The organism is Microbacterium yannicii PS01 (assembly GCF_000304335.1).
GTDB classification, from domain to species: Bacteria; Actinomycetota; Actinomycetes; order Actinomycetales; family Microbacteriaceae; genus Microbacterium; species Microbacterium yannicii_A.
In genome coordinates this window covers 1-56,407 of the sequence record NZ_CAJF01000002.1, presented here as the reverse complement: position 1 = coordinate 56,407, position 56,407 = coordinate 1, and the positions used below count along the sequence as shown (strand labels likewise).

At 69.7% G+C, this 56,407-nt stretch carries 56 protein-coding genes, 1 tRNA gene and 2 pseudogenes (1 of these 59 cut by a window edge); 46 read left to right on the top strand and 13 right to left on the bottom strand.

The window, feature by feature from the left end; translation table 11 throughout:
- The 4 genes in view from ileS to ndk are tightly spaced (at most 35 nt apart) and all read left to right on the top strand, a layout consistent with a single transcriptional unit that may run on beyond the window.
- On the top strand, positions 1–51 hold the final stretch of the coding sequence (gene ileS / locus WYM_RS01545; protein WP_019179063.1) for an isoleucine--tRNA ligase. 3,354 nt of this gene lie to the left of the window's left edge; 51 of the gene's 3,405 nt are visible here — the last part of the coding sequence; its start codon lies beyond the left edge, outside the window; the stop codon is at positions 49–51.
- A complete protein-coding gene (locus tag WYM_RS01540; protein WP_019179062.1) occupies positions 48–1,406 on the top strand; it encodes a bifunctional folylpolyglutamate synthase/dihydrofolate synthase in 1,359 nt (452 codons plus the stop codon). Before ileS ends, WYM_RS01540 begins: the two co-directional genes overlap by 4 nt.
- Entirely contained in the window at positions 1,394–1,807 is a 414-nt protein-coding gene (locus WYM_RS01535; RefSeq protein WP_019179061.1) for a DUF4233 domain-containing protein, read from the top strand. The genes WYM_RS01540 and WYM_RS01535 overlap by 13 nt, the downstream gene beginning before the upstream one ends.
- 35 nt (positions 1,808–1,842) lie before the next feature.
- Positions 1,843–2,259 carry a nucleoside-diphosphate kinase gene (gene ndk / locus WYM_RS01530; protein WP_019179060.1) on the top strand — a complete coding sequence of 139 codons (417 nt, stop codon included), beginning with the start codon at positions 1,843–1,845 and terminating at the stop codon, positions 2,257–2,259.
- 10 nt (positions 2,260–2,269) lie between these two features.
- Here ndk and WYM_RS01525 read toward each other — a convergent pair whose 3' ends face one another.
- Together WYM_RS01525 and WYM_RS01520 are read right to left on the bottom strand one after the other, a co-directional pair.
- On the bottom strand, positions 2,270–2,683 hold the full coding sequence (locus WYM_RS01525) for a hypothetical protein (RefSeq protein WP_019179059.1): 414 nt from the start codon (positions 2,681–2,683) through the stop codon (positions 2,270–2,272).
- A gap of 51 nt (positions 2,684–2,734) precedes the next feature.
- Positions 2,735–3,337, bottom strand: a complete 603-nt coding sequence (locus WYM_RS01520; RefSeq protein WP_019179058.1) for a vitamin K epoxide reductase family protein — start codon at positions 3,335–3,337, stop codon at positions 2,735–2,737.
- A 304-nt stretch (positions 3,338–3,641) separates the two neighbouring features.
- Here WYM_RS01520 and WYM_RS01515 point away from each other — a divergent pair, with 304 nt between their 5' ends.
- Positions 3,642–5,987 carry an Rne/Rng family ribonuclease gene (locus WYM_RS01515; RefSeq protein ID WP_019179057.1) on the top strand — a complete coding sequence of 782 codons (2,346 nt, stop codon included), beginning with the start codon at positions 3,642–3,644 and terminating at the stop codon, positions 5,985–5,987.
- Positions 5,988–6,030: 43 nt separating this feature from the next.
- Here WYM_RS01515 and WYM_RS01510 read toward each other — a convergent pair whose 3' ends face one another.
- Complete coding sequence (locus WYM_RS01510) at positions 6,031–6,303, bottom strand: DUF4031 domain-containing protein (RefSeq protein WP_019179056.1); 273 nt, start codon at positions 6,301–6,303, stop codon at positions 6,031–6,033.
- A gap of 141 nt (positions 6,304–6,444) precedes the next feature.
- On the opposite strand from WYM_RS01510, the gene rplU reads away from it, so the two are divergent.
- The 16 genes from rplU (at position 6,445) to WYM_RS01430 (ending at position 19,749) form a co-directional block, all read left to right on the top strand.
- Positions 6,445–6,753, top strand: coding sequence for a 50S ribosomal protein L21 (rplU, locus tag WYM_RS01505; protein ID WP_026059456.1), 309 nt, complete (start codon positions 6,445–6,447; stop codon positions 6,751–6,753).
- 18 nt (positions 6,754–6,771) lie between these two features.
- Positions 6,772–7,029 (top strand): 50S ribosomal protein L27, encoded by a 258-nt coding sequence (rpmA, locus tag WYM_RS01500; RefSeq protein ID WP_026059455.1) that lies wholly within the window; start codon positions 6,772–6,774, stop codon positions 7,027–7,029.
- Between the two features lie 92 nt (positions 7,030–7,121).
- A complete protein-coding gene (obgE, locus tag WYM_RS01495) occupies positions 7,122–8,636 on the top strand; it encodes a GTPase ObgE (RefSeq protein WP_019179053.1) in 1,515 nt (504 codons plus the stop codon).
- Positions 8,633–9,475, top strand: a complete 843-nt coding sequence (gene proB / locus WYM_RS01490; protein ID WP_019179052.1) for a glutamate 5-kinase — start codon at positions 8,633–8,635, stop codon at positions 9,473–9,475. Before obgE ends, proB begins: the two co-directional genes overlap by 4 nt.
- Positions 9,472–10,731 (top strand): glutamate-5-semialdehyde dehydrogenase, encoded by a 1,260-nt coding sequence (locus WYM_RS01485; protein ID WP_019179051.1) that lies wholly within the window; start codon positions 9,472–9,474, stop codon positions 10,729–10,731. Before proB ends, WYM_RS01485 begins: the two co-directional genes overlap by 4 nt.
- Positions 10,732–10,786: 55 nt before the next feature.
- Positions 10,787–11,011 carry a hypothetical protein gene (locus WYM_RS01480; RefSeq protein ID WP_019179050.1) on the top strand — a complete coding sequence of 75 codons (225 nt, stop codon included), beginning with the start codon at positions 10,787–10,789 and terminating at the stop codon, positions 11,009–11,011.
- 9 nt (positions 11,012–11,020) lie between these two features.
- Positions 11,021–11,617: a nicotinate-nucleotide adenylyltransferase gene (gene nadD, locus WYM_RS01475; protein WP_019179049.1), complete on the top strand. Its 597-nt coding sequence runs from the start codon at positions 11,021–11,023 to the stop codon at positions 11,615–11,617.
- The gene (locus WYM_RS01470; RefSeq protein ID WP_019179048.1) at positions 11,614–12,870 is read left to right on the top strand and encodes a hypothetical protein; all 1,257 of its coding nucleotides are present in this window, start codon (positions 11,614–11,616) and stop codon (positions 12,868–12,870) included. Before nadD ends, WYM_RS01470 begins: the two co-directional genes overlap by 4 nt.
- Positions 12,870–13,250 (top strand): ribosome silencing factor, encoded by a 381-nt coding sequence (gene rsfS, locus WYM_RS01465; protein ID WP_019179047.1) that lies wholly within the window; start codon positions 12,870–12,872, stop codon positions 13,248–13,250. Before WYM_RS01470 ends, rsfS begins: the two co-directional genes overlap by 1 nt.
- A gap of 70 nt (positions 13,251–13,320) precedes the next feature.
- Positions 13,321–13,393 (top strand) — tRNA-Ala (locus WYM_RS01460).
- Positions 13,394–13,641: 248 nt separating this feature from the next.
- Positions 13,642–13,914, top strand: coding sequence for a hypothetical protein (locus tag WYM_RS01455; RefSeq protein WP_019179046.1), 273 nt, complete (start codon positions 13,642–13,644; stop codon positions 13,912–13,914).
- A gap of 134 nt (positions 13,915–14,048) precedes the next feature.
- Positions 14,049–14,525, top strand: coding sequence for a VOC family protein (locus WYM_RS01450; RefSeq protein WP_019179045.1), 477 nt, complete (start codon positions 14,049–14,051; stop codon positions 14,523–14,525).
- Positions 14,522–15,667, top strand: coding sequence for a PQQ-dependent sugar dehydrogenase (locus WYM_RS01445; protein ID WP_019179044.1), 1,146 nt, complete (start codon positions 14,522–14,524; stop codon positions 15,665–15,667). Before WYM_RS01450 ends, WYM_RS01445 begins: the two co-directional genes overlap by 4 nt.
- 58 nt (positions 15,668–15,725) lie before the next feature.
- Entirely contained in the window at positions 15,726–16,811 is a 1,086-nt protein-coding gene (locus WYM_RS01440; protein ID WP_083866112.1) for a zinc-binding metallopeptidase family protein, read from the top strand.
- Positions 16,808–18,487 (top strand): acyl-CoA dehydrogenase family protein, encoded by a 1,680-nt coding sequence (locus WYM_RS01435; RefSeq protein WP_019179042.1) that lies wholly within the window; start codon positions 16,808–16,810, stop codon positions 18,485–18,487. Before WYM_RS01440 ends, WYM_RS01435 begins: the two co-directional genes overlap by 4 nt.
- Before the next feature lie 44 nt (positions 18,488–18,531).
- Complete coding sequence (locus tag WYM_RS01430) at positions 18,532–19,749, top strand: glycoside hydrolase family 3 N-terminal domain-containing protein (RefSeq protein WP_019179041.1); 1,218 nt, start codon at positions 18,532–18,534, stop codon at positions 19,747–19,749.
- A gap of 3 nt (positions 19,750–19,752) precedes the next feature.
- On the opposite strand, the gene WYM_RS01425 is transcribed toward WYM_RS01430, so the two are convergent.
- The 4 genes and pseudogenes from WYM_RS01425 to WYM_RS22120 form a co-directional block, all read right to left on the bottom strand.
- Positions 19,753–20,622 carry a hypothetical protein gene (locus WYM_RS01425; RefSeq protein WP_026059453.1) on the bottom strand — a complete coding sequence of 290 codons (870 nt, stop codon included), beginning with the start codon at positions 20,620–20,622 and terminating at the stop codon, positions 19,753–19,755.
- A 33-nt stretch (positions 20,623–20,655) separates the two neighbouring features.
- Positions 20,656–21,369: an SOS response-associated peptidase gene (locus tag WYM_RS01420; protein WP_019179039.1), complete on the bottom strand. Its 714-nt coding sequence runs from the start codon at positions 21,367–21,369 to the stop codon at positions 20,656–20,658.
- A 52-nt stretch (positions 21,370–21,421) separates the two neighbouring features.
- The gene (locus tag WYM_RS01415; RefSeq protein WP_026059452.1) at positions 21,422–22,471 is read right to left on the bottom strand and encodes an App1 family protein; all 1,050 of its coding nucleotides are present in this window, start codon (positions 22,469–22,471) and stop codon (positions 21,422–21,424) included.
- 219 nt (positions 22,472–22,690) lie between these two features.
- Positions 22,691–23,080: pseudogene (locus WYM_RS22120) on the bottom strand (DedA family protein); the annotation flags it as partial.
- 125 nt (positions 23,081–23,205) lie between these two features.
- Between WYM_RS22120 and WYM_RS01410 the strand changes: the two are divergent.
- The 5 genes from WYM_RS01410 (at position 23,206) to holA (ending at position 31,325) form a co-directional block, all read left to right on the top strand.
- Complete coding sequence (locus WYM_RS01410; RefSeq protein WP_019179037.1) at positions 23,206–24,525, top strand: anthranilate synthase component I family protein; 1,320 nt, start codon at positions 23,206–23,208, stop codon at positions 24,523–24,525.
- 52 nt (positions 24,526–24,577) lie between these two features.
- On the top strand, positions 24,578–27,193 hold the full coding sequence (leuS, locus tag WYM_RS01405; protein ID WP_040568962.1) for a leucine--tRNA ligase: 2,616 nt from the start codon (positions 24,578–24,580) through the stop codon (positions 27,191–27,193).
- An 89-nt stretch (positions 27,194–27,282) separates the two neighbouring features.
- Positions 27,283–27,903 (top strand): ComEA family DNA-binding protein, encoded by a 621-nt coding sequence (locus WYM_RS01400; protein ID WP_026059451.1) that lies wholly within the window; start codon positions 27,283–27,285, stop codon positions 27,901–27,903.
- Positions 27,900–30,260, top strand: a complete 2,361-nt coding sequence (locus WYM_RS01395) for a ComEC/Rec2 family competence protein (RefSeq protein ID WP_019179034.1) — start codon at positions 27,900–27,902, stop codon at positions 30,258–30,260. The genes WYM_RS01400 and WYM_RS01395 overlap by 4 nt, the downstream gene beginning before the upstream one ends.
- 27 nt (positions 30,261–30,287) lie before the next feature.
- Entirely contained in the window at positions 30,288–31,325 is a 1,038-nt protein-coding gene (holA, locus tag WYM_RS01390; protein ID WP_019179033.1) for a DNA polymerase III subunit delta, read from the top strand.
- A 103-nt stretch (positions 31,326–31,428) separates the two neighbouring features.
- On the opposite strand, the gene rpsT is transcribed toward holA, so the two are convergent.
- Both rpsT and WYM_RS01380 read right to left on the bottom strand, forming a co-directional pair.
- Positions 31,429–31,689: a 30S ribosomal protein S20 gene (rpsT, locus tag WYM_RS01385; RefSeq protein ID WP_019179032.1), complete on the bottom strand. Its 261-nt coding sequence runs from the start codon at positions 31,687–31,689 to the stop codon at positions 31,429–31,431.
- A 115-nt stretch (positions 31,690–31,804) separates the two neighbouring features.
- Positions 31,805–32,566 (bottom strand): alpha/beta fold hydrolase, encoded by a 762-nt coding sequence (locus WYM_RS01380; RefSeq protein WP_019179031.1) that lies wholly within the window; start codon positions 32,564–32,566, stop codon positions 31,805–31,807.
- A 42-nt stretch (positions 32,567–32,608) separates the two neighbouring features.
- Between WYM_RS01380 and WYM_RS01375 the strand changes: the two genes are divergently transcribed.
- The 13 genes and pseudogenes from WYM_RS01375 (at position 32,609) to leuA (ending at position 46,769) form a co-directional block, all read left to right on the top strand.
- Entirely contained in the window at positions 32,609–33,751 is a 1,143-nt protein-coding gene (locus WYM_RS01375) for a pyridoxal phosphate-dependent aminotransferase (RefSeq protein WP_019179030.1), read from the top strand.
- Between the two features lie 82 nt (positions 33,752–33,833).
- Positions 33,834–35,684, top strand: coding sequence for a translation elongation factor 4 (lepA, locus tag WYM_RS01370; protein WP_019179029.1), 1,851 nt, complete (start codon positions 33,834–33,836; stop codon positions 35,682–35,684).
- Positions 35,685–35,694: 10 nt separating this feature from the next.
- Positions 35,695–36,345, top strand: coding sequence for a DUF1990 family protein (locus WYM_RS01365; RefSeq protein WP_019179028.1), 651 nt, complete (start codon positions 35,695–35,697; stop codon positions 36,343–36,345).
- Positions 36,346–36,352: 7 nt separating this feature from the next.
- A pseudogene (hemW, locus tag WYM_RS18960) lies at positions 36,353–37,571 on the top strand (radical SAM family heme chaperone HemW).
- Between the two features lie 113 nt (positions 37,572–37,684).
- Positions 37,685–38,725: a heat-inducible transcriptional repressor HrcA gene (gene hrcA / locus WYM_RS01355; protein ID WP_019179025.1), complete on the top strand. Its 1,041-nt coding sequence runs from the start codon at positions 37,685–37,687 to the stop codon at positions 38,723–38,725.
- 51 nt (positions 38,726–38,776) lie between these two features.
- Positions 38,777–39,889, top strand: coding sequence for a molecular chaperone DnaJ (gene dnaJ / locus WYM_RS01350; RefSeq protein WP_019179024.1), 1,113 nt, complete (start codon positions 38,777–38,779; stop codon positions 39,887–39,889).
- 3 nt (positions 39,890–39,892) lie between these two features.
- Entirely contained in the window at positions 39,893–40,618 is a 726-nt protein-coding gene (locus WYM_RS01345) for a 16S rRNA (uracil(1498)-N(3))-methyltransferase (protein ID WP_019179023.1), read from the top strand.
- Between the two features lie 67 nt (positions 40,619–40,685).
- Positions 40,686–41,033 carry an HIT domain-containing protein gene (locus tag WYM_RS01340; protein ID WP_019179022.1) on the top strand — a complete coding sequence of 116 codons (348 nt, stop codon included), beginning with the start codon at positions 40,686–40,688 and terminating at the stop codon, positions 41,031–41,033.
- A gap of 58 nt (positions 41,034–41,091) precedes the next feature.
- Entirely contained in the window at positions 41,092–42,120 is a 1,029-nt protein-coding gene (locus WYM_RS01335; protein ID WP_083866117.1) for a PhoH family protein, read from the top strand.
- Positions 42,117–42,587: an rRNA maturation RNase YbeY gene (ybeY, locus tag WYM_RS01330; RefSeq protein WP_019179020.1), complete on the top strand. Its 471-nt coding sequence runs from the start codon at positions 42,117–42,119 to the stop codon at positions 42,585–42,587. Before WYM_RS01335 ends, ybeY begins: the two co-directional genes overlap by 4 nt.
- Complete coding sequence (locus WYM_RS01325) at positions 42,584–43,936, top strand: hemolysin family protein (RefSeq protein ID WP_019179019.1); 1,353 nt, start codon at positions 42,584–42,586, stop codon at positions 43,934–43,936. The genes ybeY and WYM_RS01325 overlap by 4 nt, the downstream gene beginning before the upstream one ends.
- On the top strand, positions 43,933–44,856 hold the full coding sequence (gene era / locus WYM_RS01320) for a GTPase Era (protein WP_019179018.1): 924 nt from the start codon (positions 43,933–43,935) through the stop codon (positions 44,854–44,856). Before WYM_RS01325 ends, era begins: the two co-directional genes overlap by 4 nt.
- A 152-nt stretch (positions 44,857–45,008) precedes the next feature.
- The gene (leuA, locus tag WYM_RS01315) at positions 45,009–46,769 is read left to right on the top strand and encodes a 2-isopropylmalate synthase (RefSeq protein ID WP_019179017.1); all 1,761 of its coding nucleotides are present in this window, start codon (positions 45,009–45,011) and stop codon (positions 46,767–46,769) included.
- Between the two features lie 33 nt (positions 46,770–46,802).
- Here leuA and WYM_RS01310 read toward each other — a convergent pair whose 3' ends face one another.
- From WYM_RS01310 to WYM_RS18955, 3 genes are read right to left on the bottom strand one after another with little or no spacing between them, the layout of a single operon-like run.
- Positions 46,803–47,489, bottom strand: a complete 687-nt coding sequence (locus WYM_RS01310) for a trimeric intracellular cation channel family protein (RefSeq protein ID WP_019179016.1) — start codon at positions 47,487–47,489, stop codon at positions 46,803–46,805.
- Positions 47,490–47,527: 38 nt separating this feature from the next.
- Positions 47,528–48,160 (bottom strand): hypothetical protein, encoded by a 633-nt coding sequence (locus tag WYM_RS01305; RefSeq protein WP_019179015.1) that lies wholly within the window; start codon positions 48,158–48,160, stop codon positions 47,528–47,530.
- The gene (locus WYM_RS18955; RefSeq protein WP_019179014.1) at positions 48,157–48,624 is read right to left on the bottom strand and encodes a MarR family winged helix-turn-helix transcriptional regulator; all 468 of its coding nucleotides are present in this window, start codon (positions 48,622–48,624) and stop codon (positions 48,157–48,159) included. The genes WYM_RS01305 and WYM_RS18955 overlap by 4 nt, the downstream gene beginning before the upstream one ends.
- Before the next feature lie 89 nt (positions 48,625–48,713).
- On the opposite strand from WYM_RS18955, the gene recO reads away from it, so the two are divergent.
- The 5 genes from recO to WYM_RS01275 all read left to right on the top strand — a co-directional run bounded on the left by recO (position 48,714) and on the right by WYM_RS01275 (position 53,184).
- Complete coding sequence (gene recO / locus WYM_RS01295) at positions 48,714–49,454, top strand: DNA repair protein RecO (protein WP_019179013.1); 741 nt, start codon at positions 48,714–48,716, stop codon at positions 49,452–49,454.
- Positions 49,451–50,263, top strand: a complete 813-nt coding sequence (locus tag WYM_RS01290) for an isoprenyl transferase (RefSeq protein ID WP_019179012.1) — start codon at positions 49,451–49,453, stop codon at positions 50,261–50,263. The genes recO and WYM_RS01290 overlap by 4 nt, the downstream gene beginning before the upstream one ends.
- A gap of 140 nt (positions 50,264–50,403) precedes the next feature.
- Positions 50,404–51,798, top strand: a complete 1,395-nt coding sequence (locus WYM_RS01285; RefSeq protein WP_019179011.1) for a glutamate decarboxylase — start codon at positions 50,404–50,406, stop codon at positions 51,796–51,798.
- A gap of 19 nt (positions 51,799–51,817) precedes the next feature.
- Positions 51,818–52,444 (top strand): NADH-ubiquinone oxidoreductase, encoded by a 627-nt coding sequence (locus WYM_RS01280; RefSeq protein ID WP_051008028.1) that lies wholly within the window; start codon positions 51,818–51,820, stop codon positions 52,442–52,444.
- A gap of 59 nt (positions 52,445–52,503) precedes the next feature.
- Positions 52,504–53,184 (top strand): DsbA family oxidoreductase, encoded by a 681-nt coding sequence (locus WYM_RS01275; protein ID WP_019179009.1) that lies wholly within the window; start codon positions 52,504–52,506, stop codon positions 53,182–53,184.
- Positions 53,185–53,200: 16 nt separating this feature from the next.
- Here the strand turns inward: WYM_RS01275 and WYM_RS01270 are convergent, their stop codons facing one another.
- Positions 53,201–53,704: a glutathione peroxidase gene (locus WYM_RS01270; protein ID WP_019179008.1), complete on the bottom strand. Its 504-nt coding sequence runs from the start codon at positions 53,702–53,704 to the stop codon at positions 53,201–53,203.
- 60 nt (positions 53,705–53,764) lie between these two features.
- On the opposite strand from WYM_RS01270, the gene dusB reads away from it, so the two are divergent.
- Both dusB and WYM_RS01260 read left to right on the top strand, forming a co-directional pair.
- Complete coding sequence (gene dusB / locus WYM_RS01265) at positions 53,765–54,931, top strand: tRNA dihydrouridine synthase DusB (protein ID WP_019179007.1); 1,167 nt, start codon at positions 53,765–53,767, stop codon at positions 54,929–54,931.
- Positions 54,903–56,282, top strand: coding sequence for a deoxyguanosinetriphosphate triphosphohydrolase (locus tag WYM_RS01260; protein WP_051008027.1), 1,380 nt, complete (start codon positions 54,903–54,905; stop codon positions 56,280–56,282). The genes dusB and WYM_RS01260 overlap by 29 nt, the downstream gene beginning before the upstream one ends.
- The last annotated feature ends 125 nt before the right edge of the window (positions 56,283–56,407 follow it).

The window sequence follows — 56,407 nt, the reverse complement described above, 5'->3', positions numbered from 1 at the left end:
ACCCGGGTGGATGCGGCCGCGCTCGACGCGAAGGCGCAGGCCCCCGCATGAGCGACCGCGAGCAGGTACGCGCCGACGCCGTCTACGCGGCGCTGCTGCAGCGACAGGGGGAGCGCTGGGTGCAGCCCCGGGTGGAGCGCACCCGGCGCGTCCTCGAGCTCCTCGACGATCCGCAGCGGACGTACCGTGTCGTGCACGTCACCGGCACCAACGGCAAGACCTCCACGAGCCGGATCATCGAGAGCCTGCTGCGTGCGCACGGTCTGCGGACCGGCCTGTTCACCAGCCCTCACCTCGAGCGCTTCACCGAGCGGATCATGGTCGACGGCGAGCCCATCGCCGATGCGGCGATCGCAGACGCGTGGGACGAGATCGCGCCGTTCGTCGACCTCGTCGACGCCGAGCTGACGGCGGCGGATGACGCGCCGCTGACGTTCTTCGAGCTGCTGACGGTGCTCGCATTCGTCGCTTTCGCCGACGCACCCATCGACGTGCTGGTGCTCGAAGTGGGCATGGGCGGGTCGTGGGATTCGACCAACACCGCGGACGGCGACGTGGCGGTGTTCGCGCCGATCGCCCTCGACCACGCCGATCGGCTCGGAGACACGATCGCCGAGATCGCCACCGTGAAGGCCGGCATCATCAAGAACGGGGCCGCGGTCGTCTCCGCTCGCCAGGATGCGTCGGCCGAAGGCGTGCTGCGTCGCGCGGCCGAGTCCCGTGGTGCGACCATCGCCTTCGAGGGCGGCGAGTTCGCGCTCGCCGAGCAGCGCCTCGCGGTGGGGGGTCAGCAGATCACCGTGCGGGGCCTGGCCGGCGTCTACGAGCAGGAGTACCTGCCCCTGTACGGCGCGCACCAGGGCTTCAACGCCGCCCTCGCGATCGCCGCGGTGGAATCGCTCATCGGCGGCGGCACCCAGCCGATCGTCGGCGACGTGCTGGCCGACGGACTGGGGGCGGTGACGTCCCCCGGCCGTCTGCAGCTCGTCGGCGCGAGCCCCACGGTCGTGGTCGATGCGGCGCACAACCCGCACGGCGCGCGCGCGCTGGTGGCCGCCCTGTCGGAGGCGTTCGACTTCGACGAGTGGGGAATGGTGCTCGGCGTCCTCGCGGACAAGGACGTCGACGGCATCGTGGCGGAGCTGGCACCGGCAGCGGCTCACGTCTTCGCGACCGCTCCGGACTCGGAGCGCGCGACCGACGCCGACGCAGTGGCCGATCTCGCCGAAGCGCGAGGGGTCGCCGTGACCGTCCACCATGATCTCGCCGGCGCCGCGGAGGCCGCGCGGGAGTGGGCCGCGCAGTCCGATCGTCGCGCGGTGGTCATCGCGGGTTCCGTCGTGCTCGCGGGTGAGGCGATCGTGCTCTCGAACGCCGAGGACTGGAAGGCCGGGTGGGACCGGTGACCGCCGAAGCGGCTCCGCAGCCGCGCGCCCGCCGCCCGCGCGGCGCGGCGGAGTCCCTCGCCACGATCGTGCTGGGATTCGAGTCGATCATCGCCTTCCTGGGCGGACTGGTGATCTACGGACTCAAGGCGCTGCCCGAGCCGATCGCGCCGTGGTGGGGCATCGTGGGTGGCTCGGCCGTCGCAGTGCTCATGGTTCTCACGACCCGCGTCGTGCGATTCCAATGGGGCATCGCCCTCGGCTGGGTGCTTCAGCTGGTCGTGGCGCTCGGGGCGTTTCTCGTACCGGCGCTGGCCCTGGTCGCGCTGATTTTCGGCGGCATGTACGCGTATGCGACGATCAAAGGAGCCGCTCTCGACAGACGAAACGCCGAGCGCGCTTCCCGACCACCAGCTTCCTGACCGGCAGATCTGCCGCACGGCGAACGGAGACTTCCATGGCCACCGAAGAGACCCTCGTCCTCGTCAAGCCCGACGGCGTCGCGCGTGGACTCACGGGCGCGATCCTCGCCCGCATCGAGGCGAAGGGCTACGCGCTCGTCGACATCCGGCTCGTGGAGCCGGACCGCGAGAAGCTGGAGCGCCACTACGCCGAGCACGAGGGCAAGCCCTTCTACGAGCCGCTCGTCGAATTCATGATGTCCGGCCCCTCGGTCGCCATCCGTCTGGCCGGAAACCGTGTGATCGAGGGTTTTCGCTCGCTCGCCGGAACCACCGACCCGACGACTGCGGCGCCCGGCACGATCCGCGGCGACTTCGGCCGCGACTGGGGACTGAAGGTGCAGCAGAACCTGGTCCACGGCTCGGACAGCCCGGAGTCCGCCGCGCGCGAGCTCGACATCTGGTTCAGCTGAGCAGCGCTGCTCAGGGCGAGACGGTGAACCGGCCCTCGGCCGATGCGCATGACGCGTTGCCGGGGCAGTCGGCGGCGTCCCAGTAGTTCGTGATCCACACGATCGCCGGGCCCGCCTGCATCGTGGGTGGAACGGTGATCTCGACCGAGAACGTTCCATCGGGCGCCGGCTCGGCAACGGCCTGAGCCAGCGGGATGCGCGCATCGGCGGGCTGGATCCGCAGTGTCCACTCCGTGCCGTCGGCTGCCGGACAGGCCGGATCGGCCGTGACGGTCACGATCCGCCCCGCTCGGGGCGCCTCCGGCTCGACGTGGAGTACGGGCACGCAGACGGGCTCCGGGGCTGAGGAGATGTGGCCGCAACCGGCGATCGCCGCTGTCGCGCCCACGACCGCGAGGGCGAGGACGACTCGAGGTCTCGACATGACCTCACGGTAGACGCGGTGGCCCTCCCGGTCGAGACTCGAGCGCGAACGTCAGAAGACGCGCCCCAGCACGTCCAGCTGGAACTGGGCGAGAACCGCGACGATCGCGTAGCTGACGACGGCGAGAAGCGGCACCCAGCCCATGAGGCGGTCGGCGACGCGCCGAACGGAGGCCGGCACCGGGGCCTGCCCTGACCGCAGCACGTGAAGCGTGACGGCGTAGAAGGTCGGGATCATGACCACCCAGGTCACCATGCACCACGGGCACAGTGTTCCGAGCACGAAGATGCTCTGACCGATCAGCCAGCAGACGAAGCCGAATGCGAACAGAATCCCGAGTTCGAAGAGCAGCCAGAACCAGCGCGCGAACCGCGCGCCCGCCAGGAGCGCCATGCCGACGACGATCGGGGCGATCCAGCCGGCGAGACCGAGGATCGGGTTCGGGAATCCGAACAGGCTGCCCTGCCATGACTCGAGGTTCGCCGAGCACTGCACCAGCGGGCTGAAGTCGCAGGAGGCGATCGCGTCCGGGTCGGCGAGACGGTGCAGCCGCTCCATCGTGAGCGAGAACGCTGCCCACCAGCCGACGAGTCCCGCGAGCACGAGCCACACGGCGAGAGCGGTCGGACGAGTGTGCGTCGGGGGCGCGGGCATGCCTCGGATTATGGCATCGGGGCCTGAGCGGACGCTCCGTCACCCCCTGCGCCGAAGGGCCGGCGGGTCGCGGGTGCGCAATCGGGCGAGGGAAGTGCGATAATGATGGTCGATGCCACGCGGCCGCGCCGCGAGGGGCATCACCGAAGACTTCAGGGCGACGGACGCCCCTTGGCAGCGAGAACATCCGCCCAGAGCCGGAATTCCGCTGCAGACCGAGTGAGTTCGCGGCACCGCAGGTGCGGCGCCGCACGAGATTTCGCCGGGTGGCGCGCGGTGCCGCCCCGCAGGGAGTACGCCAGTGATGGCAGATGGAAACGATTCAGACCTCGACCCCCAGACCGACACGGAACAGCCGGTAGCCAACGCTCCCGACGATTCCTCGCCGGACGCAGAATCAGGGGAGTCACCCGCCGAGATCGAGTTCGGCGACACCGTCGACTCCGTGGAGGCGACAGAGACCGACACCGGCGCTGCCGCGCCGCAGATAGACGACCCACCGGCGGCAGCGACCGATGCGTCGGCCGAGACGCCCGGGCAGCCGATCGCCGAACAGACGTCGGCGGATGCGGCTGTGAGCCAGGCACCGGCGCCCGAGACGGACGCGACGCCCGAGAAGCCCACGGCCGTGAGCCTCGGACTTCTTCCCGAGGTGTTCGTATCGGCGGTATCGACGCAGCTGCTCTTCTACGCTCCCGAGATCGCGCCGCTTCCCTCGCTGCCTGAACGGGAGGTCGAGCCCGAGGCCGAGCCGGCGCCATCCGGCACCTCGCGCCGCCGCAACCGCCGGCGTGGCGGAGAAGGCCGCGACGAGGCATCCGGTCCCGCTGAAGAGCCGCAGCCGCGCAAGCGGGCGGTCGAACTGATCACCGAGCCGCAGCGCATCAAGGGCTCGACCCGGCTCGAGGCCAAGAAGCAGCGTCGTCGTGACGGCCGCGAGGCGGGGCGCCGCCGAGCGGTGGTCACCGAGGCCGAGTTCCTCGCACGCCGTGAGGCGGTCGACCGCGTGATGATCGTGCGCTCGCGCAACGGTCGGATCCAGATCGCTGTCCAGGAGGACAACGTTCTCGTCGAGCACTACGTCGCCCGGAACCAGGACGCCTCGCTGATCGGAAACGTGTACCTCGGTCGCGTGCAGAACGTGCTGCCGAGCATGGAGGCCGCCTTCGTCGACATCGGCCGCGGCCGCAACGCCGTGCTGTACTCGGGCGAGGTCGACTGGGATGCCGTCGAGACGGGCAATCAGCCGCGCCGCATCGAGCTGGCTCTCAAGAGCGGCGACCGCGTGCTCGTGCAGGTCACGAAGGATCCGGTGGGGCACAAGGGCGCCCGCCTCACGAGCCAGATCTCGCTCCCGGGCCGTTACCTCGTGTACGTCCCCGGCGGAGCGATGAACGGCATCTCGCGCAAGCTGCCCGACACCGAGCGGGCACGCCTGAAGAAGATCCTCAAGGAGGTCCTGCCGGAGTCGTCGGGCGTCATCGTCCGCACCGCCGCAGAGGGCGCCACCGAGGACCAGCTCACCCGCGACGTGCAGCGCCTCACCAACCAGTGGGAGCACATCAGCAAGCAGGTCGAGTCGATTCAGGCGCCGGCCCTGCTGCACTCCGAGCCCGACCTCCTGGTCAAGATCGTCCGCGACGTCTTCAACGAGGACTTCTCGCGGATGCTGATCCAGGGCGACGACGCGCATCACACGATCTCGAAGTACCTCGAATCGGTCGCCCCGGACCTGCTGGACCGGGTCGAGCGGTACGACGGCGAGCGGGACCCCTTCGACGAGTTCCGGGTGACCGAGCAGATCGAGAAGGCGCTCGACCGCAAGGTGTGGCTGCCCTCGGGCGGCTCGCTCGTGATCGACCGCACCGAGGCCATGACGGTCGTCGACGTCAACACCGGCAAGTTCGTCGGGTCGGGCGGAAACCTCGAGGAGACGGTCACGAAGAACAACCTGGAGGCCGCGGAGGAGATCGTCCGACAGCTCCGGCTGCGCGACATCGGCGGAATCATCGTCGTGGACTTCATCGACATGGTGCTCGAGTCCAACCGCGATCTCGTCCTGCGACGGCTCGTGGAATGCCTCAGCCGTGACCGCACGAAGCATCAGGTCGCCGAGGTCACCTCTCTCGGACTCGTGCAGATGACCCGCAAGAAGCTGGGGCTCGGCCTTCTCGAGACCTTCAGCGAGGCGTGCGAGGTCTGCGCCGGCCGCGGTGTGATCGTGCACCACGACCCCGTGGTCAAGCACCGCGCCGCCGGTGCGGGGGCGGCTCCTTCCGGGCGTCGGTCCCGCGGGTCGGCGGCGCCGGCTCAGGGCGGCGGGTCGAACGGCACTCACGTCATCACCGAGGGTGTGAAGTCCGCGCTCGCGCAGATCGCCGCATCCACGATCCATCACTCCGAGGAGGCCGCACCGGCCGCCGAGCCCGCACCGGCAGTCGAGGAGGCTCGCGTCGAGCGTCCTAAGAAGCCGCGGAAGAAGCGCCAGGACGGGGGAGCAAAGCCTCTCACCGAGAAGGACCTGCTCCTCGACTCCGTGCTGCAGGCCCTTCCCGAGCCCAAGGCGCCCGGTCAGGGCCGAGCCCGGCGTCGCGTCACCACGGCAGCCCTCAGCGGCACCCCGGTGAGCCACGCGCCGACCGAGGACTGAGCGAACCATCGCCGGGACGCCGCGTTGCTGAATGGGAAGCCACTCAGCGACCGCGGCGCTCCCGCGCGGTGACGCGCAGCCCGGAGGCGATGAGCCGGCGAACCAGCTCATGGCCCGAGACGGGCTGAGCGCCCGCCGACACCAGGCGCGCGTGGGCGTCATCCGGAACGTCGTAGTGATCCAGGTCGAATCCGCGTCGCGGGATGCCGTTCGCTGCGGCGAAGGCATGCAGCTCGTCCAGGTCCGAGTCGCTCACCAGGTGCGCCCAGAGCCGTCCGTGGGCCGGCCAGCGCGGGTCATCGATGAGGATCGCCACGAGCAGATCCTACGCACCGGCCCCGCTTTTGCGGTCAGTCCCGGCATCCGGTAAAGTAGCCCTTTGGTGCGTCGACATTTTCCGCGCCACGTCTTACATGAGGTCCTGAGCGCGTGCGCTCCCAGAAGAAACAGGTGTGAAGTGGTTTACGCAGTTGTGCGCGCCGGCGGCCGGCAGGAGAAGGTAGAGGTCGGCACGATCGTCGTTCTCGACCGCCAGGCCGCGAAGATCGGCGACAAGATCGAGCTCCCCGCGGTGCTCTTCGTCGACGGCGACACCGTCACGACCGACGCCGACAAGCTCGCCAAGGTGACCGTCACCGCCGAGGTCCTCGGCGAGGAGCGCGGCCCGAAGATCGTGATCCAGAAGTTCAAGAACAAGACCGGCTACAAGAAGCGCCAGGGGCACCGTCAGGACCTCACGCGCGTCAAGGTCACCGGCATCAAGTAAGCACGGAGAGACGCAGAGATGGCACACAAAAAGGGCGCAAGCTCCACCCGTAACGGTCGTGACTCCAACGCTCAGCGACTGGGCGTGAAGCGCTTCGGCGGCCAGAAGGTCCTCGCCGGCGAGATCATCGTCCGTCAGCGCGGCACCCACTTCCACCCCGGCGCCAACGTCGGCCGCGGCGGGGACGACACGCTCTTCGCGCTGGCTCCCGGCGCCGTCGAGTTCGGCCAGAAGGGCGGCCGCAAGGTCGTCAACATCGTGGCCGCCGCGGAGTAGTCCACGGACGCGCACACACTTCCAGGAGGGGGCGGGCTTCGGCTCGCCCCTTCCCTTTATCCTGGGCACGGCCCAGACCAGAGGGGGACCGCATGGTCACGTTCGTCGATCGCGTGACGCTGCACCTGAGCGCCGGCAAGGGGGGCAACGGCTGCGTGTCGGTGCGCCGCGAGAAGTTCAAGCCGCTCGCCGGTCCCGACGGCGGCAACGGGGGCCACGGCGGTGACATCGTGCTGGTCGCCGACCCGCAGGAGACCACCCTGCTCTCGTACCACCACTCGCCCCACCGCTCGGGAGGCAACGGCGGGTTCGGCATGGGCGACCACCGCTCCGGGGCGGCGGGAGAGTCCCTCGAGCTGCCCGTCCCCGTCGGCACGGTCGTCAAAGACACCTCCGGCGAGACCCTCGTCGACATGATCGAGCCGGGCATGCGCTTCGTCGTGGCTCCGGGCGGACTCGGAGGGCTCGGCAACGCGGCACTGTCCAACCCGAAGCGGAAGGCGCCGGGGTTCGCCCTGCTGGGCACGCCCGGCTGGGAAGGCGATGTCCTCCTCGAGCTGAAGACCGTCGCCGATGTCGCGCTCGTCGGCTTCCCGTCGGCCGGCAAGTCGAGCCTGATCGCTGCCATCTCCGCGGCGCGCCCCAAGATCGCCGACTACCCGTTCACCACCCTCCACCCCAACCTCGGCGTCGTCCAGGCCGGGGATGTGCGCTACACCGTCGCCGACGTACCCGGGCTGATCGAGGGCGCGAGCGAGGGCAAGGGACTCGGGCTCGAGTTCCTCCGTCACGTCGAGCGATGCACCGCGCTCGTGCATGTGCTGGACTGCGCGACGCTCGACCCCGGCCGGGACCCGATGTCGGACCTCGACGTCATCCTCGCCGAGCTCGCCGCGTATCCCGTTCCCGAGGGGCAGACGCCGCTGCTGGAGCGCCCGCAGCTCGTCGCGCTCAACAAGGTGGACGTGCCCGAGGCCAAGGACCTCGCCGATCTGGTGCGGCCCGAGCTCGAGGCGCGCGGTTTCCGCGTGTTCGAGATCTCGACCGTGAGCCACGATGGTCTGCGTCAGCTGACTTTCGCGCTGGGCGACATCGTCGCCGCGCACCGCGTCGAACTCGCCAAGGCGCCCGCCCCGGAGCGCATCGTGATCCGGCCCAAGGGGTCGGAGAAGGACTTCTGGGTGCGTGTCGAAGGCGGAACCTACGGAAACATCTACCGGATCCTCGGTGAGAAGCCCCTGCGGTGGGTGCAGCAGACCGACTTCCAGAACGAAGAGGCCGTCGGCTACCTCGCCGACCGGCTCGAGAAGCTCGGCGTCGAGGACGAGCTGTTCCGCTCCGGTGCCACGCCCGGGGCGACGGTCGTCATCGGAGAGGGCGACGGCATCATCTTCGACTGGGAGCCCTCACTCCGCTCCACGGCCGAGCTCGCCACCGCGCCTCGTGGCACCGACCCCCGGCTCCTGCAGGACGGCCGTCGCACGACGTCGGAGCGTCGCGAGCGCTACCACGACCGCATGGATGCCAAGGCGGCGGCGCGCGCCGAACTCGAGGCCGAGCGCCTCGCCGCCCGCAGCGCGGATCGCGAGGACGAGGGCGACGAATGAGCGCACTCGAGCGCCGGGATCTGCCCTCCGCGCGGCGGGTCGTGGTGAAGGTCGGCTCGTCGTCGATCAGCGGCGACAGCGCCCACAAGATCGGTCCGCTGGTGGACGCCCTCGCCGCCGCGCACGCGCGGGGCACCGAGATCGTCCTCGTCTCGTCGGGCGCCATCGCGACCGGGATGCCATATCTCCTGCTCGATGAGCGCCCGAGCGACCTGGCGACCCAGCAGGCGGCGGCCGCCGTCGGGCAGAACGTCCTGATCTACCGCTATCAGGAGGCCCTGCGGCCCTTCCGCATCGTCGCGGGGCAGGTGCTGCTGACCGCGGGCGATCTCGAGAACCCGATGCACCGGTCCAACGCCCGCCGGGCCATGGAGCGTCTGCTCGGCCTGCGGATCCTGCCCATCGTGAACGAGAACGACACCGTCGCGACCCACGAGATCCGCTTCGGCGACAACGACCGGCTCGCCGCCATGGTGGCGCAGCTGATCGGCGCCGACGCCCTGGTGCTGCTCAGCGACATCGAGTGCCTCTACACGCGTCCGCCGGACGAGCCGGGCGCGGCACCGATCCCTCGCGTGGCGTACGGCGACGACCTACACGGCTTCGAGTTCGGGTCGGTCGTCGTCAACAGCGTCGGCACCGGGGGCGCGGCCACCAAGGTGTCGGCCGCGCGACTGGCCGCGGCATCCGGAATCGGGGTTCTGGTCACCAGCGCCGACCTCGTCGACAGCGCGCTCTCGGGCGCCGACATCGGCACCTGGTTCCAGCCCAACCCCGAGCCCGCGGCCCCCGCCGCGACCGGTCCGGTGCGCACAGCCGTCGATACACTGGGACGATGACCACGACCGCCACCTCGGCACGCGAGCGGATGCTGCTGGCCAAGGATGCCGCACGCTCCATCGGCCTTCTCGGCGATGCCGACAAGCGCGCCGCGCTGATCGCCATCGCCGATGCGATCGAGACGTCGACGCCGGACGTCGTGGCAGCCAATGCCGAGGATCTGGAGCGCGGGCGCGAGAGCGGTCTCTCCGAGGCCCTTCAGGATCGACTGCGGCTCGATGAGCCGAGGGTCGCGGCCCTGGCGACTGCCGTCCGCGAGATCGCAGACCTGCCCGATCCCGTCGGCCGTGTGCTCGACGAGCGCACCCTGGCCAACGGCGTCACCCTGACCAAGGTCTCGGTGCCGTTCGGCGTGGTCGGATCCATCTACGAGGCCCGCCCGAACGTCACCGTCGACATCGCCGCGCTGGCGCTGCGTTCGGGCAACGCGGTGGTCCTTCGCGGCGGATCGGCCGCCGAGAGGACCAACGCCGCGCTGGTGCGGGCGATGCGCGGAGCGCTGGCCGATCGAGGAATCGACCCCGAGGCCATCCAGACGATCGACGACTTCGGCCGGGACGGCGCGCGCGAGCTCATGCACGCCCGCGGCGTCATCGACGTGCTCGTCCCCCGCGGCAGCGCACAGCTGATCGAGACGGTCGTGACGGAGTCCTCGGTGCCGGTCATCGAGACGGGCGCCGGCGTCGTGCACATCGTCCTCGACGAGAGCGCTCCTCTGGAATGGGCGCGCGACATCGTCGTGAACGCCAAGACGCAGCGCCCGAGCGTGTGCAACGCGGTCGAGACCGTGCTCGTCCATCGCGGCGCGGCCGAGCGTCTGGTTCCGCCCGTCGTGTCCGCCCTGCAGCGAAGCGGTGTCACCGTCCACGGCGACGCCGCCGTGCGCGGGCTGAGCGAGGGCGTGACGCCCGCCACCGACGAGGACTGGGCCGCCGAGTACCTGAGCCTCGACATCGCGATGCGCGTGGTCGACGACCTCGACGATGCGCTCGAGCACATCCGCCGGTATTCCACGCACCACACCGAGTCGATCGTGACGACGGATGCCGCGAGCGAGGCACGGTTTCTGGCGGAGGTCGACTCGGCCGTCGTGATGGCGAACGCCTCCACGAGGTTCACCGACGGCGGAGAGTTCGGGTTCGGCGCCGAGGTCGGCATCTCGACGCAGAAGCTGCACGCGCGCGGGCCGATGGGCCTCGCCGAGCTCACGAGCACGAAGTGGCTGGCGCGCGGCGCCGGACAAGTGCGGGCGTGAGGCATAAACTGGACCAGTCCTGCGCCCTCCGAGGCGAATCCCGAACGGAGCCCGAATGACACTCGCCACGATCATCGCCTTTGCCGCCGAGGAGTCGGAGCACCACGGCAATGTCGCTCTCGAGACGGTCGGCTACGGCATCATCGCGGTCGTCGTCTTCGCCGCACTGGCTCTGGTGACGCTCTCGTACCGCAACGTGGCCAACCGCCACGCCCGCAAGGCGGAGGCCTACGCACGGGCCCACGCCGACGACCTGCAGCGATCGGGGCACGGCCACTAGGCCGACTGCATGTCGGTGACGGCGCCCTCGCGCATCGGGGTCATGGGTGGGACGTTCGATCCCATCCATCACGGCCACCTGGTCGCCGCCAGCGAGGTGGCGCAGTGGTTCGACCTCGATGAGGTCGTCTTCGTGCCGACGGGGGAGCCGTGGCAGAAAGAGCGCGTCTCGCCGAGCGAACACCGCTACCTCATGACGGTCATCGCGACGGCATCCAATCCCCGCTTCACGGTCAGCCGCGTCGACATCGATCGCAGCGGCCCCACCTACACCATCGACACGCTCCGGGATCTGAAGGCTCTGCGCCCCGATGCCGAACTCTTCTTCATCACCGGGGCCGACGCCATAGCGCAAATTCTCAGTTGGAGGGACCATGATGAGTTGTGGGACCTCGCCCACTTCGTCGCGGTATCCCGGCCGGGACACGTTCTGAACACCGACGGCCTGCCCAGCGAAGACGTCAGTCAACTCGAGATCCCCGCCCTGTCGATCTCATCGACAGACTGTCGCGATCGCGTCAAGCGAGGACACCCTGTGTGGTACCTCGTGCCCGACGGGGTCGTCCAATACATCGCGAAGCACCACCTCTACCGGAGCAAGGAATGAGCACACCCGAGCAGCCGGCAACGCCACCCCTCACGCGCAAGAAGATGCGCGAGATCCGCAACACGGGGTCGACCCCGGTGATCCCGCCGCCGTCCGACGACGACGCGCCGTCCGACGATGCGACGACCCCTGATGCATCGGAATCCGCGCCTGCGGAGCAGCCCGCGCCGGTCTTGTCCGCGCCGCTTCCCCGACCGGCGACACCGCCCGTCGTCTCCCCGCCTCCGGTCGCCGACTCCGCCGTCGATCTCGGTGTCTCGCCGCTCACGCGTCGCCAGGCCCGGCAGCAGGAGCGGATCCGAACCGCCTCGGTGCCGGTCATCACCCCCGAGGTCGTCGCCGCTCACGCCGGCGCGTCCGCGGCCGCTTCTTCACCCACCTTCGCCTTCCCGGCCCCCGAGCGCGACGTCGATGACACGCCCGACGCCGAGCCCGACGGGTCCGCCCAGAAAGAAGTCGAGGCCACTGAGACGGCGGACACGGACAGCAGTGTGGAGGCGCTGTTCGCGCCCGCAGAAGCAGCGCCCGACGCCGCACCCGCCGACGTCGAAGGCGAGACGCCGGCGTCGTTCCCCTGGGCTCAGGCCGCGGCTGCGCCTGTCGCGTTCGATTCCGCCGTCGAGGGCGTCGCGGCCGAGCCGGTGTCGGGCATCGGATCCGCGCCGTTCGGAGATCTTCCGTTCGCCCCGCCGGCGCTGGATTCGCACGACGACGATGCCGGTGACGACGAGAGCGCGGAGGCCAAGGCCGTCGTGAATCCCTTGTTCGGCGCCGGCCTGCTTGATGGCACGGCCGCGCCGGCCGATCCGGTGGTCGCAGAGCTTCCGGCCTCGTTCGACCAGCTCCTCGCCCGCTCCACCGGTTCGATGTCAGCGTCCAACGCCCTGATCGTCTCGCAGGCTCCGGAGATGTCGCCGCTGGTGGCCCCGGTCACCGCGACGGGCGAGGTCCTCATCACCGGGACGTTCAACCTTCCCGAGGGGCTCGGCTCGACGGGTCACGCGAAGGGGACGACCGACGGCAAGGAGATCGACGCGACCCTGGTCGACGGTGAGCTCCCCTCGCACTCGTCGCCCACTCCCATCGCCGCCAGTGCGGCGGTGAGCACCTCCAAGACGCCCGGCGAGGTCATTCGCCCGCCGGTGCCCGAGAAGGGCAGTCGCCTCATGATGTCGCTCGCGATCACGGCGGGCGTCCTCGCTCTCGCTCTCGTCGGCGTTCTCATCCTCGCCTTCGTGACGGGAGTCTTCTGATGACCGCGAGCCCTCAGTCCCACGACATGCTTCGGATCGCGGCGGAAGCCGCGGACGCGAAGGGCGGCGAGGATCTCGTCGCCCTCGACGTGTCGGGTCCGCTTCCGCTGGTGGACGTCTTCCTGCTCGTCACCGGGCGAAGCGAACGCAACGTCGCAGCGATCGCGGACGAGATCGAAGACAAGCTCCTGGAGGCGGGCCACAAGCGGCTGCGGCGCGAGGGACGTCAGGAATCGCGCTGGGTTTTGATCGACTTCGGCGACCTCGTCGTGCACGTGTTCCACGAGCAGGAGCGGGTGTACTACGGCCTCGAGCGGCTCTGGAAAGACTGCCCGATCGTGCCGATAAACCTCCCCGCAGCGGCCGCCAGCGAGGAGTGACGCGGTTCGGAGCACGACTCGGAATGTTGTAAGCTAGACGAGTTGCCCCGCGAGAAACGGGGTGGCGTCAGGGCCTGTGGCGCAGCTGGTAGCGCACCTGCATGGCATGCAGGGGGTCAGGGGTTCGAGTCCCCTCAGGTCCACCGAAAAGCCCCCGATCATTCGGGGGCTTTCTTCTTGGCGCCGAGTTCCGGGAGCCGTGGCTCGTCGAACTCTGACGACCTCGCGATGCCCCGGTCGCGGAGCATGTCTTGCCGGCTGCACCGGGTCCGCCGCAGGGTTCACGGACCGGTCCGCGCCCGACGGCTCACTCGTGCGGCTGTCCTGGTGGTGGCGGCGGCGATGTCGGCGTACGCTCAACCTGCCACATACGAGCGAAGGAGCTCAGAATATGGCGAGGCAGTTCACCGCAGTGCCCATCGCCGACACCGGCTGGCTGATCTACGACAACCGCTATCCGCTCGACGACTCACGTCACGTGGTCGCGCACGTCGAGGCCAACGAGGACTTCTTCGACGTCACCTGGGTGCGGCCTCTGCCGCTTCCGAAGGTGTATGTCCGCGTCGAGGACGCGCTCCACGACGTGGAGCGCTGCACCATCACCGGATCGGCGCGCAGTTCGACGCGGCCGGTACCCATCCCGCATCTGCCACCAGTGCGCTGAGGCGCAGGTCAAGTCGCTCGACAGGGGACCGTCGACTGGTCGCCCGCCGAAGCTCGTCGAGCACGCGCGTGCGCATCACGTGAGGTTCCGTGAGAGCCATTGCGTGCGCCGAACCGGTGGGGGAGGGTGATGACATGCCCGCCGTTATCCCTTTCCTGTGGTTCGACGACTCCGCCGAAGAGGCGGTCACGTTCTACACCGACCTCATTCCCGACTCCGAGATCGTGGCGCTCGGTCGCTACCCGGCCGAGGTCCCGGGACTGGGCGGCAAGGTCATGCACGTCCACTTCCGCCTGGGTGGGCGGGACTATCAGGGCATGGACGCGGGACCGCAGTTCCCCTTCACCGAGGCGATCTCGCTCTACGTCTCGTGTGCGGACCAGTCGGAGGTCGACCGCTACTGGGACGCGCTCACCGCGGACGGCGGGCAGGAGCAGCCGTGCGGCTGGCTCAAGGACCGCTGGGGTCTGTCCTGGCAGATCATCCCCGACCGGCTCATCGAGCTCATCCGCCATCCCGACCAGGACGTCGTCCATCGGTCGGTGCAGGCGATGCTGCGGATGCGGCGCATCGACATCGCCGCTCTCGAGGCGGCAGCAGCGGCCACGTGAGACGCAGCGCTCCGGCGGTCGCAGCCGGGCTCCTCGCGATCGTGGTGGTCGCGGCATCCGGCTGCTCGATCGCCGAACCGTCACCACGGCCGCCGTCCGTCGCCCCCACGGCCGTGCCTGCAACGCCGTCGCCGACGGCCGGCTCCCCCGAATGGTGGCGCGCGAGGGAAGTCACCGGCATCCTGGCGTCCGGTCTCGCGGCACCCTGGTCGGTCGTGCCTCTCGAAGGCGGTGGTGCGCTGATCTCTCAGCGCGACGACGGAGCCGTCCTCGAGCTCACCGCCGACGGGGCGCTGCGGACCGCCGGCGTGGTGCCCGGCGTGGTCTCGGGGGGCGAATCGGGCCTGCACGGCCTGGCCGTCCTCGACGGTGAGGAGCGGATGCTGTACGCGTACTTCGGATCGCAGGACGACAACCGCGTGATCCGGATGCCGCTGCTCGGCGAACCGGGCTCCCTCTCGCTGGGCGAGGCAGACGTCGTCGTGTCGGACATTCCGCGCGCGAACACGCACAACGGCGGGCGGCTCGCGTTCGGCCCCGACGGGTTTCTCTACATCACGACCGGAGACGCCCAGCAGCGCGATGCCGCACAGGATCCGGACGCGCTCGGTGGCAAGATCCTGCGTGTGACCCCGAGCGGCGACCCCGCACCGGGCAATCCGTGGCACAACGAGGCCTACTCGCTCGGCCATCGCAATGTGCAGGGGATCGCCTGGACGGACGACGGCGAGCTGTGGGCGAGCGAGTTCGGCCAGAACTCCTGGGACGAGCTGAATCGCATCGAGCCCGGCGGCAACTACGGATGGCCGCTCGTGGAAGGGGTGGCGGAACGAGACGGCTTCATCGATCCGGTGACCGCCTGGACGACCAGCGACGCCAGCCCGAGCGGCATCGCAGCGCGAGGCCGGACGGTCTTCATCGCGGGCCTGCGCGGCGAGCGGCTGTGGGCCGTCGACACCGCCGCCGGCGCCGCTGTCCGAGACCCGGTCGCCGCCTTCACGGGTGAGCAGGGTCGGCTCCGGGACGTCGTCGCTCTGCCGGACGGCGCGCTGTGGCTGCTGACGAACAACACGGACGGCCGAGGGAGCCCTCGCGCCGACGACGACGCCCTGCTCCGCGTCGACGTCTCTCCTGCTCCGTGATGCCCCGGCCCCGCGACAGCGACGCCGCGGTCGCGGGGAACGGCACTACGGTGAGACCGTGAGCACACAGCCGCGCTGCCCGCACTGCCGGCACTTCGTGTACCTCGACACGCTGGTGTGCCCGAACTGCGAGGCCGACCTCGGCTACCACATCCTCACTCGGCAGTTCCGGGTCGTGCGGCAGGGGCAGGCCGAGGTGGACGGGCAGCTCTGGTACACCTGCTCCAACCGGGAGTGGTCGTGCAACTGGCTCGTGTGGGAGAACGCCCCCGCCGGCCGCTGCTTCTCCTGCCGCCTGACGCGCCGTCAGCCGGCAGGAGACGACACCGTGGCACTGGAGAAGCTCGCCAAGACCGAGGAGGCCAAGCGCCGGCTCCTGCTTCAGCTCGCGGATCTCGGCCTGCCGATCGTCGGGTGGGACATGCGGGAGGGAGGACTGGGCTTCGACCTCATCTCGAGCCTCTCGGACGGCAGGCCGGTCACGATCGGGCATTCGAACGGCATCATCACGCTCGATCTCGCGGAGAGCCTGGACGATCGGCGCGAGGCCCTCCGGGTGCGCTTGGGCGAGCCGTACCGCACCATCCTGGGCCACCTGCGCCACGAGGTGGGCCACTACTTCCAGAACGTCCTGCTGACCGACGACGCGGCATGGGAACGCTGCCGGGAGCTCTTCGGCGACGAGCGGACGAGCTATCGCGACGCGCTCGCGCGGCACTACAAGGTCGGGGCCCCCTCCGACTGGCGGGATGGCTTCATCTCGGAGTACGCGACCATGCACCCGTGGGAGGACTTCGCCGAGACCTTCGCGCACTACCTCCACATCACCGGCACCCTGCAGACGGCCGCGGTCATCGGCATCAAGCTCGATGCCTCGGTGACGAATGTGCGTGACACCGACGTCGTCCCTCTCGTCTCGTACGAGCGAGAGCCCGTCCAGCGGCTGCTTACCGACTGGGAATGGATGTCCCAGGGATTCAACCGGATCAATCGCGCCATGGGATTCGGCGACCTGTACCCCTTCACGATCGCCACCCCGGTGCGCCACAAGCTCGCGTTCGTGCACGACATCGTCACGCGTGCGCCGCTGACGCCCGAAGAGCAGTACGCGCTGGCGACCACCGGAGAGAGGGAGCGGACATGACGGCCTATTCGCGGGGACAGCGCGTCATCGGCGCAGCGACGCACTACGTCGAGAACCAGCCGGCCTGGCGTACGGACGTCGATGAGTTCTCAGCCAACGGCGCGCTCGTCTCGGCCGTCGGCGTGTTCGGCGGCGGGTGGGCCGAAGAGGCGCTGCGCGAAGCCGGCGGCCTCGTCGGCTCGGTGTCGTTCCAGCGTGATGCCGACCTCGCTCATGAGCATCCGCCCATCGCCCACTCCCACGATCGCTGGGGCTTCCGGCTCGACGAGGTGGAGTACGACCCGTCCTACCACCGCGTCCTCTCCGCGGCTCTCGCGCGCGGCGCCCACACTTCGGCCTGGGCGGAACCGAGGAAGGGCGCGCACGTGGCGCGCGCGGCGATGTTCATGCTGTTCGCCCAGGTCGAGCCGGGACACGCCTGCCCCGTATCGATGACGCATGCCGCGGTCGCGTCGATCCAGGACTCGCCGTGGGTGGCCGACGACTGGCTGCCGCGCATGTATTCGCGCGAGTACGAGCCCCGCCTGCTTCCGCAGGAAGAGAAGCGCAGCGCGCTGATCGGCATGGCGATGACCGAGAAGCAGGGCGGCTCGGACGTCCGCGCCGGCACGACGCTGGGCGAGGCGATGGGCGGACACGCGTACCAGCTCACCGGCCACAAGTGGTTCTGCTCCGCACCGATGTCGGACGGCTTCCTCGTGCTCGCCCAGACCCGACGGGGAGCCGTCGACGAGGGTCTCTCGTGCCTGTTCGTCCCGCGCATGCTTCCGCACGGCATGCGAAACGTCTTTCGCATCCAACGGCTCAAGGACAAGCTGGGAAATCGCTCGAACGCATCCGCCGAGGTCGAGTTCGACGGCACCGTCGGTCTCGTCGTCGGCGAGCCGGGCCGCGGTGTGCGGACGATCATCGAGATGGTCCAGCGCACCCGTCTCGACTGCGTGCTCGGAACGGCGGCCGGCATGCGGCAGTCGCTCGCCGAGGCGCTGTGGCATACGCGAGAGCGCCGGGCCTTCGGCGCCGCCCTGGTCGACCAGCCGGCCATGACCGGCGTGCTCGCCGACCTCGCGCTCGAGTACGAGGCGGCGATGCTCACCGGGCTCCGGCTGGCCCAGCTCTTCGAAGCCGAAGCCTCCGACCGCGACATCGCCCTCCGGCGCCTGGCCACACCGGTGTCGAAGTACTGGGTCTGCAAGCGCGGCCCGCACCATGCGTACGAGGCGCTCGAGTGCCTCGGCGGCAACGGCTACACCGAGTCGTTCCCGCTCGCACGCCGTTACCGCGAGCAGCCGGTCATGGCGATCTGGGAAGGCTCGGGCAATGTCATCGCGCTGGACGTCCTGCGCGCTCTGACGCGCGATGCCGAGACGGCCGACGCCTTCGCCGACGAGCTGGCGTCCACATCGGGCGTCTCCCGAGTCCTCGACGCGCACGTGGACCGGACCCTCTCGCTTCTCGGCCGCCTGGCGCGCGCCGATGCCGACGAGGCGCAGGCTCAGGCGCGGCGCCTCACCGAGGATCTCGCCCTCGCGTTCCAGGCGTCGCTCATGATGCGCCACGCTCCCTCCCTCGATGCCGAGACGTTCATCCACGCCCGGCTCGGCGACGACCGCGGTTCGCAGTACGGCGTGCTGCCCGTGGGGACGGATGCCGCGGCCATCGTCGTCCGCCACTGACACTCTCCCAGCCGCTCCGCGCTCACCGCGCCTAGGCTGAGCGAGTGGGTACGGGTATCGCTCTGCGCCTCGCCGGCGCCGTCGTCGCGATGACAGCGGCTCTCGCGGTGACCGTGGAGTCCGGGCCCGGAGCCGCGCGCGCGGATGAGCCTGCCGAAGCGGCGGCCGAGGCATCCGTCGTCGTCGCGCCGGCCTCGACCCAGGATGCCGCTTCCGCGGCGGAGGACGCCGTCGCGACCATGTCGCTCCGCGACCAGGCCGCCGGCGTCGTGATGGGCCACATCCCCACGACCGACGCGTCCGCCTTGCGCGCCTACATGGACAGCAGCGGTATCGGCGGCTTCATCCTGATGGGTGCGAACATCCCTGCCGACGAGCGCGCGCTGCGCGATCTGACCGCCTCGCTCACGGTGAACCCGGCGCTCCCGCCCCTCGTCGCGGTCGACCAGGAGGGCGGGGATGTGTCGCGCCTGCCATGGGACGACTTCCCCTCGGCGCGCACGCTGAAGGACGCACCCCCGGCTGCGGCTGAGGACGCGTTCGCGGGGCGGGCGGCGCTCGTGCGTCGTGCGGGAATCGGCGTCAACTTCGGCGTCGTGGCCGACGAGACGTCCGACCCGTCCTCCTTCATCTACCGCCGCGCGCTCGGCACGAGCCCGGAGAGCGCCGCCGAGCGGGTCGCGGCGGCCGTCCGAGGTGAAGGGCGCACGGCGCAGTCGACGCTCAAGCACTTTCCGGGCCATGGCGCCGCGCCCGGCGACTCACACGAGACGATCCCGTCGACGGCGATGACGCAGGCCGAATGGGAAAGCACCGACGCCTTGCCGTTCGCCGCAGGCATCGACGCCGGAGCACCCCTGCTGATGTTCGGCCATCTCGCCTACACCGCGGTCGACTCGGCGCCTGCGAGCCTCTCGGCGGAGTGGCACCGCATCGCCCGAGACGATCTGGGCTTCCAGGGGGTCGCCATCACCGACGATCTCGGAATGCTGCAGAGTGCGGGACTTCCGCAGTACGCCGATCCCGTCGTGAATGCGGTCGCGGCGCTGGCCGCGGGAAACGACATGGTGCTCACGGTGGTCTCGTCGACGCCCGAGACGGCCGCTCGGACGGTCGACGGCATCGTCGCCGCCGTCGAGTCGGGGGCACTTCCGCCGGAACGGCTGCGCGAGGCGGCGCAGCGCGTGACCGCCCTCCGGCTGGCCCTCGCCGGAGAGGGACGCGGTCTGGCGCCGTGCGCCGACTGCGCGCCGGTCGACTGACCCTCAGCCGTCGATGATGGCGAGCAGGCGCTCACGCACGCCGCCTGCCCGCTCGGCGAAGGCACGTTGCGCGCGCACGTACTCCGCCTTGCCCTCGGGCGTCTCGATCGGCACGGGATCGTAGCCCCACGCCGTCAGCTCGTACGGGGAGGCGCGCATGTCGAGCTCGCGGATGTCGCGAGCAAGCGTGAAGGCATCCAGCAGCAGCTCGCCCGGCACGACCGGACCTGACTTGACGGCCCACTTGTACAGGTCCATGCCGGCGTGCAGACAGCCCGGCTGCTCGAATGCCGCCTGACGGTCGCGCGAGGGCGTCTGGCGATTGCGTGGCACGGCGTCGGCGGTGAAGAACCGGAAGGCGTCGAAGTGGGTGCAGCGCAGCTCGTGCGCTTCGACGACGGCATCGGTGCCGTCGCGCCCCAGGCGAAGGGGGACCGGATGCCGCGGCTCACCCTGCCGGTACACCATGGCCCACTCGTGCAGCCCGAAACACCCGAAGCCCGGCGCCCGGTTCGCGGTGGCACGGAGGATCACACCGATGTTCGCCAGGAGGGATCCCCGCTCGGCGCGGAGCGCCGAGCCGTCCACTCGCATGGAGTCCGCTGCGGCGCCGGGCCGGTACCAGCGCCAGCCTGCGCGGTCGGTGGTGGCGGCATCCGCCAACTCCACCCCTTCGCCGGGATGCCACCGACGCAGCACCGACGGCTTGTAGGAGTAGTACGTGAAGAGGAAATCCTCGACGGGATGACGTTCCTGACGCGCGGCGCGTGCGCGATGGGCCGCTGTCAGCTGGTCGGCACGCGCCTGATGAGCCGCCTCGCGGTCGCGCCATTCGGGGGCGCTCAAGTGCTGTACGGCAGCGGCGATCCTCACCGTTCGAGGATACGCGCGGCTCGTCGACGGGAGTCAGTCGTCGACCGGCTCGATGAGCTCGGGGAAATTGTTGCGCACATTGCCGACGGCCTTGGACACGATGTGGTTCTCGAGGGTGTCGGCGAGGGCGGGCGCCGCGTCGATGGCGGCATCGAGGACGTCGCGGACGTTGTCGGTCGTCGGGTCGAGCCACGCATCGGCGTGGTCCGGATCGAGGAAGAGCGGCATGCGATCGTGGATCGACCCGAGGTCGCCGATGGAGTCGCGCGTGAGGATCGTGAAACTGAGAAGCCACCGGTCGGGATCGTCATCGCCCTTGGTCTTGTCGCGCCACCACTCGTACAGCCCTGCGAGGAACAGCGGCTCTCCGTCGGCCGGATGGATGTAGTGCGGCGTCTTGACGCCGTCTTCCGTCTTCCATTCGTAGTAGCCGGATGCCGGCACCACCGCCCGCCGCTTCTCGAGCGCCGAGCGGAACATCGGTTTGTCCTCGAGCTCTTCGGACCGCGCGTTGAAGGCTCGCGCCCCGATCTTCAGGTCCTTGGCCCATCCGGGGATCAGACCCCAGCGCGCCGACTCGAGCCGCCGCGTCGGGGGCTCGGTCTTCGCCGAGTCGATCACGATCGCCGCACGGTCGGTGGGGGCGATGTTGTACGAGGGCTCGGGGAGATCGTCGCCCTCCACATCCACCCGGAGCACGCCGACGAGCTCGGATCCGGCATTTGCCACGACGAAGCGTCCGCACATGCGGCCAGCCTACGCCGGGGCTCGGACGCCGGAGCGCGGGCGTCGGTGCCCCTCAGCGCGGGGCGTCGGAGGGAATGACGCCGACGTCTTCGAGGCGCTCGAGCAGACCCGCTCCATCGGCCTCGCTGACCCAGGGGACCTCCGCCGCGGCATGGTCGTTCACGGCAGTCCGCCCACCGGCCAGGACCGCCTCGGCCGGTGACAGCCGGCGGATCGCGACACCCACCACGCTGCGGGGATGCTCGTCGGTGAAGGTCGTGTAGATCTCGTCATCGTGCTGGCCGTCGTCGCCGATGAGCAGCCACCGCATGTGCGGGAACTCCTCTGCCAGGCGCCGGAGGTTCGACAGCTTGTGCGCCATGCCGCTGCGGAACCAGCGATCGTGGGTCGGCCCCCAGTCGGTGAGGAGGAGCGATCCGGGCGGGAAGACATGGCGGCGCAGAAACCGCATGAGAGTCGGGGCGACGTTCCAGGCGCCGGTCGAGAGGTAGATCAGCGGGGAACCGGGGTTGTCGCGGATCACCCGCTCCATCAGCACGGCCATCCCGGGAACCGGCTGGCGTGCGTGCTCGTCCACGACGAAGGAGTTCCACGCCGCGAGCAGCGGACGCGGCAGCGCCGTGACCATGACGGTGTCGTCGACATCCGAGACCACGCCGAAGCGCACGTCCGGCGCGACGATGAAGGCGCGCGTCTCGACGGGCTCACCACCCTCGACCGACATGGTGAAGGTCTGCCAGCCCGGTTCCAGCTCGGCCGGAAGACGCGTGTCGATCACGCCGCCGCGGTCGGCGACGACCTCGTGGTCGACGCCGGCGATCGTCACGGTCACCTGCGCGTACCCGATCGGCACGGCGACGAAGCTTCGCCAGCCTCGGACGCTGGCATACTCGCCCGACTCGGTCTGCTTCACGGGCGGCACGATCATCACGCGCCCCAGCACGCGCACCCAGTCCGTTCCGCCGTAGCCGGGGAAGGGGGTGATCGTGGGCTTCTGTCCGCGCCGGCGGGCTCGGCGCTCGCGCCAGGCATGGAAGCGGTACTCGAGCCGTGCCAGCCACAGCACCTTGGCGCGCGCGGGCGCTTCAGGAGTCTCGGGCATCCCCTCAGTCTTCCATGTCCTTCGCGGGGTCGTGTCGGCGGACGCCTCCTGGGCGTCGTGCTCGAGGTGCTTGCGCTCGGCGCGCTCGATCACCTTCTTGCCGACGAAGACGAGCACGAGGAACAGCACGATCACCGCGACGAAGATGTAGCCGGCGTAGTGAAGGCGGTCCGCGAGTTCGCGATAGGTGCCCGCCGCGACCGAGGCGACGGTGATGTACAGGGCCGACCACAGGACGCACGCCGGGATCGTCCAGGCGAGGAACCGGCGATACGGGTACCCGCTCATCCCCACGGTCAAGGGGACCAGCGAATGCAGCACGGGGAGGAAGCGCGAGAGGAAGATGGCCGGCCCACCACGCCGGCGAAGGTAGCGCTCCGACCTCGACCAGTTCTGCTCGCCGATCCGGCGTCCCAGCCGGGAATGCTGGATGCGCGGGCCGATCACGCGTCCCAGCCAGAATCCGATGCTCTCGCCGATGAGTGCCCCGACGACGACCGCGACCCCGAGCAGCACCCCCTCGAGGGGCGATGCGACCGCGGTCGCCGCCACGATCACGATGGTGTCGCCCGGCACGACCAGCCCGACGAGGACGCTCGTCTCGAGCATCATCGCGAGACCGGCGAGCAGTGTCCTGACGACGGCATCGACGCTCTGCACAGCGTCGAGGAGCCACGACAGGAACTCGTTCACGGCATGAGCCTAGAGGCCGGGGCGCCCTCTAGCCTGGGAACATGTCGGACCTCCTCGTTCCCGTCGCCGTCGAGCGGTGGGCGGATCCGGCATCCGTCTTCGCCGCCCGATTCGCGCAGGAAGAGCATGTCTTCTGGCTGGATGCCGGGCCCGGCGCCACGCAGGGCTGGAGCTGGATCGGAACCGGCCTGCCCGACGACCCCGACCGGGTGCGCCGCGTACGCGCCGGTGCGTCGGCGGACGGCGATGTCTCGGGACCGTTCCGCAGCGGCTGGGTCGGCTGGATCGGCTACGACGCCGCGGCCGCGGCGGCGGGCGCTCCCGCCGCGTTCGACGACGGCGACGTGCCGCACGAGGTGTGGCTGCGGGCCGACCGGATCGTGGGCTTCGACCACTCGTCCCGTCGAGCGTGGGTGTTCGCCGCCGCACAGGCCGGGCCGGCGCTGGCCGCCGCCGTCGCCGCGACGGGGGAGACGTGGCCGGCACCCGAGCCCGCCCACGACGTCGGCATCGCGGACGCCCGGCACGCGCCGGACGAGTACGCACGTCTCATCGAGCGGTGCCGCGAGGCCATCCGCGAGGGCGATGCCTACCAGCTATGTCTCACCACGCGGTTCGGGGTGGAGGCGGCCGTCGATCCCATCGAGGCATACGGACGGCTGCGTTCCGCGACGCCGTCACACCACGGCGGCCTGATCCGCTCCGGCGCCGTCGCACTCGTCAGCGCCAGTCCGGAACGGTTCCTCCAGGTGAGCGGGACGGATGCAGAGGGAGGCGCCGTCGTGCGGACCCGCCCGATCAAGGGGACGCGGCCGCGCGGCGCCGACCCTGCCACCGATGTCGCCCTCGCCTCCGAACTGCACACCAGCGAGAAGGAACGCGCCGAGAACATCATGATCGTGGACCTCATGCGCAACGACCTGTCGCGCGTGTGCGTCCCGGGGAGCGTCGGTGTGGACGGGCTGCTCGAGATCGAGTCCTACCCGGCGGTGCACCAGCTGGTCAGCACCGTCTCGGGAGAGCTCGTGCCGGGAACCACGGTCGGCGATCTGCTGGACGCCGCCTTTCCGGCCGGGAGCATGACCGGCGCCCCGAAGCTGTCCGCCATGACCATCCTCCACGGCCTCGAGGGCGGCCCGCGCGGGATATTCGCCGGCTGCTTCGGCTGGGTCGGCGACGACGGGGCGCTCGATCTCGCGATGGTGATCCGCTCCCTCGTGATCGGTCCGGATCGCGCGTACGTCGGAGCCGGCGGCGGGATCACGTGGAGATCGGATGCCGCGGCGGAGGTCGCGGAGGTCGGCGTCAAGGCGCGGGGGCCGCTGGCAGCCCTCGGCGCCGCACTGCCGCCCGGCTGGTGACGGCCTGGTCCGCTAACCTGGACGTTGCGCTGTGCGCGCCCCCCGGCATCCGATGATTGGTTCTTCCCTCGTGAGTCAGACCCCCGCCACCTCTGTGCCCTCCGACGGCAGCTCTCCCGCCGAGGGCGGGTACGAGGCCTTCGCGATCCAGGAGAAGTGGCAGGCACGTTGGGCCGAGGCCGATCCGTTCCGCGCCGGCGGAGACGATGACACTCGACCCCGCAAGTACGTCCTCGGCATGTTTCCCTATCCGTCGGGCGATCTGCACATGGGCCACGCCGAGAGCTACGCCTACGTCGACGTCGTCGCGCGATTCTGGCGCCACCGCGGGTACAACGTCCTCAATCCGATCGGCTGGGACTCGTTCGGCCTTCCTGCCGAGAACGCGGCCATCCAGCGCGGCGCCGACCCGCGCGAGTGGACCTACGCCAACATCGAGCAGCACAAGAAGAGCTTCCGTCAGTACGGGTCCTCCTACGACTGGTCGCGCATCCTCCACACGAGCGACCCCGAGTACTACCACTGGAACCAGTGGCTGTTCCAGCGCCTCCACGAGCGGGGCCTCGCGTACCGCAAGGAGAGCCCGGTCAACTGGTGCCCCAACGACCAGACGGTGCTCGCGAACGAGCAGGTCGTCGACGGTCACTGCGAGCGCTGCGGCGCCGAGGTGGTCAAGAAGAAGCTGACCCAGTGGTATTTCAAGATCACCGAGTACGCGGACCGCCTGCTGGACGATCTCAACCAGCTCGAAGGGTTCTGGCCGCAGAAGGTCATCCGCATGCAGCGGAACTGGATCGGCCGCTCGGTCGGCGCCGACATCGACTTCGAGATCGAGGGCCGTGACGAGAAGATCACGGTGTTCTCCACGCGCCCCGACACGCTGCACGGCGCGACCTTCATGGTCGTCGCCCCCGACAGCGACCTCGCCGCCGAGCTCGCCGCCGGGTCGTCCGCCCAGGTGCGCACGCGCTTCCAGGACTATCTCGAGCGGGTGCAGCGCGAGACCGACATCGAGCGACAGAGCACCGACCGCCCGAAGACCGGTGTCTTCCTCGATCGCTACGCCATCAATCCGGTCAACGGCGAGCGGCTTCCGATCTGGGCCGCCGACTATGTGCTGGCCGACTACGGCCACGGCGCCGTCATGGCCGTTCCCGCCCACGACCAGCGCGACCTCGACTTCGCGCGCGCCTTCGACCTGCCGGTCAAGGTGGTCGTCGACACGACGGCCCCCATCACCGGAGCGATCCCCGTCATCGAGCTCGACGACGAAGGCGTGCCCATCGATCCCGGCGCCGGCGACGTGCTCGACGACCTCGACCCGGCCCGGACCGGCATCGCCCTCACCGGCGACGGCCGCATGATCAACTCCGGCACGCTCGACGGACTCTCCAAGCGCAACGCCATCGCACGGATCATCGACGAGATGACGGCGGCAGGCACGGGCCGGGCGGCCAAGTCGTACCGTCTGCGCGACTGGCTGATCTCGCGCCAGCGCTTCTGGGGAACCCCGATCCCGATGATCCACACCGAGGACGGGCGCATCGTCCCCGTTCCGGAGGACCAGCTTCCGCTCGAGCTGCCCGACGCCAGGGGTCTGGATCTTGCTCCCAAGGGGACCTCCCCGCTCGGCGGGGCCGCGGAGTGGATGCGGACCACCGACCCCGAGACGGGCCAGCCGGCGCTGCGCGATCCCGACACGATGGACACGTTCGTCGACAGTTCCTGGTACTTCCTGCGCTTCCTCGCTCCCCAGGATGCCTCCCAGGCGTTCCCCTCGCGGCAGGCCGACCGGTGGGCACCGGTCGACTCGTACATCGGCGGCGTCGAGCACGCGATCCTCCACCTGCTGTACGCGCGCTTCATCACCAAGGTGCTCTTCGACATGGGGCTCATCGACTTCACCGAGCCGTTCTCGAGCCTGATCAACCAGGGCATGGTGCTGCTGGGCGGCTCGAAGATGTCGAAGTCGAAGGGGAACCTCGTCGAGTTCGCCGCGAGCATGGTGAACCCCGGTGCCGACGCCTCCCGCGTCGCGATCGTCTTCGCGGGTCCGGTGGAGGACGACATCAACTGGGAGGACGTCTCCACGACCGGCGCCCAGAAGTTCCTGGCGCGCGCCTGGCGTATCGCGAAGGACGTCTCGAGCGACCCGGACGTCGTGTGGGCCGAGGGCGACGTCGCCCTGCGGCGCGTCACGCACCGCCTGCTGGCGGACGCCCCCGGTCTCGTCGAGCAGACGAAGTTCAACGTCGTGGTCGCGCGCCTCATGGAGCTCGTCAACGCGACCCGCAAGGCGATCGACGGCGGCCCCGGCCCCGCTGACCCCGCTGTGAGAGAGGCCGCCGAGGCCACCGCCATGATCCTCGACCTCTTCGCTCCTCACACCGCGGAGGAGATGTGGGAGATCCTCGGCTACGAGGGCTTCGTCGGCCTCGTACCGTGGCGGAACCCCGATCCGACGCTCCTGATCGAAGAGACCGTGACCGCTGTGGTGCAGATCGACGGCAAGGTGCGCGCGACGCTCCAGGTGTCGGCCCGCATCGATGCGGCCGAGCTGGAGCGGATCGCGCGTGCTGACGAGCGCGTCCTTCGAAGCCTCGGGGATCGTCAGATCGCTCGCGCGGTCGTGCGCCCGCCCAAGGTCGTGAGCTTCAGCACACACTGAGCCTCCTCCCCAGGCGCGGGGCCGTCGAGGGTGTCCACAGCATGACCGCCATGCCGTGACGGGAGCGCGCCGCTTCGTAGCCTGGGCGCGTGACCCCCGTCGACGAGCCGGAGCCTGCCGGCGCTCGTCGACGATTCGGAGTCGGGGCTGTGGTCGTGCTCGTGATCGCGGCCCTGGCGATCACCGTCGTCATCGGCGTCCTGCGCGGGGCGTCGGCTCCGGTGGACGAGATCGTCATCGACCCGACCGCGGGCATCGATGCCTCGACGCCGGCGGACGAACTCTACGTTCATGTGGCCGGTGCCGTCGGATCGCCCGGGCTGTACGTCCTTGCGGCAGGCGCGCGCGTCGTCGACGCGGTCGCGGCAGCGGGCGGCCTGGCCGACGACGCCGACGGCACGGCCATCAACCTCGCCCGACCGATCGCCGACGGCGAACAGCTGCATGTGCCCCGCATCGGCGAGACAGCGACGGCGCAGAGCGGCACAGGGGGTCCCGACGGCGCGGTGCCGGGGGAGGGGCGCGTCAACCTGAACACAGCGGAGGCCGCGCAACTCGAGACGCTTCCGCGCATCGGCCCGGCGATGGCCGAGCGCATCATCGCGTGGCGCGACGAGAACGGCCGCTTCACGAGCGTCGAGGATCTCCTGGCCGTCCCCGGCATCGGCGACAAGATGCTCGAGTCGATGCGCGACCTCGTGACGGTATGAGCCGGCGGCGCACGGGCCGGCTGCGCCTCCTCCCGGTGCTCGCCGCCACCTGGTCGACCGGGGCGACGGCGATCCTCGCACCCTCGGCCGCGGGGACGATCGCGATCGTCCTGTGGGTGGCCGGTCTCGGCGGGGTGGTGGTGCTCGCATGCCGCTGCGGGCGCCGCACGCGGCACGCGGGGTCGGCAGGCGCCGGGCGAAGGACGGCACTGGTCATCGTGCTCTCCCTCGCCGCCTCCGCCGCGGCCGCTTCCCATGTCGCGCTCGCACAGCCCGCCCGCGCAGAGATGGCCCTCCTCGCGAACGGCGACGGCCGGGCGCTCGAGGTCACCGCCGAAGTCGTGGGCAAGATCGAGCGGAGGACCGACGGCAGCCTGGCGTTCGACGCGATCGCCCTCGACGTCTCGGCGGGACGCCATCACCGCGCGGTGCGGGCCGAGATCCTGGTGCGGGTCGCACCGGGCGACGTCGACGGCCTGCCGTCCCTGGATGTCGGCGCGATCGTCGCAGCTCGCGGCACGGCGTCACCGGGACGCCCGGGGGAGCGGGCGGTCGCGGTGCTGTGGGCAGCTCGGGGCGTCGACGTGCGCCAGGAACCGGGCGGTGTGACCGGGGTGGCGGCAGGCCTCCGACAGGGGCTCCTCGCCGCCGTGGGGGGACTGCCGGGACCGGGCGCCGGGCTCGTGCCCGGGCTCGCGGTGGGCGACACATCGGCAGTCGATCCCGCTCTGGACGCCGCCATGAAGGAGTCGTCGCTCTCGCATCTGACCGCCGTCTCGGGCGCCAACTGCGCTCTCGTCGTCGGCATCGCCTTCGCCGCCGCCGCGGCCGCGGGAGCGTCGCGGGCAGCGCGCGTCGGCATCGGCCTCACCTCCCTCGCCGGCTTCGTCATCCTGGTCACCCCCGAGCCGAGCGTCGTGCGGGCCGGCGCCATGGCGGCGGTCGCGATGACCTGCGTCCTCCTCGGGAGAGCAGGTGCCGGCATGGGATTGCTGAGTCTGGCCGCGACGATCGTCCTCATCGCGGATCCGTGGCTCGCGGCATTCCTCGGCTTCGCGCTCTCCACCGTCGCCACGGCCTCGCTCCTCCTCTTCGCAGGTCCCTTCGCCGCCGGACTCGGGCGCACCATGCCCGGGCCCCTCGCCCTCGCGCTGTCGGTGCCGCTGGCCGCACAGCTGGCCTGCGGTCCGCTGCTCGTGCTCATCGCGCCACAGGTTCCGCTATACGGCGTCGCCGCGAATCTGCTCGCCGGGCCGGCGGCACCGGCGACCACGGTCATCGGACTCGCCGCGTGCCTGTCCGCACCGCTGCCGTGGCTGCAGTCCGGGCTCGCGGCGATCGCATGGGTGCCGGCATCCTGGATCGCCGCCGTCGCGACGACGATCTCGGAGCTTCCCGGCGACCTGGTCCCCTGGATGGAGGGGATACCCGGCGCCGCATCGCTGGGGGCGGTGGGGGTCGCCGTCGGGCTTCTCATCGCGGCTCCGCGCGGCGGTCGCGCGTCGCGCTGGGCTCGGGGTGCGTCGGCCGCCCTCGTCGCGAGCGTCGTCGGGATGCTGCTCGGCACCGGGGCGCTCACCACCGTGGCCGGGCGATGGACCCTGCCGGCAGACTGGTCCGTGCTGGCCTGCGACATCGGGCAAGGCGATGCCGTGCTGCTGCGCTCGGCCGGCGTCGTCGCCCTCGTCGACACCGGTCCCGACCCGGAGCTCCTCGACGCGTGTCTCGCGCGGACGGGCGTACAGCGCGTCGATCTGCTGGTGCTGACGCACTTCGATCTCGATCACGCCGGGGGAGTGAGCACGATGGTCGGACGGGTGGGCACCGTGCTGCACGGCCCGGTCGACCCGGAGCAGGACCATGTCCTGCGCACCCTCGGCTCCGGCGGCGCGACGCTCGTCAGCACCACCGCGGGTATGACCGGATCACTCGGCGACGCGCGGTGGCGGGCGCTGTGGCCGCAGGCTCAGAGTCGCGCGTTCCCGCCGGGAAACGATGCCAGCGTGGTGATCGACGTCCGGGGCGGGGGCATTCCGCCGACACTCCTGCTCGGCGACCTGTCCGCCTCGCCACAGCGTGCGATCGAGGCGTCGGGAGCGCTCGACCCGCCCTACGCCGTCGTCAAGGTCGCACACCACGGCAGCGCCGACCAGCATGCGGGTCTCTACACCGAAGCCGCCCCCGCGCTGGCCCTTGTCACCGTGGGCGCCGAGAACGACTACGGGCACCCGCGGGACGAGATCCTCGAGGTCCTCGAGGCCGCCGGGGCGCGAATCGCCCGCACCGACCGAGACGGCGTCGTGGCGGTGTCGACCGGCGAGACGGGTCTGTCTGTCTGGCGCGAGCGAGGCGGCTGAGTCGGCGGCCGTCGGTAGGCTGGGGGAATGGCACCAGCGGCGCGACGAGCCCCCTCGAAATCCGCGCGCAGTGCCATCCCGCAGATCCCGTGGCGGGCGCCCCAGCCTGCGCCGATCGTCCTCGTCTCCGGGCCGGAGGACGTCTGCGCCGAGCGCGCGATCGCCGGCGTGCGCGATTACCTTCGAGCCGAGGACCCGTCGCTCGAGGTGACCGATGTCCGCGCCGACGACTACGCGGTGGGCACGCTCCTCGCGGTGACCTCGCCGTCGCTGTTCGGCGAACCGCGCCTGGTCCGGGTCACCGGAGTCGAGAAGTGCTCCGACGCATTCCTGGCCGAGGCGATCTCGTATCTGGCCGCCCCGCAAGACGGCGCCACGGTCGTCCTCCGCCACACCGGCGCCAGCGTCCGCGGCAAGAAGCTGCTCGACGCGGTCCGCGCGGGCCAGGGGTCGGGTGTCGAGATCGCGTGCCCGGCGATCAAGCGGGATTCCGACCGCTTCGACTTCGCCGCGGGCGAGTTCCAGACGGCGAAGAAGCGCATCGCACCGATCGCACTGCGGGCGCTGGTCTCGGCGTTCGCCGACGATCTCACCGAGCTGGCCGCCGCCTGCCAGCAGCTCATCGCCGACGTCCCGGGTGACATCACCGAGCAGATCGTGGAGCGGTACTACGGCGGACGGGTCGAGACGTCGGCGTTCGCCGTCGCCGACACCGCGATCGCGGGACGATACGGCGAAGCGCTCATCGCTCTACGGCACGCGCTCGCCTCCGGCGCCGACCCGGTGCCGCTCGTCGCGGCCTTCGCGATGAAGCTGCGCACGATGGCGCGCGTCGCAGGCAATCGCGAGCCGGCGGCCGCTCTGGCGGCCCGCCTCGGGATGAAGGACTGGCAGGTCGATCGGGCACGCCGCGACCTGACCGGCTGGAACGAGACGACGCTCGGCATGGCGATCCAGGCCACGGCGAGAGCGGATGCCGAAGTGAAAGGCGGCTCCCGCGACGCCGTCTTCGCGCTCGAGCGGATGATCACCGTCATCGCCACCCGAGCGCCCTACGGTTCCTGACCCGATCCGGGCTGAGGCGGCGGGCAGAGCCCGCACACTGCCACGGAGACGAGGAAGGCCCGCCCCAGTGGGGCGGGCCTCTCCAAGACGGAGCGGTTCGGCGTCAGAGCGCGGAGACCTGCTTGGCGATCGCCGACTTGCGGTTCGCCGCCTGGTTCTTGTGGATGACACCCTTGCTGACGGCCTTGTCGAGCTTCTTGGTCGCCGTCGCCAGGGCCTTCTCAGCCGCGGCCTTGTCGCCCGTGGCGACCGCCTCGCGCGTGCGGCGCACGTGCGTCTTCAGCTCGCTCTTGACGGCCTTGTTGCGCTCGCGCGCCTTCTCGTTGGTCTTGTTGCGCTTGATCTGCGACTTGATGTTCGCCACGTGTCGACGTTCTTTCGTTCGGAGTGAATCGGATGGAGTTGCCGTTCGGCGAGAGAGGGCGCCTGGCGGCGATCGTGGGGGAGGAAACCCACACGCAAGCCAAACAAGGATTCTATCAGGTCTCGCGCGACGGTCGTGACTCGGCCAACGGAGTCGTCGCGGACGCCTCGACCGTGGCGATCGCCACGTCCAGCAAAGCGTTGAACACCGTCGGTCGCATCGCGGTGACGAGGTGACTCGTGCGCGGCACGACGATGAGCTCGGCGTGGGGCGCCACCCGCTGGAACAGGCGCTCGTTCAGGCGCAGCTGATCGTACTGTCCGTTGATGAACCACAGCGGCACCTGGATCCGGCGCAGCGCGGCGAGCAGATCGAGCACCGACAGGCTGCGCAGTGCCTCGTCCTGCGTGTCGAATGCGTAGCCGCCCGCTCCGAAGTCCGCTCGCGTCTCCTGCGGCAGGGTGAGATACAGCATGTTCTTCGTAAGCCACATGCCGCGGTCGGGAAGAGCGTCGAAACCTCGGGCGAGCAGGCGGTAGGTCCTCAGACCGATGCCCCGCGGGATGGCCGTGCACGACGCCGCGATGAACCCGGCGACCGGGGGCGGATCCTCCCGGCCGACGTACTCGATGGAGACCAGCCCTCCCATGGAGTGACCGGCGAGCAGGACGGGACCACGGGCCGCGGCATCCATCACCGCCTCGTCGATGGTCGCCAAGGCGCGTTCCAGCGAGTACTCCTCGGTCATGCGCGACCCATGCCCCGGCAGGTCGACGGCGACGACGGGGATGTCCCGCTCACGCAGATGTGCGACCTGTGCGCGCCACATGGTGGCAGACGTCCGGATCCCGTGCACGAGCACGACCTGGACCACCACCCGCTCAGGCTAGCCGGACAGCGTCGTGCGTAGCATGGCGGCATGCCGCAGATCGCCCCTCACGTCGCGCTCATGCCGGGATCGGGCGTACGGCACATCCTCGAGCAGGCGCTGCGCAGACCCGGCACGATCATCCTGGCGGTAGGCGAGCCTGGCGCGGTCGCCCACGCCGGGATACGGGATGCCGCAGCCACCGCATGGCGGGACGGCGCCATCCGGTACACCCCGAACGGCGGCATCTCCGAACTGCGTCGCGCGATCGTCGACAAACTGGCGCGCGAGAACTCGCTTCACGTGGACGTCGAGCAGGTGTGGGTCACCGTCGGTGCCACGCAGGCGCTTCATCTCGCCATGGCGCTGACCCTCTCGCGAGGGGATGAGGTGCTCGTCCCGGATCCGGGCTACACGACCTTCACGATGAACGCGCACCTGCTCCAGGCGATGCCGGTGCCCTACCCTCTGCGGGCCGAGCGGGACTTCCAGCCGGACCTCTCGGAGTTGGAAACCCTCGTCACGCCGCGCACCCGCGCGATCATCGTCAACACGCCGTCCAACCCGCTGGGCTCGACCTTCGACCGCGAGACGCTCGGAGCGCTTCTCGATCTGGCACGTCGCCATGACCTCTGGCTCATCAGCGACGAGGTCTACGAGCGGTTCACGTGGGGCGAGCGACACGTCAGCCCGGCGACCCTCGACGACGACGACCGGGTGCTCTCGGTGTTCTCGATGTCGAAGACCCACGCCATGACCGGCGCCCGTGTGGGATGGCTGGTCACGCCGCCCGGATGGCGGCAGACCATGCTGCGCGTGCAGGAGTCGGTCGTCAGCTGCGTGGACGAGCCGTCACAGCGGGCCGCGGTGGCAGCGCTCGAAGGGGACCAGGCGCAGGTGGATCGCGCGGCGGCGCACTACCGCGACAACCTCGCGGCGGCGACCGCGCTGCTGGACCGGCGAGGCCTTCGCTACCTGGATCCGACCGGCGCCTTCTATCTGTGGATCGACGTCTCACATGTCTCGGATGGCGACGTGCTGCGGTGGTGCGAGCGATTCCTCGACGAAGCGCAGGTCGCCGTCGCGCCCGGCTCCGCGTTCGGGATCACGGGCGAGGGCTGGGTGCGGGTCTGCGTCGCCAGCGACCGGGCAGAGCTGCTCGAGGGCCTCGCGCGGATCCCCGCGCCCGCGTGACCGGGGGCGAGCGGGGCCGATCGGCCGGCCGCCGCCGCACGGTCAGGGTCCCGGCATCCGGCACCCGTACAATCGTCTGGACATGTCACCCCGCGCCCTGAAGCCTCTCGAGCCGTCCGCGACCCCTCCTGAGCTGATCCGCAACTTCTGCATCATCGCCCACATCGACCACGGCAAGTCCACGCTGGCCGACCGCATGCTGCAGATCACCGGCGTGGTCTCGGACCGCGACATGCGCGCCCAGTATCTGGACCGCATGGACATCGAACGCGAGCGCGGCATCACGATCAAGTCCCAGGCGGTCCGCATGCCGTGGCAGGCCGAGGGGTCGACGTTCGCCCTGAACATGATCGACACTCCCGGGCACGTCGACTTCACCTACGAGGTGAGCCGCTCGCTCGCCGCGTGCGAGGGCGCGATCCTGCTCGTCGACGCGGCGCAGGGCATCGAGGCCCAGACGCTCGCCAACCTGTATCTCGCCCTCGAGAACGACCTGCACATCATCCCCGTCCTGAACAAGATCGACCTTCCCGCGGCCGACCCGGACCGATTCGCGAAGGAGCTCGCCGGTCTGATCGGCGGCGACCCCGACGACGTCCTCCGCGTCAGCGGCAAGACAGGTCAGGGTGTCGAGGAGCTTCTGGACCGTCTGGTGCGTGAGATCCCCGCCCCGCAGGGCGACCCGGACGCCCCTGCCCGCGCGATGATCTTCGACTCGGTCTACGACTCCTATCGGGGCGTGGTCACCTACGTCCGCATGGTCGACGGCAAGCTCTCGCCGCGCGAGCGCATCCAGATGATGTCGACCGCAGCGACGCACGAGCTCCTCGAGATCGGGGTGTCGAACCCTGAGCCGACCCCGTCGAAGGGTCTCGGCGTCGGCGAGGTCGGCTACCTGATCACCGGTGTGAAGGACGTGCGCCAGTCGAAGGTCGGCGACACGATCACCACGCACCGCAAGCCGGCGACCGACGCGCTTCCCGGCTACACCGACCCCAAGCCCATGGTCTTCTCGGGCATCTACCCGATCGACGGCAGCGACTACGCCGAGCTGCGTGAAGCGCTCGACAAGCTGAAGCTCTCGGACGCCTCGCTGCAGTACGAGCCCGAGACCTCGGTCGCCCTGGGCTTCGGCTTCCGCTGCGGCTTCCTGGGCCTGCTGCACCTCGAGATCATCACCGAGCGCCTGGCGCGCGAGTTCGATCTCGACCTCATCACGACGGCGCCGAGCGTCATCTACGAGGTCATGACCGATACCGGCGAGACCGTCACGGTCACCAACCCGAGCGAGTACCCCGACGGACGCGTCGCGGCGGTCAGCGAACCGGTCGTCAAGGCGGCGATCCTCACGCCCAAGGACTACGTCGGCACCGTCATGGAGCTCTGCCAGTCGCGCCGCGGGACGCTGCTGGGCATGGAGTACTTCAGCGAGGAGCGCGTCGAGCTGCGCTACAACATGCCGCTCGGCGAGATCGTCTTCGACTTCTTCGACCAGCTCAAGTCGCGGACGCAGGGCTATGCGAGCCTCGACTACGAGCCCGCCGGCAGCCAGGAGGCCGACCTCGTGAAGGTCGACATCCTGCTGCAGGGAGACAAGGTGGACGCGTTCAGCTCGATCGTGCACCGCGAGAAGGCGTACGCGTACGGCACGATGATGACCGAGCGCCTGCGCAAGCTCATCCCGCGGCAGCAGTTCGAGGTGCCGATCCAGGCGGCGATCGGTGCCCGGATCATCGCACGAGAGAACATCCGCGCCATGCGCAAGGACGTGCTCGCCAAGTGCTACGGCGGCGACATCAGCCGCAAGCGCAAACTCCTCGAGAAGCAGAAGGAGGGCAAGAAGCGCATGAAGATGGTCGGTCGCGTCGAGGTCCCCCAGGAGGCGTTCATCGCCGCGCTGTCGGGAGACGTGGACGGAAAATCGGCCAAGTAGGCTGAGTGTCATGCGTCGAGGAACATTCCGGGACGACACCGTCGACTACGCCGCCGTCGGGGCGACGCAGGCGGCGGACCTCATGCACTTCCCGCCGGAGCGGAGCATCCCGGCCGAGGAGTCCTGGCGGATCGGCAGCGGCGAGGCCCGCTTCCGCGCCGCGGGCGAGGCCCTGCTGTCGTGGACGGCGCAGCGCGGAGCCGGTCTGACTCTCAAGGACGTTCGTCCCGCGTCGGGCCCGATGTACTCCGGGGTGAGCTTCGACGCGGAGGGCAACGCGGTCGCGCCGAGCCGCACCGAGACCGACCTGCGCTACGACTCCGACGGCACGCCGTACGTCGGCGCCGGTACGACGGTGCGGGTGGACGGTCGCGTGGGCGGGATGCGAGCGGATGCCGAGCTCCGCGTCATCTTCGCCGTCGAGGAGCCCCGACGCATCGGCTTCGCGCTGGGCACCGTGGGTGAATCCGTGGTCAGCGGCGAAGAGTCCTTCATGCTCGACTGGCACGACAACGACGAGGTGTGGTTCACCGTCCGGGCCTTCGATGCGCCTCGCGCCATGCTGTACCGGATGCTTCCCGCTCTCGTCCGGCGACGCCGCCGCGAGCTCTTCACGCGCTACCTGCGGGCGATCTCGCCCCTCTACTCCACGCCTGCCTGAGTCGCCGATGGGCTCTGCTCTTCCTCTCGGCGAGCCCGTACCGGCGGACGGGTCGCTTCCCGCCGGCGTGCGGATCGATGCGGCCGTGCCCTTCAGCGTCTATCTGCATGTGCCGTTCTGTCGCGTGCGCTGCGGCTATTGCGACTTCAACACGTACACGTCCTCAGAGCTGCGCGATGCGCGCCAGGACGAGTACGCCGACACGCTGCTGCGTGAGATCGGCGTCGCCGGCTCGGTGCTCGATCGCGCCGGCGGGCGACGACCCGCCACGACCGTGTTCTTCGGCGGCGGCACCCCGACGCTCCTTCCGCCCGGCGATCTCGGCCGCATGCTCGATGGCGTGCGCACCGCCTTCGGGATCGAGGACGGAGCCGAGATCACCGTCGAGGCCAACCCCGACACCGTGACCGCGGACGTCGTGGCCGAGCTCGCGGCATCCGGGGTCACCCGGCTGTCGGTCGGCATGCAGTCCGCCGTCCCGCACGTTCTGGCGGCCCTCGATCGCACGCACGATCCGGCGAATGTGCGGACGGCGGTGTCGGCGGCTCGTGGCGCGGGGCTCGATGTCAGCGTCGATCTCATCTACGGCGCCCCGGGGGTAGTCCCTCGACGACTGGCGCGCGTCGGTCGACGCGGCTATCGGGCTCGAGCCCGATCACATCTCCGCCTACGCCCTCATCATCGAGGACGGCACGAAGCTGGCGCGGCAGATCCGGCGCGGCGAGGTCGCCGCTCCCGACGACGACCTGCAGGCCGACATGTACGAGCTGGCCGACGACACTCTCGCCGCCGCGGGATTCGAGTGGTACGAGGTGTCGAACTGGGCGCGCGAGGATCGCCGGCGGTCGCGTCACAACCTCGCCTATTGGACCGGCGCCGACTGGTGGGGCTTCGGGCCGGGCGCTCACAGCCACATCGGCGGAGTGCGCTTCTGGAACGTCAAGCACCCGTCCGCCTACGCACAGCGCCTCCGCGCGGGGGAGTCCCCGGCAGCGGGACGCGAGACGCCCGATGCCAGCGCCCGCGCGCTCGAGAACGTACTGCTGCGCACCCGTCTCCGTGAGGGACTCGAGGTCGCCGAGGTGCCGTCGGACGGGCGCCGCGCCGTCCCGGGGCTGATAGCGGACGATCTGGTCGACGGGCGCGCCGCCCTCGGCGGTCGCATCGTGCTCACCCGTCGCGGACGCCTCCTCGCCGACGCGGTGGTGCGGGCCCTCACACCATGACGCGCCTTCCGGCCCGGTCGCACCTCATCCGGTAGAATTGGCACTCGAGTAATGCGAGTGCCAGACGGCCTGGCGCCGACGGCCCTGGGGCCGAACGCAGCGGAGGAGGCGGGATGGTCAGCGAACGCGGGCTCGAAGTGCTGCGGGCGATCGTCCAGGACTACGTCGACACGCGCGAGCCGGTCGGCAGCAAGACGATCGTCGAGCGGCACGCTTTCGGCGTCTCCGCCGCGACGATCCGCAACGACATGGCCCTGCTCGAGGATGAAGAGCTGATCACCGCGCCCCACACCTCTTCCGGCCGCGTGCCGACCGACAAGGGCTACCGCGTCTTCGTCGACCACCTGGCCGAGCTGCGTCCGCTGAGCTCGGCTCAGCGCTCGGCGATCTCGGCGTTCCTCGAGGGCTCGGGCGATCTGGACGACGTGCTGGCACGCACGGTGCGCGCGCTCACCCGTCTCACCGGCCAGGTGGCGATCGTGCAGTATCCGTCCTTCGCTCGCGCCAACGTCACGCACGTGGAGCTCGTCCAACTGGGCGGGGGTCGGATGCTGGTGATCGTGGTCACCGACACCGGGCGCGTGTCGCAGCGCCTGACGTTCGTGCGCGACGAGTTCGACGACGCCGACCTGGCCCGCATCCGGGCCGAGTTGGGCACGCTCCTGGTCGGACGCCCGGTGCGGGAAGGCTTGCAGCGGATCGCAGATCGCCTCGGCACCGAACGCCCGCATGCCGCCGCGCACGAGGTCGCCACCGACGAGATCGTGAAGGCCGTCGCCGAAGAGCTCGAGGAGTTCCGGCAGGACAAGCTCGTGATGGCGGGAAGCGCCAACCTCGCGCGCAGCGAGGCGGACTTCCGCGGCAGCATCTACCCACTGCTGGAGGCCATCGAGGAGCAGGTGACCCTGCTGCGCCTCATGGGCGAGATGGTCACCGACGCGCACGGCCTGTCGGCCAGCATCGGCCGCGAGAACGAGCCGTTCGGCCTGGCCGAGGCATCCGTCGTCGCCAGCGACTACGACGCGACCGGCTCACGCGCCCGCGTCGGCGTCATGGGCCCGACGCGCATGGACTACCCCACCAACCTCGCGGCGGTGAGAGCCGTCGCGCGCTACCTCACGCGGATGCTCGAGGAAGACGAGAGCAGCCGCTGACGCGGACGCGCACACATGATCCCGCGGCCCGGCCGCGGCAGGAAGGCGAAAGTGGCTGACCACTACGAGGTCCTGGGCGTCTCGCGAGACGCCTCGACAGACGAGATCAAGAAGGCGTACCGGCGCTTGGCCCGCCAGCTGCACCCCGATGTCAATCCCGGCGAGGACGCGTCCGAGCGGTTCAAGCTCGTGACGCACGCCTACGACGTCCTCAGCGATCCCGAACAGCGGGCGCGTTACGACAGGGGCGGAGACGAGTCGCCCTTCGGCGGCGCGGGCGGTTTCGGCGGCTTCAATGACATCTTCGAGACGTTCTTCGGTGCGGCCGGCGGCTCGCGCGGCGGGCGTCCGCGGTCCCGGCGCGAGCGCGGCCAGGACGCGCTGGTGCGGGTGACGCTCGAACTGGGCGACGTCGTCTTCGGCGTGCATCGTGACATCGAGGTCGACACCGCGGTGCTGTGCGAGACGTGTCAGGGGTCGTGCTGCCAGCCGGGGACCAGCCCCGTGGCCTGCGACATCTGCCACGGCACCGGCCACGTGCAGCGCCAGGTGCGCAGCCTTCTCGGCAACGTCGTCACCAACCAGCCCTGCAACGTGTGCCAGGGCTACGGCACCACCATCCCGTACCCGTGCGCGACCTGCCAGGGTCAGGGCCGGGTGCGGGCCCGCCGCACCGTCTCGCTCGACATCCCCGCCGGCGTCGAGACGGGGCTGCGGCTGCAGCTCCCGGGCTCCGGCGAAGTGGGACCGGCGGGCGGTCCGAACGGCGATCTCTACATCGAGGTCTCGGTCTCGCCGCACGAGGTCTTCAGCCGGGACGGCGACGACCTCCTCGCCACCCTCGAGGTATCGATGCCCGACGCGATCCTGGGAACCACCACGACGATCACCTCGCTCGACGGCGCCGTGGACCTCGAGATCCGGCCCGGCGTGCAGGCCGGCGACGTCCTGACGATCAAGGGACGCGGCATCACACCGCTGCGCGGTTCCCAGCGCGGCGACCTCCGCGTCGGAGTGCATGTCGTCACGCCGACGCGCCTCGATGCCAAGGAGCGGGCGCTGATCGAGGACTTCGCGAAGCGGACGAAGGCGCCGGGCCCGAAGCTGGCGGAGTTCCACCAGGGACTCTTCGCGAAGCTGCGCGACCGCTTCCGGAACGGGTGATCCGTGCCCCTGCACTTCCTCGTCGATGAGGCGACCCACGTCGCCGGCGATGCGGTCGTCCTGACCGGGGCCGAGGCGCACCACGCCGCCGCCGTGCGGAGGGTGCGCGCGGGGGAGGAGGTCACGGTCGGCGACGGCCGCGGCGCCTGGCTGACCGGCGAGGTCGAGACGGCGACGGCCCGTGAGGTCGTCGTGCGCGTGCACTCGCGCGATGACGTGGCGCCGCCGGAGCGCCGCCTCGTGCTCGTGCAGGCTCTCGCCAAGGGGGACCGGGACGAACTCGCGATCCAGGCCGCGACCGAGCTCGGCGTCGATGAGATCGTGCCGTGGCAGGCTGCCCGCAGCGTCTCTCGCTGGGATGCGGCGAAGGAGCTCAAAGCTCGCCAGCGGTGGGCCGGCATCGTGCGCGAGGCGGCGAAGCAGGCGCACCGTGCGTGGGTCCCCGACGTCGCAGCGCTGCACACGACGAAGGCGCTCGCGGGCACGGGGAGCGTCGTCCTCGTTCTCGAGCCCACGGCGACGGTGACACTGACCTCGGTCGACCTCTCGTCCGGCACCGGCGACATCGCCCTCGTCGTCGGCCCCGAGGGCGGCATCGCACCGGACGAGCTCGAGGTGCTCACGGCGAGCGGGGCGACGCTCGTGCGACTCGGCGACACCGTGCTGCGCACGTCGACCGCCGGTCCCGCCGCCCTCGCCGTGGTCAGTGCCGCCATCGGGCGATGGTGATGGCGCAGTCGTCGCTTCGCGCAGATGCCGCCGACCCCGCCGTGACCCCCGTCGATAGACTGAGGCAATGAGCGAACCGTCGATCTTCACGCGCATCCGCAACGGAGAGATCCCCTCCGAGATCATCGCCGAGACCGAGAACGCGTTCGCCATCCGCGACATCGCGCCCCAGGCGCCCGTTCACCTGCTGGTGATCCCCAAGTCCGAGGAGTACCGCAACGTCGTCGAGCTCGCTGCGGGAGATCCCGGGCTCATGGCCGAGCTTGTGGGCCTGGCGAACTCGCTGGCCTCGGAACACGCCGACGGTGACTTCCGTCTGGTTTTCAACACCGGCCCGAACGCGGGCCAGACCGTCTTCCATGTGCACGCCCACGTGCTCGCGGGGGGCCTCGAAGAGAAGAGCGTCGGTGCCTGACCCTGACCACACCTCCGATGACCATGTGACCGACCGCGTGTACGCCGACGGCGTCGCGATGGTGCAGCTGCTGGGACCGCAGGACCGCCTGCTGCGGGTCGTCGAGCGGGAGCATCCCGGAGTCGACGTGCACGTGCGGGGCAACGAAATCACCCTCACCGGCACAGCCGACGCGGTGGCCGCCGCCCGCTCACTCGTGGACGAGCTGCTCGCCATGACCAAGGCGGGTCACGCACTGGGCGAGGAGGACGTGTCGTCCTCCAATCGCATCCTCCGCACCGAAGGCGGGCCCCGCCCCTCCGAGGTGCTCGGCGAGGCGATCCTGTCATCGCGCGGCAAGGTGATCCGGCCCAAGACCCTCGGCCAGAAGGCCTACGTCGACGCGATCGAAGAGAGCACGATCGTCTTCGGGATCGGTCCTGCCGGCACCGGGAAGACCTACCTCGCGATGGCCAAGGCCGTGCAGGCCCTTCAGCGCAAAGAGGTCAGCAGGATCATCCTGACCCGTCCCGCCGTCGAGGCCGGCGAACGACTCGGGTTCCTTCCCGGCACGCTCACCGACAAGATCGATCCCTATCTGCGACCGCTCTACGACGCTCTCAACGAGATGATGGACCCCGAGCTGGTCCCCAAGCTGATGGCGACGGGAACCATCGAGGTCGCCCCGCTGGCATACATGCGCGGCCGCACGCTGAACGACTCGTTCGTGGTGCTCGACGAGGCGCAGAACACCACGCCCGAGCAGATGAAGATGTTCCTCACCCGACTCGGATTCGGCACCCGGATGGTCGTCACCGGCGACATCACGCAGGTCGACCTTCCGCAGGGCGCGTCCGGTCTGCGCCTGGTGACCCGCGTGCTGAAAGAGATCGACGACATCCACTTCGCGTACCTCACCAGCGACGACGTCGTGCGCCACAATCTGGTCGGTCGCATCGTCGATGCCTACAGCGAGTACGACGAGCGCCGGCTGGCCGCGCGGCGCGAGCGCGACGAGGCCACCGAGTTCTCGAACCGGGCCGAGCGACGCGCCGCGACGAGGCCTGCCGGCCCCCGCGACCACATCCCGAAGCGAGGACGCTCATGACGATCGAGATCGGCAACGAGTCGGGCATCGCCGTCGACGAGACGGTGCTCCTGCGACTCATGGAGCACAACCTCGCCGAGCTCCACGTCAGCGCCGAGGCGGACGTGGCGATCCTGCTCGTCGACGAGGGGGCCATGGAGTCGCTGCACGTGCAGTGGATGGACGAGCCGGGTCCGACCGATGTGCTCAGCTTTCCGATGGATGAGCTGCGACCCGGCACCGAGGACGCGCCCGCTCCTGCAGGACTTCTCGGAGACATCGTGCTCTGCCCGCAGGTCGCCGAGGCGCAGGCGGTCACGGCCAAGCACAGCACCCTCGACGAGCTGATCCTCCTGACCACGCACGGCCTTCTCCACCTGCTCGGCTTCGATCATGCCGAGCCGGAGGACGAGCGGGAGATGTTCGGTCTGCAGCGCGAGCTCATCGCCTCGTTCCACGCTGCAGAACGCCGACGACCCCGCGCATGACCGAAGCGCTCCTCCTCGTCGGCGCGGTGCTGCTGCTCGCATTCGGCGCCCTCATGGTGGCCATCGACGCCGCGCTCGGCGTGACATCGCGAGCAGACCTCGCGGAGCTCGGCGCAGAAGGCCACAACGCGAAGCCGCTTCGGCGGATCGCGGCCGATCCGGAAGCCCACGCGAACGCGGTCATCTTCATCCGCGTCCTCGCAGAGACGACGGCGGCGGTGCTGGTGACGGTCGCCTTCACGCTGCTGTTCGACAACATCTGGTGGGCGATGCTGGCCGCCGCCGTCCTCATGACGGGCATCTCGTACGTCGTGGTGGGCGCGAGTCCGCGCACCGTGGGGCGTCTCCACGCGAAGGGGCTGCTGCGCGGCGCCGCTCCGGTCATCCGCGGCGTCCGCATCCTCCTGGGGCCGCTGGCTCACGGTCTGGTGGCTCTCGGCACCCGCATCACACCCGGCGCGTCCCGCGGTTCTTCGTTCGCCTCCGAGGAGCAGCTGCTCAGCATCATCGACGAGGCGGCCGAGAACGAGCTCATCGAGGAGGACGACCGCGAGCTCATCCACTCGGTCTTCGACTTCACCGACACGTTCGTGCGGGCGGTCATGGTGCCGCGGACGGACATGGTGACCGTGGATGCCTCGGCGTCGACGCGCGCCGCCATGGCGATCTTCCTCGACAAGGGGATCTCGCGTGTGCCGATCGTCGACGACGAGGCCGACGACGTGGTGGGCGTGCTGTACCTCAAGGATCTCGTGCAGTTCGGGTTCCGCGACGAGGCCGGCTGGCGCGACGCCCCCATCAGCCGCATCGCGCGCCCGGCCGTGTTCGTGCCGGAGTCGATGAAGGCCGAGACCCTGCTGCAGCAGATGAAGCGTGACGCGGTGCACGTATGCCTGGTCGTCGACGAGTACGGCGGAGTGTCGGGCCTGGTCACCCTCGAGGACCTCATCGAAGAGCTGGTCGGCGAGATCTCGGACGAATACGATCCCCGCGCAGACGAGGTGACCGAGCTCGAGCCCGGGCACTATCGCGTGAGCGCGCGTCTCGGACTCGACGAAGTGGGGGACCTGTTCGGGATGGAGCTCGAGGACGAAGACGTCGACTCGATCGGCGGGCTGCTCGGCAAGGCACTCGGTCGCGTTCCGCAGCCGGGCGCGACCGCCGAGTATGCCGGACTCGTGCTCACCGGCGGCGCGTCACGCGGCCGCGGCCGCGGCATCTCGACGGTCTTCGTCGAGCGCGGCGCGCCGCGCCCGGACTCCGACAGATCGCCGCGCACCGGCGAGATCCGCATCAACGGAGCGCGCACCGCCGAGGTGCGCGTCTCCAAGAAGGGGGAGAGCCCATGAGCGACACCGCGGTTCCCGAATCCGAGGGCGCGCACGGCCGATCCGGCTTCGTCACCTTCGTCGGCCGGCCCAACGTCGGCAAGTCGACGCTGACGAACGCTCTCGTCGGCGAGAAGGTGGCCATCACGAGCGACAAGCCGCAGACGACGCGGCGCGCGATCCGCGGCATCCTGAACCGCCCGTCCGGGCAGCTCGTCATCGTCGACACCCCGGGGCTGCATAAGCCGCGCACGCTCCTCGGTCAGCGTTTGAACGACCTCGTCGAGCAGGTGCTCGGAGATGTCGACGTCATCGGGTTCTGCGTGCCGGCGACCGAGAAGGTCGGGCCGGGCGACCGCCGCATCGCGGAGTCGCTCGACGGCTACGGCCGCGCGAAGAAGGTCGCGATCGTGACGAAGACGGATGCCGCGACCCGCGAGCAGGTCACCGAGAGGCTCATCGAGGTCGATCAGCTGCGCGAGGATTGGGCCGCGGTGATTCCGCTGTCGGCACTGACCCGCGATCAGCTGGACGTCCTGACCGACGAGCTTCTCTCGCTCATGCCCACCGGCCCGGCTCTCTACCCGGACGGTGTCGTCACCGACGAGTCGACCGAGGACCGCATCGCCGAGATCATCCGCGAGGCGGCACTGGAGGGCGTGCGAGACGAGCTCCCGCACTCCATCGCGGTGACGATCGAGGACATGTCCGAGCGCGAGACGGGAAGCATGACCGACATCTACGCGAACGTGGTCGTGGAGCGCGACAGCCAGAAGGCCATCATCATCGGGCACAAGGGCTCACGGCTGCGGGATGTCGGTGCACGTGCGCGTGCCCAGATCGAGCCTCTCGTCGGCACACGCGTGTTCCTCAAGCTGCACGTGCGGGTGGCGAAGGAATGGCAGCGCGACCCCAAGCAGCTGGGACGCCTCGGCTTCTAGCCGAGATGCACATACGCGGGAGCGGGTGTAGCCTGAAGCCATGCGTGCACGCTCGCTTCTTCTTAGCTGCCGCGGCGAGGCCTCGATCTAGGGCCCTCTCGTCGCGGAGCTTCGTGGTGGGCCCGCTCAAGTGACGAGGAAGAAGCGACACCATGGAGAACACCCAGAAGCCTTCGGGCATGCCGATCCACAAGTATCGGCCGTTTCACGAGCAGATCCGGGTCGATCTGCCCGACCGCACGTGGCCTGCGCAGCGGATCACTCAGGCGCCGCGCTGGTGCGCCGTCGACCTGCGCGACGGCAATCAGGCGCTCATCGATCCGATGAGCCCCGAGCGCAAGCGCATCATGTTCGACCTGCTGGTCGGCATGGGGTACAAGGAGATCGAGGTCGGCTTCCCGTCGGCGAGCCAGACCGATTTCGACTTCGTGCGTCAGCTCATCGAGGAAGACCTCATCCCCGATGACGTGACGATCCAGGTGCTGACGCAGGCACGAGAGCACCTGATCGAGCGCACCTACGAGTCCATCGCCGGCGCCAAGCAGGCCATCGTCCATCTCTACAACTCCACCAGCGTGCTGCAGCGCGAGGTGGTGTTCCGGACCGATCGGCAGGGCATCATCGACATCGCCCTCGAAGGCGCGCGGCTGTGCCGTCAGTTCGAGAAGCGCGTGCCCGAGACCAAGGTCTTCTACGAGTACTCGCCCGAGAGCTACACCGGCACCGAGCTCGAGTTCGCCGTGGATGTCTGCAATCAGGTGCTCGACGTCTTCGAGCCGACCCCCGACCGCAAGGTCATCATCAACCTGCCGGCTACCGTCGAGATGGCGACGCCGAATGTCTACGCCGATTCGATCGAGTGGATGAGCCGCCACCTGAATCACCGCGAGAACGTCATCCTCTCGCTGCATCCGCACAACGACCGGGGCACGGCCGTCGCCGCGGCGGAGCTGGGCTACATGGCCGGCGCCGATCGCATCGAGGGGTGCCTGTTCGGGAACGGCGAGCGGACCGGCAACGTCGACCTGGTGGCGCTGGGCATCAACCTGTTCACGCAGGGGATCGACCCTCAGATCGACTTCAGCGACGTCGATCAGGTCAAGCGCACCGTGGAGTACTGCAACCAGCTGCCGGTGCACGAGCGCAGTCCGTGGGCGGGCGACCTCGTCTTCACCGCCTTCAGCGGATCGCACCAGGACGCCATCAAGAAGGGCTTCGAGGCAATGGATGCCCGCGCCGCCGCGGCCGGAGTGACCGTCGACGACATCGAGTGGGCGGTTCCCTACCTGCCGATCGACCCGAAGGACCTCGGCCGCTCGTACGAGGCGGTCATCCGGGTCAACTCCCAGTCGGGCAAGGGCGGAGTGGCGTACTTGCTGAAGAACGACCACGCCATCGACCTGCCTCGCCGACTGCAGATCGACTTCTCCGGCGTCGTGCAGGCCAAGACCGACGCCGAGGGCGGCGAGGTCACGAGCGAGCAGATCTGGTCGATCTTCCGCGACGAGTATCTGCCCTCCGAGATCGCCGACGAGCGCTGGGGACGGTTCGAGCTGCTGGCCACGAGCACACGCAGCGACATGTCGGGCGACGTCGCGCTGGACGTGACCCTGCGAGACGGTGACTCCAGCTACGAGGCATCCGGGCACGGCAACGGACCGGTCGCCGCCTTCCTCGAGGTCGTGCGCGAGCAGGGGTTCGACGTGACGCTCTACGACTACGTCGAGCACGCGCTCAGCGCCGGAGGCGATGCGCAGGCCGCGGCCTACGTCGAATTGCAGGTCGACGGCGAACGGCTCTGGGGAGTCGGCATCGATGGCGACATCTCGACAGCGTCGCTGAAGGCGATCGTGTCGGGCGTCAATCGGGCCATCCGCACGCGCGAGCGCTCGGGAGCGCTGGCGGGCGTCTGAGGCGGGTGACGGCGGACCGCGCGCGGTCCGCCGTCACCGCTTGACGATGGGGATCGTCGAGGTCTCGACGGCCACCTTGCGGCGATAGAGTGCCCGCTGCTCGGGCAGCGAGATGTCGAAGATCACCGCGAGCAGCCGGATGACCGTGGTCACGGCGATGCCGATCGCGGCGGCGATGACGATGTCCACGCCGAACTGCTCGGCGCCCGCGAGCACGAGGCATCCTGCGCCCGCTGCGACGGCGTAGAGCGAGCCGACGTGCATGATCGCGACCGGCAGGCCCATGATCATGTCGCGCAGGATGCCGCCGCCCACGGCCGCGCAGACCCCGACGAAGACCGCCGGGACCAGCGGCATGCCGAGGACGAGCGCCTTGCTGGTGCCGAAGGCGCCGAAGAGTCCGATGACGAGGGCGTCAAGTCCCACGATCACGGCATTCATGCGCTGGAACAGGCCCGCGAGGAGCATCCCCAGCAGAGCCGCCCCGGTCGCCGTCAGCAGATACCAGTTGCTCTGCAGTGTCGTGGGGGTGACGTTGAGCAGCAGGTCGCGGATCAGACCGCCGCCCATGCCCATCACGACGCCGATGATCGCGACACCGAGCAGATCCAGGCGGCGTTCCCCGCGGAATCCGGATGCGAAGAGCGCACCCTGGATTCCACCGAGACCGACAGCGATGAGGTCTGCCCACAGAGGGATCACGAAGGTCGGCTCGTCCACCCCTCCATTGTCCTGGTGCGACGGGTCTTGCGCGAAGCTCAGGGGATGTGGGTGCGTACCGCCGCCATGAACCCGTCGGGATCGTCGACCCACAGCCGCACGGCGTCGATCTCGGTGGGACGATCCGACAGGCGGACCGTCACCGGACGCTCGAGGAGTACCAGCAGGTTCGTCTCGTTCGCGATCCGTATCGCGAAGGTCCGGCCGTGCGCCTCGTCGCGAACCTTCGGCGCCTTCTCGGCGACGTCCCGCGCGCGCTCGACCGAGGCGATGACGTCCCAGGGGAGGTCGATGTCGAGATCGGCACCCAGGCGCGCGCGGATGCCCGCAGGTCCCACGGCGTGCGGTCGGGTGAGGTAGCTCAGCAGCAGCCCGATCATCCATGTGACGCCCCAGATGCCGAGCGCGAGGAGAGGGATACGGATCCACGGCCAGGGATGGACGATCAGGTCGACGATCGGGATCTCGACCGCCGAGAGCACGATGAAGACGACGAGGATCGTGAGGATCGGGGAGTGGTACGGGAACGCCTGGGCTCCCGCCGGCACCCGGGGGCGCCGGAAGATCCATCGGTACAGGCTCTGCCACACGCCGACCTCGGCGTGCCAGATGAATCGGGCGAAGCGCACGATACGGGTGCGCACCGGCGGCTTGTCCGCGGTGACGGTCATGCGAGCTCCGTCCTCTCGCTCTGTCGGGCGGCGTGCTCGGCGATGAGGGTGCGCAGCCGATCGTGAACGTGCTCAAGAGCGGTCAGCGCGGTGCGCACGGTCTCGTCGTCGAGTCCCGCGACCAGGTCGGCGCCCAGTGCCGTGTGCTCGGCATCCATGGTCTCCATGACCGACAGGCCTCGCTCCGTCAGCGTCACGAGAACGGCCCGGCGGTCGGTCGGGTGCGGGGCACGGCGAGCGAAGCCGGTCGCATGGAGCGCATCGACGAGGGTGGTCACATTGCGAGGCGTCACGCCGATCGCCTCTGCGAGCTGGATCTGCGTGGCAGGGCCTCCGTGGTAGAGCACCCACAGCAGGTGCGTGCGCGCCGGCGTGAGTCCGCGACGCTCGAGCTCGCTCTGCTGGTCGGCCTCCAGCAGTTGCGAGAGCGCGAGAAGAGTATCGAGAACCTTCGTACCGGACATAGTGAACAGTATACATAGTGTTACTGATCCATCGCGTCGCGCCCGCGCGGTGCCGCCGCCGCGCCGACGCCGAGAGCGATAATTGAGAAGTGCCCACCTACCGCGATGAAGTCGTGGTCCTGCGCACCCACAAGCTGGGTGAGGCCGACAGGATCCTGACGATGCTCAGCCGCCGGCACGGCAAGCTGCGCGCCGTCGCGAAGGGCGTCCGGCGCACCTCGTCCCGCTTCGGGGCGAGACTCGAGCCGTTCATGGTCGCCGACGTGCAGCTCTATCAGGGCCGGTCGCTCGACATCGTGCAGCAGGCCGAGTCGCTGGGATCGTACGGCGCCGATATCGCGGCTCACTACGACCGTTACACCTCGGCACACGCCATGGTCGAGACCGCGGACCGCCTGAACGAGGCCGAGGCCACGCCGCAGCAGTACCTCCTTCTCGTGGGCGGTCTGCGCGCGCTCTCCCGTGGCGAGCACGCGGCCCGCAGCGTGCTCGACTCGTACCTGCTCCGCGCGATGGCGCTGTCGGGCTGGGCGCCGGGCCTGGGCGAATGCGCGCGCTGCGGCAGGTCCGGCCCGCACGATACCTTCGTGGCCCAGCAGGGGGGCATGGTCTGCGCGCACTGCGCACCCACGGGCGCGGCGCGCGTCGACACCGCCACCGTCTCGCTGCTCGAGTCGCTCATGGCGGGGGAGTGGGAGCGAGTGGATGCCGCGTCCGCGGCGTCGTCGGCGGCTGCGTCCGGCCTCATCGCGGCGTACGCCCAGTGGCACCTCGAGCGCGGCATCCGTTCGCTCTCACATGTCTCCGCACCCCAGGAAGGCGACCGGTGACCCCGAAGCCCTACACGCACCGCGATGCCGTGCCGTACCGGCCGATCGACTGGACGGGAATGCACCCTCCGTCGTACGCGAAGGGAAGCGTGCCGCAGCATGTCGCCATCGTGATGGACGGCAACGGGCGGTGGGCGAACCGCCGAGGGCTCACGAGGGTGGAGGGGCACAAGGCGGGGGAGGAGGTGCTGCTGGACGTGGTCGCCGGAGCCATTCAGGCCGGCGTCAAGCACCTGTCGGTGTATGCCTTCTCGACCGAGAACTGGGCGCGCTCTCCCGACGAGGTGCGCTTCCTCATGGGCTATAACCGAGACGTCCTTCATCGCCGGCGGGATCAGCTCAACGAATGGGGCGTCCGCGTGCGCTGGTCGGGGCGCAAGCCGCGACTCTGGGGCTCGGTCATCAGCGAGCTGCAGTTCGCGGAGCGGCTGACCGAGAACAACGACGTGCTCACGCTGACGATGTGCATCAACTACGGCGGTCGGGTCGAGCTGGTCGACGCGATGCGCTCGATCGCCGACGATGTCGCGGCGGGACGCCTCAAGCCCTCGGCGGTGAGCGAGAAGCTCATCCAACGACGGCTGTACCAGCCGGACATGCCCGACGTCGACCTCTTCATCCGCTCCAGCGGCGAACAGCGGACGTCGAACTTCCTGCTGTGGGAGTCGGCGTACGCGGAGTTCGTCTTCCTCGACACCCTCTGGCCGGACTTCTCCCGGCAGGACCTCTGGCACGCGATCGACCTCTATCTCGGCCGTGACCGGCGGTTCGGCGGCGCCGTCGATCAGCCCGGAGCCCCTGCGCGTTGAACAGAACATTCATCGCGGCGCTGTTGACACCCACCGCTTCCCGGGGGTAAGCCGGACACAGGCATCGCGGCGACCCTGAGGGGCGGGCACGCACGACGGTCGGCCTGACCGGCGCCTGTGGCTCCGATCAGGGGGAACACATGCTGCACAAGCGCGAATCCGTCCGCGACAACCTGCTCGACGAGGTCTACTCCTCATCGGACTTCTCGGTCGCCATGCCGAAATACCGGATGCCGGACCGCGAGCACCTGGCTCGCCACGCCTATCGGGTCGTTGCCGACGAGCTCATGCTCGACGGCAACTCCCGTCAGAATCTGGCGACGTTCTGCCAGACGTGGGTCGAGCCCGAGGTCCGGCTGCTCATGGCCGAGTCGCTCGACAAGAACATGGTCGACAAGGACGAATATCCCCAGACCGCGGCGATCGAGGAACGCTGCGTCCACATCCTCGCCGATCTCTGGAACGCGCCCGATGCCGAGAACACGATCGGGACGTCGACCACCGGCTCGAGCGAGGCCGCGATGCTCGGCGGCATGGCCCTGCTGTGGAACTGGCGCGCACGGCGACGAGCGGCGGGTCAGCCCACCGATCGTCCCAATCTCATCACGGGGCCGGTGCAGGTGTGCTGGCACAAGTTCGCCCGATACTGGGACATCGAGCTGCGCGAGGTGCCCATGGAGGCGGATCGACTGCTCCTGACGCCCGAGGAGGTCGTCTCGCGCGTCGATGAGAACACGATCGGCGTCGTTCCGACGCTCGGGGTGACCTTCACCGGCGGCTACGAACCGGTGCAGGCGATCAGCGAAGCGCTCGACAAGCTCCAGGCTGACACGGGCCTGGACGTCCCGATCCACGTCGACGGCGCCAGCGGTGGCTTCCTCGCGCCCTTCGTCACACCGGAGATCGTCTGGGACTTCCGGCTGGCCCGCGTGAAGTCGATCAACACCTCCGGCCACAAGTTCGGGCTCGCGCCGGTGGGGGTCGGCTGGATCGTCTGGCGAGACACCGCCGAGCTCCCCGGGGAGCTCATCTTCAACGTGAACTACCTCGGAGGCAACATGCCCTCCTTCGCCTTGAACTTCTCGCGGCCGGGGGGCCAGGTCATTGCGCAGTACTACACGTTCCTCCGGCTGGGACGCGAGGGGTTCCGGAACGTCCAGCAGGCCTGCTACGACACCGCGGTGTACCTGGCAGAGGAGATTGCGAAGCTGGGTCCCTTCGAGATCATCAACGACGGACGCCCGGAGCACGGGATTCCCGCCGTGTCGTGGAAGCTCCGCGAAGACACGACCCACGGTTTCACGCTCTTCGACCTCGCGGACCGGCTGCGGACCCGAGGCTGGCAGGTGCCCGCCTACACGATGCCCGCGCACCGGGAGGACATGGCGGTTCAGCGCATCCTCGTCCGGCACGGATTCAGCCTCGACGAAGCGTCCCTTCTGATGGACGACTACAAGGCCGCGATGGCGCACTTCGACCGGCATCCGATCGTGACCTCCATGACGGAGCAGGAAGCCGGAACCTTCCACCATTGATCGCCCTCGGCCTTCGATCGTGAACAGGACGAGGCGCCTCCGACGCGAAGCGTGGGGCTTCGCCGTGGGGTCGGTGCTGTTCGCACTCGGCGCCGTGCCGTGGTACGCCGACGCGGTTGGCAACGTGTGGGATGCCGCCACCTTCTTCGCCGGTTCTCTCTTCTTCACGCTGGCCGCCTTCATCCAGCTCGCGCTCAGCGGTCGGCGGCCGCCGCGCCGTGCTTCGTCGACGGCGGCGTACGCAGACTGGTGGTCGGCCGCGATCCAGTTCGTCGGCACCCTCCTCTTCAACGTCTCCACGCTCACGGTGCTTGTCGCCGCGCTTCGCGCGTCTGATCGGGCCACAGCCGGCTGGCTCCCTGACGCGTGGGGCTCGGCGGCGTTCCTGCTGGCCAGCGCGCTTGCGCTGGTCGCTGCCGCGCGCAGTCACGACCTCTGGGATCCCGACGCGCGCACGTGGCACGGCACCTGGCTGAACATGGCGGGGTCCATCGCTTTCGGATTCTCCGCCGTCGGCGCATACGTCGTGCCCGCCACCGGAGACCTGTTCAATCTGCGCTGGCTCAATCTCGGCACCTTCCTCGGCGCCGCGTGCTTCTTCTTCGCGGCGGTCCTCTCGCGCCGGAATGTCGAACGAGCGGGTTGACATGGCGCGGCCATGCATGCGCAGGAATACGGACGAGTGATGGACGCGTTGCACCCGACATGACGGATGCCATCAAGATCGACGTGTGGAGCGACATCGCCTGCCCCTGGTGCTACATCGGCAAGCGGAATCTCGAGAAGGGCCTCGCCGAAGCGTCTCGCGATGACGACGCGCCCGCGGTCGAGGTGACGTTCCACTCGTTCGAGCTCTCGCCCGACACCCCCGTCGATTTCGAGGGGGACGAGCTGGACTTCCTGTCTCATCACAAGGGCATGCCGCGAGAGCAAGTCGTGGAGATGCTGGATCGCGTCACGGGCGTCGCCGCCGATGCCGGTCTCGAGTACCGATTCGATCTGCTCCAGCACACGAACACCGTGAAGGCACATGAGCTTCTGCATTTCGCGAAGGAGCAGGGCCGCCAGCACGACATGGCCGAGCGCTTGATGGCCGCGTACTTCACCGAGGGGCGCCACCTCGGCCGCGAGGACGAGCTGGTGGACCTCGCTGAGGATGCGGGACTGGTCGGCGATGCGGCGCGTGAGGCGCTGCGCAGCGGCCGCTACCTGGATGCCGTGCGCGCGGATCAGCAGGAGGCTCGTGCGTTCGGCATCAATGGCGTCCCGTTCTTCGTGATCGACGGCAAGTACGGGGTGTCGGGCGCTCAGCCCGCCGAGGCGTTCAGCCAGATCGTCCGCCAGGTCTGGGCAGAGCACCGCGAGCCCGCCGGCGTCGAGTCCTGAACCGGCGCCGTTCTTCTCAGCGGGGCAGGTGCGCCTCGATCACCTCGACGACGGCCGGGTCGTCGGGCTTCACGTTGGGACGGAAGCGATGGATGCCGCCGCCCGGCGTCACGACGAACTTCTCGAAGTTCCAGCGGATCGGGCCTTTTTTGCCGTCGGCGTCGCGAGCCCTCTTCAGCGCCTTGTACAGCGGTGCGGCCTTGCCGCCATTGACCTTGACCTTGTCGACGACCGGAAAGGTCACCCCCCACGTGACCGAGCAGTACTCGAGGATCTCGTCCATCGAACCGGGCTCCTGACCCATGAACTGGTTGCAGGGAAAGCCCAGGACCGTGAAGCCGCGATCGGCGTACGCCCGCTGCAGCTGCTCGAGCTGCTCGTACTGCGGGGTGAGCCCGCACTTGGAAGCGACGTTGACGACCAGGACGACCTGGTCGCCGTAGTCGGCCAGGCTCGCGGTGCCGCCCTCGGCGGTGTGGAAGGGGATATCGCGCAGATCGGTCGCCGTCGTCTCGGTCATATCCCCAGGCTAGGTGGTCCGATTCAGCGAAGGGCGAGATTCCTCTGGGAGAATGAAGACGTGACCACTGCCATCGCGCCCGCGCGGACCCTCCGCATCGGGCCCATCGAGCTCGACGCTCCCGTGGTGCTCGCACCCATGGCCGGGATCACGAACACCGCGTTCCGTCGCCTGTGCCGCGAGTACGGCGCCGGTCTGTACGTGAGCGAGATGATCACGACGCGCGCGCTCGTCGAGCGCAACGCCACCACGATGCGGCTCATCACGCACCATGAGTCCGAGCGGCCGCGTTCGATCCAGCTCTACGGCGTGGATCCCGCCACCACCGAGGCCGCCGTGCGGCTCCTGGTGGAAGAGGATCGTGCCGATCACATCGACCTGAACTTCGGGTGCCCGGTCCCCAAGGTCACGCGCAAGGGCGGAGGAGCGGCACTGCCCTGGAAGCTCGGGCTCTTCCGCGACATCGTCACCCGCGCCGCCCGCGCGGCGGGGGACGTCCCGCTCACCGTGAAGATGCGCAAGGGCATCGACTCCGACCACCTGACCTACCTCGATGCCGGTCGCATCGCCGAGGACGCCGGCGTCGCCGCCGTGGCGCTCCACGCCCGCACCGCCGCCGAGTTCTACTCGGGCCAGGCCGACTGGCCGGCGATCGCCAAGCTCAAAGAGACCGTGACAAGCGTGCCGGTGCTCGGGAACGGCGACATCTGGTCGGCCGAAGATGCCGCCCGCATGATGGTCGAGACGGGCTGCGACGGGGTCGTCGTCGGTCGCGGATGCCTCGGGCGCCCCTGGCTGTTCGGAGACCTGGCGCGTGCGCTCGGCCAGCCCGGCGCGGCCTCGGCCGAGCCGGTGGATGCGACGCTGGGCTTCGTGGCCCGCGCGTTCCGTCGCCACGCCGAGCTGCTCGTGGAGTTCTTCGAGGACGAGGTGCGGGGCTGCCGCGACATCCGCAAGCACGTCGCGTGGTACCTCAAGGGCTATCCCGTCGGCGGTGAAGTGCGTGCCGCGCTCGCCACCGTCTCCAGCCTCAGCGAGATCGACGATCTCCTCGGCACGCTCGACCTGGATGCGCCGTATCCCGGTGCAGCCGCCGAAGGCCAGCGCGGTCGCGCCGGAACACCCAAACGCCCGGCTCTGCCCGACGGCTGGCTGAACACGCGGGATCTCGGAGCCGAGGCATCCTGCGCCCTCGCCGATGCGGAACTCGACCACAGTGGCGGCTGACGTCGACGCCGCGTCGCTGCGTCCGCCCGGGTACGACGACGCCGATGCCGCGCGGTTCCATGCGGAGCGGCACCGCTCGCAGCGCGACGACTTCGCCCGCGATCGCGCGCGTGTGCTGCATTCGGCCGCGCTGCGGCGACTGGCCGCGAAGACACAGGTGCTGAGTCCCGCGAGTCCCGCGGACTTCGCGCGCAACCGTCTGACCCATTCGCTCGAGGTGGCGCAGGTCGGGCGAGAGCTCGCCACCTCGCTCGAACTCGCCGCGGACGTCGTCGATGCGGCATGCCTGAGCCATGATCTCGGGCACCCGCCGTTCGGGCACAACGGCGAACGCGCCCTCAACGAGTGGGCGGAAGGCTTTGGCGGCTTCGAGGGGAACGCGCAGACCCTGCGCATCCTCACGCGCCTCGAACCCAAGTCGGTCGACGCCGATGGCCGCAGCTTCGGCCTGAATCTGACCCGAGCGAGCCTCGACGCGTCGTGCAAGTACCCGTGGACGGCGGACCACCCGCTCCCCGACCCGGGTGGGCGCCTGAAGTTCGGCGTGTATCCCGAGGACGAGGCCGTGTTCGCGTGGATGCGCGAGGGGGCCCCGGGTCGAGTCCGCTGCATCGAGGCAGAGGTCATGGACCTCTCGGACGACATCGCCTACTCCGTGCACGACTTCGAGGATGCGGTCGTCAACGGCTATCTCGATCCCGCCCGCCTCTCGGATGCCCGGGAGCATGATGCGCTGCTGACCGCGATCCAGTCCTGGGTCGGATTCGACTTCTCGCGCGACGAGCTCGAAGACGGTCTGTACCGGCTCATGCGCATGCCGGAGTGGATCGACTCCTTCGACGGGACGCGGGCCTCGCTGGCACGCCTGAAGAACCTGACCTCCGATCTCATCGGCCGTTTCGCGCGGGCGGCGACCACCGCGACGCGCGAGACGTATGCGACGTCGGTGCTGACCCGCTACCGTGGCCACCTCGTCGTGCCGCGCGTCGTCGAGGCCGAGATGGCGGTGCTCAAGGGCATCATCGGGGCCGTCGTGGTGTCGATCGAGGGCCGCAAGGACCTCTACAAGGAGCAGCGCCGCGTCCTGAAGCGACTTGCCACCGCACTGTGGGAGCGGCCGGAGGCGCTGGATCCGCTCCACGCGCAGGACCTTGCGACAGCCGACACCGACGCAGCGCGCCGAAGGGTCGTGGTCGATCAGGTGGCCAGCCTCACCGACCAGCTCGCGATCGCATGGCACGGAGCGCTCGTCGGACCCGTCGACGCGGCATCTCTCGGGGTGTGGGCGCCCGGAGCTCGCCCCATGGACGTTCGGCGCGCTGCGGCCGCCAGTCACTCCGAGGACCGCTGATGGCCGGGCGGATCCGCCAGGCGGACGTCGACGAGGTCAAGGCGCGGATCAACATCGCCGACATCATCGGCGAGCGGGTCGCCCTGAAGTCTGCCGGGGTGGGTTCGATGAAGGGCCTCTGCCCC

Coding starts and splice junctions, on each gene's coding strand:
- leuS (WP_040568962.1), top strand. CDS start 24,578: ATGATTGGTTCTTCCCTCGTGAGTCAGACCCCCGCCACCTCTGTGCCC.
- WYM_RS18955 (WP_019179014.1), bottom strand. CDS start 48,624: ATGTCCGGTACGAAGGTTCTCGATACTCTTCTCGCGCTCTCGCAACTG.
- WYM_RS01305 (WP_019179015.1), bottom strand. CDS start 48,160: ATGACCGTCACCGCGGACAAGCCGCCGGTGCGCACCCGTATCGTGCGC.
- lepA (WP_019179029.1), top strand. CDS start 33,834: ATGTCACCCCGCGCCCTGAAGCCTCTCGAGCCGTCCGCGACCCCTCCT.
- leuA (WP_019179017.1), top strand. CDS start 45,009: ATGGAGAACACCCAGAAGCCTTCGGGCATGCCGATCCACAAGTATCGG.
- rsfS (WP_019179047.1), top strand. CDS start 12,870: ATGACCGCGAGCCCTCAGTCCCACGACATGCTTCGGATCGCGGCGGAA.
- WYM_RS01340 (WP_019179022.1), top strand. CDS start 40,686: ATGAGCGAACCGTCGATCTTCACGCGCATCCGCAACGGAGAGATCCCC.
- era (WP_019179018.1), top strand. CDS start 43,933: ATGAGCGACACCGCGGTTCCCGAATCCGAGGGCGCGCACGGCCGATCC.
- WYM_RS01455 (WP_019179046.1), top strand. CDS start 13,642: ATGGCGAGGCAGTTCACCGCAGTGCCCATCGCCGACACCGGCTGGCTG.
- WYM_RS01470 (WP_019179048.1), top strand. CDS start 11,614: ATGAGCACACCCGAGCAGCCGGCAACGCCACCCCTCACGCGCAAGAAG.
- obgE (WP_019179053.1), top strand. CDS start 7,122: ATGGTCACGTTCGTCGATCGCGTGACGCTGCACCTGAGCGCCGGCAAG.
- WYM_RS01260 (WP_051008027.1), top strand. CDS start 54,903: ATGCGGAACTCGACCACAGTGGCGGCTGACGTCGACGCCGCGTCGCTG.
- WYM_RS01480 (WP_019179050.1), top strand. CDS start 10,787: ATGACACTCGCCACGATCATCGCCTTTGCCGCCGAGGAGTCGGAGCAC.
- WYM_RS01450 (WP_019179045.1), top strand. CDS start 14,049: ATGCCCGCCGTTATCCCTTTCCTGTGGTTCGACGACTCCGCCGAAGAG.
- WYM_RS01540 (WP_019179062.1), top strand. CDS start 48: ATGAGCGACCGCGAGCAGGTACGCGCCGACGCCGTCTACGCGGCGCTG.
- WYM_RS01420 (WP_019179039.1), bottom strand. CDS start 21,369: ATGTGCGGACGCTTCGTCGTGGCAAATGCCGGATCCGAGCTCGTCGGC.
- ybeY (WP_019179020.1), top strand. CDS start 42,117: ATGACGATCGAGATCGGCAACGAGTCGGGCATCGCCGTCGACGAGACG.
- holA (WP_019179033.1), top strand. CDS start 30,288: ATGGCACCAGCGGCGCGACGAGCCCCCTCGAAATCCGCGCGCAGTGCC.
- WYM_RS01325 (WP_019179019.1), top strand. CDS start 42,584: ATGACCGAAGCGCTCCTCCTCGTCGGCGCGGTGCTGCTGCTCGCATTC.
- WYM_RS01285 (WP_019179011.1), top strand. CDS start 50,404: ATGCTGCACAAGCGCGAATCCGTCCGCGACAACCTGCTCGACGAGGTC.
- ndk (WP_019179060.1), top strand. CDS start 1,843: ATGGCCACCGAAGAGACCCTCGTCCTCGTCAAGCCCGACGGCGTCGCG.
- nadD (WP_019179049.1), top strand. CDS start 11,021: ATGTCGGTGACGGCGCCCTCGCGCATCGGGGTCATGGGTGGGACGTTC.
- WYM_RS01410 (WP_019179037.1), top strand. CDS start 23,206: ATGTCGGACCTCCTCGTTCCCGTCGCCGTCGAGCGGTGGGCGGATCCG.
- WYM_RS01520 (WP_019179058.1), bottom strand. CDS start 3,337: ATGCCCGCGCCCCCGACGCACACTCGTCCGACCGCTCTCGCCGTGTGG.
- WYM_RS01435 (WP_019179042.1), top strand. CDS start 16,808: ATGACGGCCTATTCGCGGGGACAGCGCGTCATCGGCGCAGCGACGCAC.
- WYM_RS01270 (WP_019179008.1), bottom strand. CDS start 53,704: ATGACCGAGACGACGGCGACCGATCTGCGCGATATCCCCTTCCACACC.
- WYM_RS01375 (WP_019179030.1), top strand. CDS start 32,609: ATGCCGCAGATCGCCCCTCACGTCGCGCTCATGCCGGGATCGGGCGTA.
- WYM_RS01415 (WP_026059452.1), bottom strand. CDS start 22,471: ATGCCCGAGACTCCTGAAGCGCCCGCGCGCGCCAAGGTGCTGTGGCTG.
- proB (WP_019179052.1), top strand. CDS start 8,633: ATGAGCGCACTCGAGCGCCGGGATCTGCCCTCCGCGCGGCGGGTCGTG.
- WYM_RS01335 (WP_083866117.1), top strand. CDS start 41,092: ATGGTGCAGCTGCTGGGACCGCAGGACCGCCTGCTGCGGGTCGTCGAG.
- WYM_RS01525 (WP_019179059.1), bottom strand. CDS start 2,683: ATGTCGAGACCTCGAGTCGTCCTCGCCCTCGCGGTCGTGGGCGCGACA.
- WYM_RS01275 (WP_019179009.1), top strand. CDS start 52,504: ATGACGGATGCCATCAAGATCGACGTGTGGAGCGACATCGCCTGCCCC.
- WYM_RS01365 (WP_019179028.1), top strand. CDS start 35,695: ATGCGTCGAGGAACATTCCGGGACGACACCGTCGACTACGCCGCCGTC.
- rpmA (WP_026059455.1), top strand. CDS start 6,772: ATGGCACACAAAAAGGGCGCAAGCTCCACCCGTAACGGTCGTGACTCC.
- WYM_RS01485 (WP_019179051.1), top strand. CDS start 9,472: ATGACCACGACCGCCACCTCGGCACGCGAGCGGATGCTGCTGGCCAAG.
- WYM_RS01515 (WP_019179057.1), top strand. CDS start 3,642: ATGGCAGATGGAAACGATTCAGACCTCGACCCCCAGACCGACACGGAA.
- WYM_RS01395 (WP_019179034.1), top strand. CDS start 27,900: ATGAGCCGGCGGCGCACGGGCCGGCTGCGCCTCCTCCCGGTGCTCGCC.
- hrcA (WP_019179025.1), top strand. CDS start 37,685: ATGGTCAGCGAACGCGGGCTCGAAGTGCTGCGGGCGATCGTCCAGGAC.